At 63.4% G+C, this 50,953-nt stretch carries 47 protein-coding genes and 2 tRNA genes; 15 read left to right on the plus strand and 34 right to left on the minus strand.

The features are described from left to right. The coding region (locus tag ABWP89_RS14225; RefSeq protein ID WP_353230091.1) for a phage tail tip lysozyme at positions 1 to 543 on the plus strand (543 nt) is incomplete at its 5' end. A gap of 12 nt (positions 544 to 555) precedes the next feature. Here the strand turns inward: ABWP89_RS14225 and ABWP89_RS14230 are convergent. The 10 genes from ABWP89_RS14230 to ABWP89_RS14275 all read right to left on the minus strand — a co-directional run bounded on the left by ABWP89_RS14230 (position 556) and on the right by ABWP89_RS14275 (position 9,438). Then, a complete protein-coding gene (locus tag ABWP89_RS14230) occupies positions 556 to 855 on the minus strand; it encodes a hypothetical protein (RefSeq protein ID WP_353230092.1) in 300 nt (99 codons plus the stop codon). Between the two features lie 209 nt (positions 856 to 1,064). Beyond that, positions 1,065 to 1,250: a hypothetical protein gene (locus tag ABWP89_RS14235; protein WP_353230152.1), complete on the minus strand. Its 186-nt coding sequence runs from the start codon at positions 1,248 to 1,250 to the stop codon at positions 1,065 to 1,067. 2 nt (positions 1,251 to 1,252) lie between these two features. Continuing rightward, complete coding sequence (locus ABWP89_RS14240) at positions 1,253 to 2,020, minus strand: MBL fold metallo-hydrolase (protein WP_353230093.1); 768 nt, start codon at positions 2,018 to 2,020, stop codon at positions 1,253 to 1,255. After that, positions 2,017 to 2,793 (minus strand): TatD family hydrolase, encoded by a 777-nt coding sequence (locus ABWP89_RS14245; protein ID WP_353230095.1) that lies wholly within the window; start codon positions 2,791 to 2,793, stop codon positions 2,017 to 2,019. The genes ABWP89_RS14240 and ABWP89_RS14245 overlap by 4 nt, the downstream gene beginning before the upstream one ends. After that, a complete protein-coding gene (gene metG, locus ABWP89_RS14250; RefSeq protein ID WP_353230096.1) occupies positions 2,793 to 4,376 on the minus strand; it encodes a methionine--tRNA ligase in 1,584 nt (527 codons plus the stop codon). The genes ABWP89_RS14245 and metG overlap by 1 nt, the downstream gene beginning before the upstream one ends. A gap of 33 nt (positions 4,377 to 4,409) precedes the next feature. Beyond that, positions 4,410 to 5,372, minus strand: a complete 963-nt coding sequence (locus ABWP89_RS14255; protein WP_353230098.1) for a DNA polymerase III delta subunit-related protein — start codon at positions 5,370 to 5,372, stop codon at positions 4,410 to 4,412. Then, entirely contained in the window at positions 5,369 to 6,007 is a 639-nt protein-coding gene (gene tmk / locus ABWP89_RS14260; protein ID WP_353230099.1) for a dTMP kinase, read from the minus strand. The genes ABWP89_RS14255 and tmk overlap by 4 nt, the downstream gene beginning before the upstream one ends. Next, positions 6,004 to 7,233: a D-alanyl-D-alanine carboxypeptidase family protein gene (locus ABWP89_RS14265; protein ID WP_353230101.1), complete on the minus strand. Its 1,230-nt coding sequence runs from the start codon at positions 7,231 to 7,233 to the stop codon at positions 6,004 to 6,006. The genes tmk and ABWP89_RS14265 overlap by 4 nt, the downstream gene beginning before the upstream one ends. A 71-nt stretch (positions 7,234 to 7,304) precedes the next feature. After that, positions 7,305 to 8,462 (minus strand): SPOR domain-containing protein, encoded by a 1,158-nt coding sequence (locus tag ABWP89_RS14270; protein WP_353230103.1) that lies wholly within the window; start codon positions 8,460 to 8,462, stop codon positions 7,305 to 7,307. Beyond that, complete coding sequence (locus tag ABWP89_RS14275) at positions 8,446 to 9,438, minus strand: lytic murein transglycosylase (protein WP_502915299.1); 993 nt, start codon at positions 9,436 to 9,438, stop codon at positions 8,446 to 8,448. Before ABWP89_RS14275 ends, ABWP89_RS14270 begins: the two co-directional genes overlap by 17 nt. Positions 9,439 to 9,745: 307 nt before the next feature. On the opposite strand from ABWP89_RS14275, the gene ABWP89_RS14280 reads away from it, so the two are divergent. Then, positions 9,746 to 9,835: transfer RNA gene (locus tag ABWP89_RS14280), tRNA-Ser, on the plus strand. Between the two features lie 98 nt (positions 9,836 to 9,933). Here ABWP89_RS14280 and ABWP89_RS14285 read toward each other — a convergent pair. Continuing rightward, a complete protein-coding gene (locus ABWP89_RS14285) occupies positions 9,934 to 10,626 on the minus strand; it encodes a hypothetical protein (protein ID WP_353230104.1) in 693 nt (230 codons plus the stop codon). Positions 10,627 to 10,678: 52 nt separating this feature from the next. Then, entirely contained in the window at positions 10,679 to 11,176 is a 498-nt protein-coding gene (locus ABWP89_RS14290) for a hypothetical protein (RefSeq protein WP_353230106.1), read from the minus strand. A gap of 277 nt (positions 11,177 to 11,453) precedes the next feature. Here ABWP89_RS14290 and ABWP89_RS14295 point away from each other — a divergent pair, with 277 nt between their 5' ends. Beyond that, positions 11,454 to 13,670: a putative bifunctional diguanylate cyclase/phosphodiesterase gene (locus ABWP89_RS14295; RefSeq protein ID WP_353230108.1), complete on the plus strand. Its 2,217-nt coding sequence runs from the start codon at positions 11,454 to 11,456 to the stop codon at positions 13,668 to 13,670. Positions 13,671 to 13,700: 30 nt separating this feature from the next. Here ABWP89_RS14295 and lpdA read toward each other — a convergent pair whose 3' ends face one another. After that, positions 13,701 to 15,113 (minus strand): dihydrolipoyl dehydrogenase, encoded by a 1,413-nt coding sequence (lpdA, locus tag ABWP89_RS14300; protein WP_353230110.1) that lies wholly within the window; start codon positions 15,111 to 15,113, stop codon positions 13,701 to 13,703. A 44-nt stretch (positions 15,114 to 15,157) separates the two neighbouring features. Continuing rightward, positions 15,158 to 16,477 carry a pyruvate dehydrogenase complex dihydrolipoamide acetyltransferase gene (locus tag ABWP89_RS14305; RefSeq protein WP_353230111.1) on the minus strand — a complete coding sequence of 440 codons (1,320 nt, stop codon included), beginning with the start codon at positions 16,475 to 16,477 and terminating at the stop codon, positions 15,158 to 15,160. A gap of 255 nt (positions 16,478 to 16,732) precedes the next feature. Here ABWP89_RS14305 and ABWP89_RS14310 point away from each other — a divergent pair, with 255 nt between their 5' ends. Further along, the gene (locus ABWP89_RS14310) at positions 16,733 to 17,230 is read left to right on the plus strand and encodes a universal stress protein (RefSeq protein WP_353230113.1); all 498 of its coding nucleotides are present in this window, start codon (positions 16,733 to 16,735) and stop codon (positions 17,228 to 17,230) included. Positions 17,231 to 17,240: 10 nt separating this feature from the next. Here the strand turns inward: ABWP89_RS14310 and ABWP89_RS14315 are convergent, their stop codons facing one another. From ABWP89_RS14315 to radA, 10 genes are all read right to left on the minus strand, one after another. Beyond that, a complete protein-coding gene (locus ABWP89_RS14315; protein WP_353230114.1) occupies positions 17,241 to 19,568 on the minus strand; it encodes a ribonuclease R family protein in 2,328 nt (775 codons plus the stop codon). Between the two features lie 97 nt (positions 19,569 to 19,665). Then, positions 19,666 to 20,334 (minus strand): hypothetical protein, encoded by a 669-nt coding sequence (locus tag ABWP89_RS14320; protein ID WP_353230115.1) that lies wholly within the window; start codon positions 20,332 to 20,334, stop codon positions 19,666 to 19,668. Positions 20,335 to 20,468: 134 nt separating this feature from the next. Further along, positions 20,469 to 21,761 carry a M28 family peptidase gene (locus ABWP89_RS14325; RefSeq protein WP_353230116.1) on the minus strand — a complete coding sequence of 431 codons (1,293 nt, stop codon included), beginning with the start codon at positions 21,759 to 21,761 and terminating at the stop codon, positions 20,469 to 20,471. Between the two features lie 51 nt (positions 21,762 to 21,812). Next, complete coding sequence (locus ABWP89_RS14330) at positions 21,813 to 23,372, minus strand: aminoacyl--tRNA ligase-related protein (protein WP_353230117.1); 1,560 nt, start codon at positions 23,370 to 23,372, stop codon at positions 21,813 to 21,815. An 88-nt stretch (positions 23,373 to 23,460) separates the two neighbouring features. Then, positions 23,461 to 24,021 (minus strand): polyhydroxyalkanoate synthesis repressor PhaR, encoded by a 561-nt coding sequence (gene phaR, locus ABWP89_RS14335; protein ID WP_353230119.1) that lies wholly within the window; start codon positions 24,019 to 24,021, stop codon positions 23,461 to 23,463. A gap of 87 nt (positions 24,022 to 24,108) precedes the next feature. Continuing rightward, positions 24,109 to 25,173, minus strand: a complete 1,065-nt coding sequence (locus tag ABWP89_RS14340) for an alanine racemase (RefSeq protein ID WP_353230120.1) — start codon at positions 25,171 to 25,173, stop codon at positions 24,109 to 24,111. Beyond that, complete coding sequence (locus ABWP89_RS14345; protein ID WP_353230121.1) at positions 25,170 to 26,789, minus strand: MFS transporter; 1,620 nt, start codon at positions 26,787 to 26,789, stop codon at positions 25,170 to 25,172. Before ABWP89_RS14345 ends, ABWP89_RS14340 begins: the two co-directional genes overlap by 4 nt. 25 nt (positions 26,790 to 26,814) lie before the next feature. Next, entirely contained in the window at positions 26,815 to 27,240 is a 426-nt protein-coding gene (locus ABWP89_RS14350) for an iron-sulfur cluster assembly scaffold protein (protein WP_353230122.1), read from the minus strand. Next, positions 27,237 to 27,860, minus strand: coding sequence for a CvpA family protein (locus ABWP89_RS14355; RefSeq protein ID WP_353230124.1), 624 nt, complete (start codon positions 27,858 to 27,860; stop codon positions 27,237 to 27,239). Before ABWP89_RS14355 ends, ABWP89_RS14350 begins: the two co-directional genes overlap by 4 nt. Positions 27,861 to 28,014: 154 nt before the next feature. Next, the gene (gene radA, locus ABWP89_RS14360) at positions 28,015 to 29,379 is read right to left on the minus strand and encodes a DNA repair protein RadA (RefSeq protein WP_353230125.1); all 1,365 of its coding nucleotides are present in this window, start codon (positions 29,377 to 29,379) and stop codon (positions 28,015 to 28,017) included. Positions 29,380 to 30,079: 700 nt separating this feature from the next. Here radA and ABWP89_RS14365 point away from each other — a divergent pair. The 5 genes from ABWP89_RS14365 (at position 30,080) to ABWP89_RS14385 (ending at position 38,445) form a co-directional block, all read left to right on the plus strand. Continuing rightward, entirely contained in the window at positions 30,080 to 32,791 is a 2,712-nt protein-coding gene (locus tag ABWP89_RS14365) for a TonB-dependent receptor (protein ID WP_353230127.1), read from the plus strand. 343 nt (positions 32,792 to 33,134) lie between these two features. Continuing rightward, complete coding sequence (locus tag ABWP89_RS14370; RefSeq protein ID WP_353230155.1) at positions 33,135 to 35,108, plus strand: tetratricopeptide repeat-containing sulfotransferase family protein; 1,974 nt, start codon at positions 33,135 to 33,137, stop codon at positions 35,106 to 35,108. Positions 35,109 to 35,180: 72 nt separating this feature from the next. Beyond that, the gene (locus ABWP89_RS14375) at positions 35,181 to 36,308 is read left to right on the plus strand and encodes a TIGR03364 family FAD-dependent oxidoreductase (RefSeq protein ID WP_353230129.1); all 1,128 of its coding nucleotides are present in this window, start codon (positions 35,181 to 35,183) and stop codon (positions 36,306 to 36,308) included. Then, positions 36,305 to 37,129, plus strand: a complete 825-nt coding sequence (phnX, locus tag ABWP89_RS14380; protein ID WP_353230130.1) for a phosphonoacetaldehyde hydrolase — start codon at positions 36,305 to 36,307, stop codon at positions 37,127 to 37,129. Before ABWP89_RS14375 ends, phnX begins: the two co-directional genes overlap by 4 nt. Continuing rightward, a complete protein-coding gene (locus tag ABWP89_RS14385) occupies positions 37,126 to 38,445 on the plus strand; it encodes a DUF5690 family protein (protein ID WP_353230131.1) in 1,320 nt (439 codons plus the stop codon). Before phnX ends, ABWP89_RS14385 begins: the two co-directional genes overlap by 4 nt. A 173-nt stretch (positions 38,446 to 38,618) precedes the next feature. Here ABWP89_RS14385 and msrA read toward each other — a convergent pair whose 3' ends face one another. The 5 genes from msrA to efp all read right to left on the minus strand — a co-directional run bounded on the left by msrA (position 38,619) and on the right by efp (position 41,421). Then, positions 38,619 to 39,275 carry a peptide-methionine (S)-S-oxide reductase MsrA gene (msrA, locus tag ABWP89_RS14390; RefSeq protein WP_502915298.1) on the minus strand — a complete coding sequence of 219 codons (657 nt, stop codon included), beginning with the start codon at positions 39,273 to 39,275 and terminating at the stop codon, positions 38,619 to 38,621. Then, a complete protein-coding gene (msrB, locus tag ABWP89_RS14395) occupies positions 39,272 to 39,748 on the minus strand; it encodes a peptide-methionine (R)-S-oxide reductase MsrB (RefSeq protein ID WP_353230133.1) in 477 nt (158 codons plus the stop codon). The genes msrA and msrB overlap by 4 nt, the downstream gene beginning before the upstream one ends. A 142-nt stretch (positions 39,749 to 39,890) precedes the next feature. After that, positions 39,891 to 39,974, minus strand: a tRNA-Leu gene (locus tag ABWP89_RS14400). Between the two features lie 38 nt (positions 39,975 to 40,012). After that, positions 40,013 to 40,852 carry an inositol monophosphatase family protein gene (locus ABWP89_RS14405; protein ID WP_353230135.1) on the minus strand — a complete coding sequence of 280 codons (840 nt, stop codon included), beginning with the start codon at positions 40,850 to 40,852 and terminating at the stop codon, positions 40,013 to 40,015. 5 nt (positions 40,853 to 40,857) lie between these two features. Continuing rightward, positions 40,858 to 41,421 carry an elongation factor P gene (gene efp, locus ABWP89_RS14410; protein ID WP_353230136.1) on the minus strand — a complete coding sequence of 188 codons (564 nt, stop codon included), beginning with the start codon at positions 41,419 to 41,421 and terminating at the stop codon, positions 40,858 to 40,860. Between the two features lie 146 nt (positions 41,422 to 41,567). Here efp and ABWP89_RS14415 point away from each other — a divergent pair, with 146 nt between their 5' ends. Further along, positions 41,568 to 42,005 (plus strand): hypothetical protein, encoded by a 438-nt coding sequence (locus tag ABWP89_RS14415; RefSeq protein WP_353230137.1) that lies wholly within the window; start codon positions 41,568 to 41,570, stop codon positions 42,003 to 42,005. Here the strand turns inward: ABWP89_RS14415 and thiE are convergent. Beyond that, on the minus strand, positions 42,002 to 42,646 hold the full coding sequence (gene thiE / locus ABWP89_RS14420) for a thiamine phosphate synthase (protein WP_353230138.1): 645 nt from the start codon (positions 42,644 to 42,646) through the stop codon (positions 42,002 to 42,004). The two genes, ABWP89_RS14415 and thiE, sit on opposite strands and share 4 nt — an antisense overlap. Positions 42,647 to 42,787: 141 nt before the next feature. Continuing rightward, on the minus strand, positions 42,788 to 43,696 hold the full coding sequence (locus ABWP89_RS14425; protein ID WP_353230139.1) for a fructose bisphosphate aldolase: 909 nt from the start codon (positions 43,694 to 43,696) through the stop codon (positions 42,788 to 42,790). 243 nt (positions 43,697 to 43,939) lie between these two features. Between ABWP89_RS14425 and ABWP89_RS14430 the strand changes: the two genes are divergently transcribed. Then, positions 43,940 to 44,509 carry a TlpA family protein disulfide reductase gene (locus ABWP89_RS14430; RefSeq protein WP_353230141.1) on the plus strand — a complete coding sequence of 190 codons (570 nt, stop codon included), beginning with the start codon at positions 43,940 to 43,942 and terminating at the stop codon, positions 44,507 to 44,509. Here the strand turns inward: ABWP89_RS14430 and ABWP89_RS14435 are convergent. The 3 genes from ABWP89_RS14435 to tkt form a co-directional block, all read right to left on the minus strand. Further along, positions 44,499 to 45,695 carry a phosphoglycerate kinase gene (locus tag ABWP89_RS14435; RefSeq protein WP_353230142.1) on the minus strand — a complete coding sequence of 399 codons (1,197 nt, stop codon included), beginning with the start codon at positions 45,693 to 45,695 and terminating at the stop codon, positions 44,499 to 44,501. The genes ABWP89_RS14430 and ABWP89_RS14435 overlap by 11 nt on opposite strands. A gap of 113 nt (positions 45,696 to 45,808) precedes the next feature. After that, positions 45,809 to 46,816 carry a type I glyceraldehyde-3-phosphate dehydrogenase gene (gap, locus tag ABWP89_RS14440; protein ID WP_353230144.1) on the minus strand — a complete coding sequence of 336 codons (1,008 nt, stop codon included), beginning with the start codon at positions 46,814 to 46,816 and terminating at the stop codon, positions 45,809 to 45,811. 59 nt (positions 46,817 to 46,875) lie between these two features. Then, the gene (gene tkt, locus ABWP89_RS14445; protein WP_353230145.1) at positions 46,876 to 48,861 is read right to left on the minus strand and encodes a transketolase; all 1,986 of its coding nucleotides are present in this window, start codon (positions 48,859 to 48,861) and stop codon (positions 46,876 to 46,878) included. A 308-nt stretch (positions 48,862 to 49,169) separates the two neighbouring features. Between tkt and ABWP89_RS14450 the strand changes: the two genes are divergently transcribed. From ABWP89_RS14450 to ABWP89_RS14465, 4 genes are all read left to right on the plus strand, one after another. Further along, positions 49,170 to 49,406, plus strand: a complete 237-nt coding sequence (locus ABWP89_RS14450; protein WP_353230146.1) for a hypothetical protein — start codon at positions 49,170 to 49,172, stop codon at positions 49,404 to 49,406. Then, the gene (locus ABWP89_RS14455; RefSeq protein WP_353230147.1) at positions 49,403 to 49,768 is read left to right on the plus strand and encodes a cell division protein ZapA; all 366 of its coding nucleotides are present in this window, start codon (positions 49,403 to 49,405) and stop codon (positions 49,766 to 49,768) included. Before ABWP89_RS14450 ends, ABWP89_RS14455 begins: the two co-directional genes overlap by 4 nt. Before the next feature lie 266 nt (positions 49,769 to 50,034). Beyond that, the gene (locus ABWP89_RS14460) at positions 50,035 to 50,637 is read left to right on the plus strand and encodes a 5-formyltetrahydrofolate cyclo-ligase (protein WP_353230149.1); all 603 of its coding nucleotides are present in this window, start codon (positions 50,035 to 50,037) and stop codon (positions 50,635 to 50,637) included. Next, positions 50,634 to 50,864, plus strand: a complete 231-nt coding sequence (locus ABWP89_RS14465) for a DUF2842 domain-containing protein (RefSeq protein ID WP_353230151.1) — start codon at positions 50,634 to 50,636, stop codon at positions 50,862 to 50,864. Before ABWP89_RS14460 ends, ABWP89_RS14465 begins: the two co-directional genes overlap by 4 nt. The last annotated feature ends 89 nt before the right edge of the window (positions 50,865 to 50,953 follow it).

Below are 50,953 nucleotides of genomic sequence, written 5' to 3' on the forward strand. Positions count from 1 at the left end.
ACGCCGAAAATCGCGGTGGCCCCGAAAAGCTACACCACGCGTTGGGACACGATCCAGGTTTTGGCAGCAATACGACAAACAGGAGCACTCGGTTTGTGGCTTGCAGACTTGCACGCCAAACATGCGGCCGACTTTCGCGACACCCTCATCAAGAAATATGGATTGCCCGCACCGCTCGCGGCAGCGTTGGCGGCCAGCGCAGAACTGGAAAGTGGCTTGGATTCTTCCGTTACCCAAAGCGGCAAAAACGGACATGGCCAAGGCCTGTTCCAGCTGACCGATCGTCCACGCAAAGACTTATTCAAAAAATTTAGCGGAACTACCATCGAAAAATCCACCGCAGACCAGCAAATCAAATATCAGGTCTACGAATTGACCAACAACGAGAAGCATACATTTGCTTTGGCTCAGCGGGTTGGGTCCGATGCGGCCAGCCTTGCGGCAGGGTATTCTTATTACGTCGTCAGACCTAAACAAAACTTTCGAGATTCTGCAGATAGATATGCTGTCGCGCGTGCACTCGATAAAATCCCGGTCAAATAGAAATTTTGCGTTTTAAGGAACAGTCCAGACAGCAGAACAGTGCATCCAGTGACGATATTTGTACGGTGCATCGATTTTTTCGGTATCCCAGCACCAGCCGAGGTGCACCAATTTTAAATAAATACGGCCGCGCAACAGGCAGATACGACCATTTGCATCCATTCCCGGGGCCCTGCAGCGTTCGTCAAGTGAGTCCTCCTTGCGGATCAAGGCTTTGACCGCGGCACTCATATGTTGAGGCTGATCAGCCAGCGCGGCCACTGGGTAATCCAGTCCCCCGAACATGAAAACGGCAAGCGAGACAAATTTCATGCGCTTTCGCATTGGATCATTTTCCGCATCAAGACTGCTTCGTCACCATCATAACTTGTTTGTCGTGAATTTCGAATAATTTCATTTGAGTATCGTGCCAAGCTTGCTCGGAAGTGGATATGTAGCGGAGGTGCGTCATTTCTAATTGGAGCTTACAATCCGTTAGTTCGATAATAATGATTATGTTAAATAGGGTGCGGGTTGAGCCGTCACCCGCCAGGCCGGAAATGCCGAAACGCCAATGCCGCCGCCGCGATGATCCCCGACCAGACGAGCGCCATCCACACCAATGCGGGCCACGCGTTGCGCGGAATGCGAAAGCCTCGCGTTATCCCGCCGCCAAGCACCAGCGTCAGCGCCATCACTATGGCGATCACTTGCACCCAGTCGTCCATGCTCACAACACACGCTCCAGGCCGTCATATCCCGGTTCGGTATGCGGCGGCAGTTCCTCGCACAGCGCACGATAATCCATCGATTTATCCAGGTGTGTCAGGATTGCATGGCCGACCCGCGCGGCATCGACCAGTTCCAGCGCCATCGCCAGATGCGCATGCGTCGGATGCGGATGGCGCCGCAGGGCATCAACCACCAGCACGTCGACACGATCGAACAGCGCGACCATATCAGCGGTAATTTCACTGAAGTCTGTGGCGTAACCGATTGATTTGCTGCCCTGATCAAACCGGTATGCGGTTGATTGCGCTGGCCCGTGCGGCATCTGGCAATGGCTCACGCCGATACCTCCGACCATCCGCACCCGGTCCAGATTGTCGATCGTGCAAATTGTCGGATAGCCGAATTGCCCGGCAAACACATAGCCAAAGCGCATGCGCAGGCGCCGCACGGTTTCATCGGCGGCGTAACTGGGCAATGGCGCACCACGGCCCATCCGCAGCGCGCGCAGATCATCGATGCCATGGGTATGGTCGGCGTGATCGTGCGTCCACAACACGCCATCGATCCGGCCGATGTTCGTGGCCAGCAACTGCGTGCGCAAATCGGGTGGAGTATCCACCAGCAGACGCGAACCATCATCACCTTCGACCACGATCGCCACGCGCGTGCGGCGGTTGCGCGGCTCATCAGGGTCGCAGTCACCCCAATCGTTGCCGATGCGCGGCACCCCGGTCGATGTGCCCGATCCGAGCATGATCAGCTTCACAGGCCGGCTTTCGCAAACAGCGCGCGAAAATTGGCGCCGGTCGTTTCTGCCAGCGCCGCTGGTGTGACCCCGCGCAACCGCGCCACACAGTCCAGCGTGTCGGCAACGAACGCCGGTTCACACAGGCGTCCGCGATGCGGGATCGGTGCCAGAAACGGCGCATCGGTTTCCACCAGCAGCCGATCTTCAGGTATTTCCACAGCAAACGCCGCGAGGTCTTTGGCATTCTTGAATGTAACAATCCCCGACAGCGAAATGGTCAGCCCCAGCGCCAGCACCGCCCGGCCGAATTCAGCGGTCGCGGTAAAGCAATGGATCAGCGCCGGGAACGCGCCCCTGGCCATTTCGTCGATCAGGATCGCCAGCGTGTCCGCTTCGGCATCGCGGGTGTGGATGATCACCGGCAGGCCGGTTTCGCGCGCCACGCCGATATGGGTGCGAAACAGCGCCTGTTGCACCGCACGGTCGGAATGGTCGTAGTAATAATCCAGCCCCGTTTCGCCGATCGCAATCACGCGTGGATCATGGGTGGCGTCACGCAACACGCCGGCGCCCAGATCAGCATGGCCATCAGCCTCATGCGGGTGGATGCCGACGCTGGCCCACACATCGGGTTCGCGGTGCGCGGTGGCGACCACATCCGCCCATTCGCTTTGCCGTGTCGAAATGTTCAGGAAACCCCGCACGCCGCGTGTGCGTGCACGCGCCAGGATATCACCCTGCTGTTCGGCCAGGCCTTTGTAATTCAGGTGGCAATGCGAATCGATCAGCATCAGGCGGTGGTTTCTTCGGGCGCGAGGTCGATGCGCGGGAACGCTGCTACCGGCGTGCCGAGGCGTTCACCAGTGGCCACGCGGGCCATATACCAATCAGCACGACCCAGATCGGTGATGCTGCGCTGCTCCACTGGCAAGCCAAGCTGGTCCAGCACTTTGGCCGCCGTGGCCGGCACCACCGGCGCAATGGCAATGGTCAGGTCGCGGATCGCCATGAACAGCGTGTACAGCACCGCGCGCATCCGTTCGGGATCGGTCTTGCGAAGGGCCCAGGGCGCCTGTTCATCAACATAGGCGTTGCAGGCGAACACGGCACGCATCCACGCCTCGATCCCGGCCGAAAAGTTCAGCGCGGCAAATTCGCGCGGCAATTCTTCACGCGTGGCGCCCGCGACGATCGCCAGCAGCGTGTCATCGGCGTCGGTGCTGGCAAACATGCCCAGTTCACCATCGCAGTTCTTGAAAATCATCGACAGCGTGCGCTGCACCAGATTGCCATAGCTGTTGGCCAGTTCGGCATTGCACCGCAGCGCGATTGCCTCTGGCGAATACGACCCGTCCTGGCCAAACACGACCTCACGCATCAGGAAATAGCGCAGCGGATCAACGCCGAACCTGGCCGCCAGATCGATCGGATCGGTCACATTGCCCAGCGATTTGGATTCTTTTTGCCCACGGTTGAGCAGGAACCCGTGGCCAAACACCTGTTTGGGCAAGGCTACGCCTGCGCTCAGCAAAAATGCCGGCCAATAGACCGTGTGGAACCGCACGATATCCTTGCCGATCAGGTGCAGGTCCGCCGGCCAGAACCGTTTGAATTCGTCGGTCTGGTCGGGCCAGCCCAATCCGGTCAGATAATTGGTCAGCGCATCGACCCACACATACATCACGTGGGCCTGATCATCGCCCTCACCCGGTTCGACCGGTACCGCGATGCCCCAGTCAAAACTGGTGCGCGATACCGACAGGTCGCGCAGGCCGCCCTCGATAAACCGCACGATTTCGTTGCGGCGGCTGTCGGGCTGAATGAATTGCGGGTTGGCGGCGATATGCGCCAGCAACCGGTCGCCATAATGCGACAGCCGGAAAAACCAGCTTTCCTCCACCGTCCATTCAACCGGCGTGCCCTGGGGCGACAGTTTCTGCCCGCCCTCACCCGGCACCAGTTCGCTTTCGTCGTAATAGGCCTCGTCGCGAATGGAATACCAACCTTCATAGCGATCGAGGTACAGATCGCCATTGGCCTTCATCCGCCGCCACAATTCCTGCACGGTGGCATGGTGGCGCGGTTCGGTGGTGCGAATAAACACATCATAGCCGATGTTCAATGCCGCGCACATATCTATGAAATGTTGCGACATTTCATCGGCCAATTGCCGCGCAGTGACGCCCAGGTCACGCGCCTTTTGTGCCATTTTCAGCCCGTGTTCGTCGGTGCCGGTCTGCAACCGCGCATCGCGCCCGATCGAGCGCATGAACCGCACGATGCAATCGGCGGCGATCGCTTCATAGGCGTGGCCGATGTGCGGCTTGCCATTGGGATAGGAAATTGCGGTGGTAATGTAATAGGGTTCGCCCATCGGGACGGTCACTTCCTGTTGGCGCGGGTTGGCTTAGTTGCGCCCACCCCTAGTATGGGCCACGCCTGCCAGCAAGGCACCGATTTCCAGCATCAGCAACCCGGGGTCATAGTTATAGGTTGGCGCCTCACGCGCCAGGCGCACCAGCGCGACATGGGCATCGGCCAGCGCGGCGTGGCTGCGCGCATCGCCGGTACCCATCGCATCGACCAGCACCATGCGCGCCGCGGTCAGCGCGGCCATCTGGCGGTCGCGGTCGGGCCGCTGGCCGATCGCCGCTGCCAGTTCGGCCCGCAGTGACAGATCGGCATCGCCGCGCGCCACCAGTGTGTGCATCAATTGCCACACCCGGCCGAGGTCCTGTTCGGCAAACGCCAGGCCTGCGCCCGGCGCGCCTGCCCCCACCGCGATCGCCGCATCACGCGTCAATGCGTCAATCCCTGGTGCGAGCAGATCCAGCGCCCGCCCCATGTCCTGCGCATCCAGCGGGTGAAACCGCAACACCTGGCAGCGTGACCGGATGGTCGGCAACAACCGGCCGAGCTGGTGTACGATCAGCAAAAAGAATGTGCCTTGCGGTGGTTCCTCAAGACTTTTCAGCAAGGCATTGGCGGCGGCGGTTTCCAGCAAATCAGCCGCATCGATCACCACCGCCCGGCGCGCGCCCAGCGTCGGCCGCGTCACCAGGCGCCGCTGCATGCCGCGCACCTGATCCACGCTGATATTGCGTTTGGTGGCAAAGGGTTTGCCGTCATCGCGCTTTTTGGCTTCGTCTTCGTTGGCGGGCAGCGGAATCAGCGTGTGAATATCGGGGTGGTGGTCATATGCCGGTTGCACCACGGCCGGTTCGGCCACCAGTTCGCTGGCCGCGGCGCGGGCAAAACTGGCTTTGCCCAGCCCTTCGCGTCCGACCAGCATCCATGCATGGTGCATCCGCCGGCCGCCGCGCGCAGCATGCCATTCGCGCCATACCGCATCGTGGCCCAGCAGCGTCACAGGTCTGCCAGCGCCGACAGCACGCGGGCGTGCACGGCATCGGGCGTGCCACCGGCATCGATGATCGCAAACCGCTGCGGGTCGGCATTGGCAAAGCGGCGGAACGCGGCGGCCACGCGCGCGTGATAGGCGGTATCGCGGCCGCCGATGCGGTCGTTTTGCCCGTGATCGCGCAAGGCCAGCCGTGCGGCCGCCTGCGCCGGATCACATTCCAGCAGCACGGTGCGATCGGGCAGCAGGCCTGCGCTGCCGATGGCATGCAGGGCCAGAATGTCGCCATCGTCCAGGCCGCTGCCGCCGCCCTGATAGGCCCGGCTCGAATCGAGAAAACGGTCGGTCAGCACCCATTCCCCGCGCAGCAATGCCGGGCGGATCAGGCGATCGACATGGTCGGCACGCGCGGCGGCAAACAACAGCGCCTCTGCCCGCGGGCCCCAGCCGTCGCCGGCGGTATCGAGCAGCATCGCGCGGATCTGTTCGGCGCCGGGCGTGCCCCCCGGTTCACGCGTGGTCACTACCGCCATGCCGCGCGCGCGCAACGCGGCGGAAAGCATTTTGAGCTGGGTCGATTTGCCCACCCCTTCCCCGCCTTCCAGCGCGATAAACCGGCCAGGCTGTGCGGGCGGCGCAATCATGGTTGCACCGCGCCGGTCATCGCCGCCAGACCATCGCGCAAGCGGTCAAACACACCGCCGCTGGCGATCGCGCGCGCCGCCACCAGCGGCAGATGCTGAATCGGCTGCCCGGGCGCGCGCACGATCAGGCTGGCCACCGGGGCACCCTGTGCGATCGGCGCGGTCAGTGGCGCCTTGTACCGCACGGCCAGCGTGTATTGCGGGGGCACCCCGTGCGGCGTGGCGATGGCATAGGCGTGCGGGACAACCAGATTGACGCTGCGCACGGTGCCGCCCTGCACCCGCGCGGTGCCCAGGCTGGCGCCGGCCGGCGCAATCGGATGCGAATCCCATGCGGCAAAGCCCCATTCGGCAAATTGGCGCGATTGCTGTGCGCGATCGTTGGGGCGGCCATAACCACCCAGCACAAAGATGATCCGACGGTCAGCGCGCACCACAGACCCGACAAAGCCATAGCCTGCCTCTCCGGTAAAGCCGGTCTTTACCCCGTCGGCACCGGGGGTGTGGCCATACAGCGGATTGTGATTGGCCTGTGCAATACCGTTGAATTCGGCGCGATCGTGGCCGTAAAACCGGTGATAGAGATCGGGATGGCGGGTGATCAGCGCGGTGGCCAGCGTGGCCAGATCGGCCGCCGAAACATAGGTTTGACCTTCATCCATCCAGCCATTGGGCGTGTTGTAATGCGTGTCGCGCAGGCCCAATTGCTTTGCCGCGTCGTTCATCATCGCGGTAAAGCCGGGAACCGATCCGGCGATCCCTTCGGCCAGGACAACACAGGCATCGTTGGCCGATACGGTCACGATACCTTCCAGCAGGTCGGCCACCGTGGTGCGGCTGCCATTGCCCAGGAACATCGTGCTGCCCACGCGGTGCCATTTGCGAAAGGTTTCGTTTCGCATCTCAAAGCTTTGATCCAGCTTCAATTTTCCTGCTGCGATCAATTCGAACGCGACATAGCTGGTCATGATCTTGGTCAGCGATGCCGGCACAAACCGCCGGTGCGCATCGCGCGAAAACAGCACGCGGCCCGAATTGACATCGACCATATAGGCGGTCGGCGCGGTGATATCGGGCATCACCGTGGGGTCGGCCGGCGGTGCCGGGCTGCGGCGCGCCAGCGCGGCCACCGGCAGGCACACCAGCATCACGGCCAGTACAGCGCATGCCCGGCGGTGTGGCGCACGGGCAGACGGGCGGACAATCGGTGAATGCGGCAGGATCATGGGCGGGTCGACTTTGGCATGCTTTTACAACTGTAGCGTCGCATCACCGACCCTGGGCGCCCTGCCCGCGATCAATCGTGGTGCAGGATGATCGCACCGGCATAGCCCGACTGCTTCGCCTTCGCCAGTGCGGCGCGGGCCTGATCGTCACCCACCGCAACAATCCGTACGCGCCACAGCTTTCCGGCGGGTTCAACCTTGCCGCCAACCTGTGCCGCCGCCTTTTGCGCCCGTTCGCGCGATGAAAAGGCCGCGACCTGCACCCACAACCGCTTTGCCGGTGTGGTTGTTGCGGCCGGTGGGGCGACGGTGGCTGGCTCGGCCGGTTTTGCCGGTTCGTGATGTGGCGCAACCGGTTTGGTGGCAGGTGCCGCGACCACCAACGGCGGCGAGCCCGCTACCGGGGGCGGTGCTGGCGGTGGTGCGGGCTGCTTTGCCACCGGGGCAACGGGTATAATCGGGTCCTGATGCGGCAGGGCGGCAGGGCGCGCCTGCGCCACGGGCCGGGGCGCGGGTGATGGGCGCGGCGTCGATACCTGGCGGGGAGTCGATACCTGCCGGGGAGTCGATACCTGCCGGGGCATGGCCGTACCTTGCGCCGGCACGCCTGCCAGCGCGACCGATGGTGGCTCATCCGGGGTCACCGGCGTCGCCACACCCAGCTTGCGGCGCAGCGCGGTCAACAGCCCGGGCGGGGTTTCCATGCGATCGGGCGCACGGTTGCCCTGCCGCAGCAGCGCGCGTTCGGCCTCTGGCGGGTTGACCCGGCGCACTCGCACCGCGGCATCGGCGCTGGATGGCAGCCCCAATTGTGCCCAGGCTGCGGGCGACAGTTCGATCAGCTGTTTGCCCGACATCGGCCCGCGCCGGTCCAGGCGCACCAGCACCGTGCGCCCCGAATCGAGCGCGGTCACCTCAACATAACAGGGCAATGGCAGCGCATGGTGCGCGCCGCTGATGCCCGCACCATCGCTGCCGGCATGCGCAAAACCCACCGCATCGTAATTCAGCGTGTCGGCAGGCGTATAGGTGACCCCGCCGATGACATAGGGATCGCCGATGGTCACCGGATAATCGCCCTCTGGCCCCAGCGCCGTTGCGGCCAGGGCTGCGGGTGATGCGGGCGGGCGGGTGCGACCGGCGGCCTGCGCCCCTGCCGGCGCCAGTACCAGACCGGCCCACGCCGATGCGCAGGCCAGCCGGGCCAGAGTGCTAGTGACTGATTTCATCGGCGAGCAATCCTACCGAAAGGGCGTAAAAATTCGAACAGTTGTAATCAAGGATAACCCGATAATTTCCGGTTAGCAGCCAGGCCGGGCGTCCGGGCCCATCGGGCTCCAGCAAAGTCGCCTGGACATGGTCATCGGGCCAGGGCCCACGCGCCGGGGCCAGCCCCAGTGCGCGCCATTCGGCGATCGTATGCCAGCGCGAATGGCGCACAAACACCTGCGGACAGCGTGGGCTGTTCATATGGTTGGCCTGCGCGACGCGGTCGAACCCGGCCGGCACAGTGACCGCGATTCCCCACGGTTCGCCTCGTCGCCAGCCGGCATCACGAAAATAATTGGCAATCGATGCCAGGGTGTCGGCCCGGTTGGTCCAGATATCGGCCAGCCCGTCTCCATCGGCATCCTGCGCCACGCGCAGATAGACGCTGGGCAGGAATTGCGGATTGCCAAACGCGCCCGCCCAGCTGCCCTGCAGCCGCCAGCGCGGCACACCACGATCGATCATTTTCAGCAGGGCGATGAATTCCTGCGAAAACAGTTCGCGCCGCCGCCCTTCATAAGCGAGCGAGGCGATCGCGCGGGGCAGATCATAGGTACCGGTAAAGCTGCCGTAATTGCTTTCATGCCCCCAGATCGCCAGCACGATCGGGCCGGGCACGCCATAGCGCGCCTCAATCTGTGCGATCAGCGGTGCGGATGCGCCATACAGCACCCGACCGCGCGCGATCCGCCCGGCATCGACATGATTGCGGCGATAGGGTTCGAAACGCGGGATCGCCCCCGGTGTACCCCCGGGCTGGCTGCGGTCGTGCCACACCACTTCGGGATCATAGGACAGCGTGTCGACCACCGCGTGAATCGTCGATTCGCGCACCCCTTCGCCGCGCGCCCGTTCCGCCAGCGCTTGCAGAAAGGTCCCAAAACCCATCTGCCCGGCAATGACAGGCCGGGATATCGTTGGCGCGGGCGCAACCATCGGCGCGGGCGTAACCATGGGCTGGCCGCCGGCAGTGGCCCCCGGCACCAGCAATGCGGATAGTATGGTCAGCGCCGGGGCAAGCCTGTGAACGACACGCATCATGCCCCGGCTTGTCGCACAACGCAGGGCCGGTGTGAAACCCTGATGTTGATCCGGCGGGAGAATAACCAAAACCACCCCGGGGCGGTGGGTGGCGCCTTCGAAACAGACTCTTGCGAAAACCACTTGCCTTCATCGCCGGTGGAACTATCGACGGCGGCCTGAAACACGCAAAGTCAGGGCCAAGGCCCTGGCCGTTGTGCACGGACAGGTGGCCGAGTGGTTTAAGGCAGCGGTCTTGAAAACCGCCGTGGGTGCAAGCCCACCGTGGGTTCGAATCCCACCCTGTCCGCCAATTTCAACGTGGTCGCTGCAACACCGCTGAAGTCGCGGTGTGTCCGCCCGCCCCGGTACACGCGGTGGCAGGCGGACAGGAATGAAAACCGCGGGGTCTCAACTGGCTTCGTGGTCAAGCCGCTTGCCCAGGGCATCGATTGCGGTACGCAGGACCGTGCGCAACCGGTTGAACGCTTCATCGGTGCTGGCCAGCGCATCGATCTCGGCCCGTGTCGACGGTGCGGGCAGTGCGTGCAGTTTTGCCAGCAGACCGGTCTGGTCGGCAAAAACCGCATCGAATGCACGATCGGCCGCCGATACCGCCGCATCCTTCTCGTCGCCCGCGATCTCGCCCATCGCACCCTTGATATCGGCAAGGCACTGACGAAGAAAATCAAGCACGTTGATCCAGGCCACCTTCAAGGCCTCGCCCTGATCATGGCTTGGCGTTTCAGTGCCATTTTTGGTCAGTTGGCGCCATATCTCGCGATAGGCTTCGGCGGTGACGGGGAATTCACCGCTTTCGATACGGATCGTGTTGAAAATGCGCAGGACCTCTTTCAACCGGGCGTGGGCCGAGGTTGTAAAGAGCAGATCGTTTCCGGTCAGTTTGATGACAGGCTTTTGCTGCATGGCGGTTATGGCATGGTCCAGGCCATTGGCAATATCGCGGGCATAGGGGCCAAGCTGTGACCAGTCGGCCGCCGAAAACGCTTTGGCAAAGGCAGGCCTGGCTAATCCCGCCACCAGCACCACAGCAAAGCCGCTTTCAAGAAACGCGCGTCTTGACCAAATCACGTGATCCTCCAATCGTTTGCATAACAAGGCATTGTCATAACAAGAGCGGGGCGCCTGCGGTTCGTCACTTCTTGACCGCGGCTGCCGGTGAAACTGGCGTCGGCAACGCCAGATCGCCTTTGGTGCATTGCGCAGTGCCCTTGTTGGGTGGTGTCGGGTCCTGCGGGGTGGACCAGGTCATCATGCCGGTCTGGCGGTTGATGGTGGCCGGGCGCGGGGTGCCGCCATCGCTGGTCCAGCTGATCGTGGTGGCGGTGATCGTCGCGGGCCAGGTCTTGACCTGACGTGGCATTCTGGCGCGGGCCAGAGCGTCCTCAACATTGCCGCCGCCGTTCAGGTTGTGCATGCCCGGGCGATTTTGCAGCGACAAGACCGATTTCACCTGGCTGGTCGCGGTATTGACCCAGATCACCTCAACATCGGTGAATCCGTCGAAGGGCTGAAATTTGCAGACCATGTTGATCGTTTCAGCGTTGTTGGTTGCGGCCAGGGCCGCTGGCGCTGCGATCAGCGTGCCGGCTGCGGCCACGGCCATGGCAGCATGTTTGCGCAAAGTGTTCATGGCGATTCCTGTCGTTGACCAAGGCGAGCACGCTCCTTCGCCAATGAACGTGACAATTTTTCGACAGATCCGTGAATTTTGGTCCCGCCCGGTCGCAATCTTCCCGTCACGACGGGGCAACGCGCAATGCTGGCAGACATGCGACGCCCTGGCTTACGGCGCGATCCGATGCTCGCCACGCCCGGCGTGCACCAACTTTGGGGATGTTTTACGTAATTGAAAGATGCCCGGTGGTAACTGCCACGTTGATCATGCCGATCGTAACTGCGGAAACCTTGTGGCAAACCTGTATTCGCGCTTCAAAACCCAGATGGCCGCTGCCCCGCAGCGGAGCGCGCCACCGCGCACCAGCGGGTTGTCGGGGTCGGACGCAGAAGAGATGTGCGCGGCGCTGGAATCGCTCAACCTGGGCGGACTGTGGTCGACTGATGCCGCGGGCAAGCTGACCTATCTGTCGCCTGCGGTGCGCAAGCCACTGGTGCAAGGCGATTACGCCGATGGCAAGGAATTCCTGAACCTGTTCGTGCCGCCACGCGCCGGGATCGACGGGCAGCGCACGCTGCCCTTTGTGTTTGCGCGCAAAGGCCATTTTGAAGGCGTGATCGCGCGTACCAAGGCCAGCACCAGCGATGGTGGCAGGGACCATGAACGCGAAACGCTGTGGTCGGTATCGGGCGTGCCGATTCCTGGCCCCGACGGCGGCTTTGCCGGTTTTCGCGGCCATCTGGTGGACGTGACCAGCGAACGCCAAAGCGCCGAAGAGGCATCGCAACTGGCCACCACCGACGCGCTGACCGGATTGTCAAACCGCCGTCGCATGGCCGATCTGCTGGAACGCACGTTCGCCGCGTTTGCACCGCAAGGGCGGCCCTGTTCGGTCATGCTGATCGATCTCGACCGGTTCAAACAGGTCAACGATACGCTGGGCCATGCCGTGGGCGATGCGCTGCTGAAACAGGTGGCGCAACGCCTGATCCTGGTGGTTGGTGACAAGGAACGCATCAGCCGGCTGGGTGGTGACGAATTTCAGGTCATCCTGCCCGATGTCGAAGACCGCGGCCGGCTGGGCGATCTGGCGGGCCGCATCATCACCATGTTGTCCGAACCCTATACCATCGATGGCGATCGTTGCACGATCGGCGCGTCGGTCGGCATCGCGGTCAGCCCCTATGATGGCGAAACCGTCGACAATCTGGTGCGCAACGCCGATCTCGCGCTCTATGCCGCCAAACATTCGGGGCGCGGCCGGTTCCGGTTCTATTCCAACGAAATGCTGGAAACCGCCGAACAGCGCCGGCATCTTGAAGAAACGATGCACGACGCGCTCGCCAAGGGTGAATTCGAACTGCATTACCAACCGCTGGTCGAAGTGGCGAGCAACCGCGTGGTGGGGACCGAGGCGCTGGTGCGCTGGAACCACCCCGATCGTGGCATGCTGTCGCCTGCACTGTTCATCCCGATTGCCGAAGAATCGACGATGATCTGCCGGATCGGCGAATGGATCCTGCGCAAGGCCTGCGAAGACGCCGTGCAATGGCCCGGTCAGGTGCGGGTGGCGGTCAACGTGTCACCGGTACAATTTGCCGACCAGACATTTCCCAAAGTCGTGGCGATGGCGCTGTCATCGACCGGGCTTGATCCCGACCGGCTGGAACTGGAAATCACCGAAAGCGTGTTCCTGCAGGAAGGCGCGGCGACAGATGCGATGTTCAAGGCTTTGAAAGGCCTTGGCGTGCGGCTGGTGCTCGACGATTTCGGCACCGGCTATTCCAGCTTGTCCTATCTGCAGAACGCGCCGTTCGACAAAATCAAGATCGACCAGAGCTTTATCCGCGGCGCCACCAGCAACAGCAACCGCAACCGCGCGATCATCAGCGCGATTGTCGCGCTGGCCGATGCGCTGGGCATGGACACGATTGCCGAAGGGGTTGAATCGTTTGACCAGCTGACGATGGTCCGCGATCTGAAGATCGGCCATGTCCAGGGCTATATCTTCGGCAAGCCGGTCGCGGTGGATGTTCTGTTCCAGAACCTGCTGGCCGACGCCTGGGTGCTGAAACCCGAAGGCCCGGCGCACCAGCGCCCCGAACGTCGCGCGATGTTCCGCACCATCGGGGTCATTCACGAAGACCACTATTATCCGGTAACCTTGCGCAACCTGTCGCTGACCGGCGCGCTGATCGAAGGGCTGCTGGAGGTGCCGGTCGGCACGCCGTTCATGGTCGATTTCGGCGAAGGCCAGTTCGAACTGGCCACGGTCATGCGGTCACGCGAATCCGCACAAGGCATCCGGTTTGAACGCGAACTGGTCAGCGACGGCAACGGCGGTCTGTGCACCCGGCACCGGTTCCTGCCGCACCATCTGTCCGCCGCCGGCGTGCCCAAAAATTCCGAAGAATTCCTGACCAAGCAGGCCGGGTTGCTGGCTACCGGCAAGATCAGCATGCCACGGTTCGGCATGGCCAACCGGGGTACGCAACGCAATCCGGGTTAGCCCTTCCCGGCGTGTTGCGCCGGAAATGAGTCAGATATGGATGGCGCGGCCATAGGCGGCCAGCACCGATTCGTGCATCGATTCGCTGATGGTCGGGTGCGGAAACACCGTGTGCATCAATTCCGCTTCGGTCGTTTCCAGCGTCCTGCCGATGACAAAACCCTGGATCATCTCGGTCACTTCGGCGCCGATCATGTGCGCGCCCAGCAATTCGCCGGTGGTGGCGTCGAACACGGTTTTGACAAACCCTTCCGCTTCACCCAGGGCGATTGCCTTGCCATTGCCGATGAACGGAAACGTGCCGGCGCGCACGGTATGGCCGGCCGCATTGGCCGCCGCCTCGGTCATGCCGACGCTGGCGATCTGCGGATGGCAATAGGTACAGCCCGGGATGTTGCCACGGTCCATCGGGTGCGGGTGGACATCCTTGTTGCCCAGTTCCGCCGCGATCGATTCCGCCACGATCACACCTTCGTGGCTGGCCTTGTGCGCCAGCCAGGGCCCCGGCGTCACATCGCCGATCGCCCACACGCCTGGCGCACTGGTGCGGCCATAGGCGTCCGTGGCGATGATCCCGCGTGTGGTGGCGATGCCCGCCGCCTCCAGCCCGATCGCTTCGGTATTGGGCACAATCCCCACCGCGACGATGACATGGCTGAACCGTTCGTCGACCATGGTGCCGTCCTTGCGTTTGATCCGCGCGGTCACGCCCTCGGCATCCACCGCGATCGTTTCAACGCCCGATCCGGTCAGCACGGTCATGCCCTGTTTGGTCAGTGCCTTTTCCAGAAATGCGGAAACGTCCGCATCCTCGACCGGCACGACCCGGTCGAGCATTTCCACCACCGTAACCTTGCTGCCCATATCATTGTAAAAGCTTGCAAATTCGATGCCGATCGCGCCCGAACCGATCACCAGCAGCTTTGACGGCAATTCCTTTGGCGTCATTGCGTGGCGATAGGTCCACACGCGGTTGCCGTCGGCCGGGGCGAACGGCAGATCGCGCGCACGTGCACCGGTGGCGACGATGATATGTTTGCCGGTCAGTGCAACCGTACCCTTTTCGCTGGTGACATCGACCGTGCCCGCACCGCTGATCACGCCGGTGCCCATATGCACGGTGATCTTGTTCTTCTTCATCAGGTGGGTCACGCCCTGGTTCAGCTGTTTGGCCACACCGCGTGACCGCGCCACCACCGCGCCCAGATCGGCACGCACATTGTCGGCGGCCAGGCCATAGGCCCTGGCATGCTGCATCTGGTGAAACACTTCGGCCGATCGCAACAGCGCCTTGGTCGGGATGCAGCCCCAGTTGAGGCAGATCCCGCCCAGGTTTTCGCGTTCGACAATCGCGGTTTTCAGGCCCAATTGCGCAGCGCGGATCGCCGCCACATAGCCGCCCGGCCCCGATCCAAGCACGATCACGTCATAGCTGTCAGCCACGCTCAACTCCTTGATATCATGTCAGTGCGGTGCGGCACACCCGATCAGGCGACCAGCGCCAGCGGATCTTCCACCAATGCCTTGAACACCTGCATCAATTCCGCACCATCGGCGCCATCGATCGCGCGGTGGTCAAAACTGCCAGTGACCGACATCACCGTCGCCACCGCCAGCGCGCCATCGACCACCCATGGCCGCGCCTCACCCGCGCCGACCGCCAGGATCATCGCCTGCGGCGGATTGATAACCGCATCGAACGATTTGATGCCGTACATGCCCAGGTTGGACAGGCTGGCGGTGCCGCCCTGGTATTCGTGCGGCTGCAATTTGCCGTCGCGCGCCTTGGCTGCCAGCGCCTTCATCTCGGTGGCGATGGCGGACACCGATTTTGACCCGGCATCGACAATGATCGGCGTAATCAGGCCCGACGGCGCGGCGACCGCCACTGAAATGTCGACCCGGCTGAAACTGCGCAATTCATCGCCGGCAAAGCTGACATTGCATTTCGGCGTGCGTTCCAGCGCCTTGGCCAGCGCCTTGATCACCAGATCGTTGACCGACAGTTTGATCCCCTGCGGCGCGAGTGCGGCGTTGAGCTGCCCACGCAGTTTCAGCAGGGCATCAAGCCGGACATCGACGGTCAGATAGATATGCGGAATGGTCTGCTTGGCTTCGGTCAGGCGGCGCGCAATCGTCTTGCGCACGTTGTTGAGCTTCGACGCGGTATAGGGAATGCCGAAATCGGGCACCGGCGCCGGTGTCGGCGCCACTGCCGTGGGTGGCGTGGCGGCAACTGGCGCAGGTGCCGGTGCCGGCGCCGGTGCCTGAGCGGCGACCACTGGCGCTGCGGCTGGCGCGGCGTCAAGATCGGCGCGCACGATCCGGCCATTGGGTCCGCTGCCGGAAACAGTGGACAGATCGATGCCCTTTGCCTGCGCGATCCGCTTGGCCAGCGGGCTGGCCAGCACGCGTGCCCCTGCTGCTGCAGGGGGAGCCGCTGGCGCGGGGGCCGTGGCGGGTATGACTGGTGCGGCAACCGGCGCCGGGATTGCGACCGGCGCTGCCGGCGCTGCCGGCGCGGTTGCTGGCGCAACAGTCGTGGCCCTGGCCGGGGCTTCTTCGTCTTCGCTGGCGATCGTCGCGATCACCGTGCCGACTTTTACCCCTTCGCTGCCTTCACCAACATCGATCGACACGATCACGCCTTCGTCAACCGCCTCGAACTCCATCGTCGCCTTGTCGGTTTCGATCTCGGCCAGGATATCGCCCGACGACACCTTGTCGCCCGCCTTGACCAGCCATTTGGCCAGCGTGCCTTCTTCCATGGTGGGGGAAAGTGCGGGCATCTTGATCGCAATCGGCATGGCGGGCGTTCCGTTCTGGCAGGATTATCGCAGTTTAGGTGTGCACTTTGGCCAAATGTAACCTATATGGTAAAAAACCACACTTTCAGCCTTTGCGCCATTTCACTAACATGGTGCCACAGGTCAAGCCACTTGGCGTTTCCCTCGCATACGAATTATGCAACAAGGCACTACACCACGGCATCGCGCGCCACGACATCGCGCGCCGCGCGGCGCGCCGCATGCCGGGGCACGCCGCCGTAGAAGGATAATTCAATGGGGGAAATGCCAGGCACCGTGGCGCCGCAGACCGGCGCACAACCGCGCGTCTATCTGGTGATCGTCGATGAAACCCCCGAATCTGCGCATGCGCTGCGCTTTGCTGCGCGCCGCGCGCTGCGCACGGGGGCCCAGGTGCACATGCTGGTGCTGGTCCCGCGCGGGGATTTTCTGGCGTTCGGATCGGTTCAGGCCACTATCGAGGAAGAGGCGCGCGACCGGGCAGAAATGCTGGCGAGCGTGGCGGCGGGCAGCCTGGCCAGCGAATCCGGGCTGGTGCCGACCATTGTCGTGAAATCGGGCGACGGTGCCGATGTGGTGCGGGCCTATCTGCGCGACCATGATGAAGTGTCGGCGCTGGTGATAGGCGCGGCGGCCGGATCATCCCCGGGCCCGCTCGCCACCTACTTTGCCGCCACCGCCGGCACGCTACCCTGCGTGCTGATGATCGTGCCTGGCGGCACTGATGCCGCACGGATCGACGCGGTCAGTTGATCTGCACTCTTCAGCGCTTGCGCCCCTGGTGGCGGATGTTGCCCGGGCGGCCGCGTTTTCCGGCCAGATGCGCGCCGACGCGCTTGCCTGGCCCGGCGTTTTCGCCGCGCTGCGCCAGATGTTGCCCCCGCCGTTCGATCGCGCTGGCCCCGGCATGCAGGTCAACGGGTTCGAATTTCATCGCCCCGGTCAGCGGGTTGGCCTCGGCCAGCCGCAGTTTCAGGATCATGCCGATCGCAAACTGTTCGCCGCTCTGCTCACCAATCAGTCGCTGCATTTTTTCGTCATAGCCAAACCGTTCGGCACCCAGCGTCGATACCGGCACCAGCCCGTCACCCCCCAGCCCGATGATAGTGGCGAACAGGCCGAATTTCTGCACGCCCGTGATGCGGGTTTCAAACACTTCGCCCACGCGCACTGACAACCAGGCCGCAACATAGCGATCGATGGTATCGCGTTCGGCCTCCATCGCGCGGCGCTCGGTCTTGCTGATCGCGTCGCTGATCCGCGCCAGATCGGCCCGGTCACGGTCGGCCAGGCCAGACGTCGGCGGCAGATCAGCCTCCACCGGCGGGCGCGGCTGTTCCAGCGCATAGGCATCGACCAGCGCGCGATGCACCAGCAGGTCGGAATAGCGCCGGATGGGCGAGGTGAAGTGGGCATAACTGCCCAGTGCCAGCCCGAAATGCCCGGCATTGCGCGGCCCGTAATAGGCCTGGGTCTGGCTGCGCAGCACCGCCTCCATCACCAAGAGCTTTTCCGCCTCATCCGTCACGTCTTTCAGGATGCGGTTAAATAGCGATGGCGTAACCACCTGCCCCAGTGCCAGTTTTCGGCCAAACGTAGCGAGGTAATCCTTGAGCGCGATCAGCTTTTCGCGGCTGGGCGCTTCGTGGATACGATAGACCACCGGGGCCACTTTGGCCTCCAGCGCCTTGGCCGCGGCGACATTGGCGGCGATCATGAAATCTTCGACCACGCGGTGCGAATCGAGCCGTTCGCGCACCGCGATTTCGGCAATCCGCCCCGCTTCATCCAGCACCACGCGCCGTTCCGGCAGCTCCAGCGCCAGCGGATCGCGCGCCGACCGCGCCGCATCCAGCAATTTCCACGCGCCCCACAAATGCGCCAGATGCGGCGCGGCGGTGCCACCATCGATGCGCGCCTGCGCATCCTCATAGGCGATGACTTCGGCAATCTGCACCCGCGCACGGGTAAACCGCCAGGCGGTCACCTGCCCGCGCGCATCGATCGTCAGGTGGCAGGCCATTGCCGCGCGCGCCTCACCCACTTTCAACGAGCAGACATCCGCGCTCAGCACATGCGGCAGCATCGGCACCACGCGGTCGGGGAAATAGACCGAATTGCCGCGCTTGCGCGCTTCACGATCGACCGCGCCGCCGGGACGCACGTAAAAACTGACATCGGCGATGGCGACCACCGCGCGATAGCCGCCGGCGCCGTCGGGTTCGGCCCAGATCGCATCGTCGTGATCGCGCGCATCGCTGGGGTCGATCGCCACGATCGGCAGATGCGTCAGGTCTTCGCGCGTGTCGGCGTCGACGGGCAACGTGGCCGCGCGCTGCGCCTCATCCAGCGCCTCCTGAGCAAAGGCCACCGGGATGCCGTGTTTGTGGATGGCGATCAGGCTGAATGATCGCGGCGCCAGCGGATCGCCCAGCACGGCGGTGACCCGGACGCCTGCGCGCGGGGAGCGTCCGGCCGGTTCGGCCATGACCAATTGCCCGGCGACCGCGCCGCCCAGATCCGAAATCGGCACCGAATGGCGCACGCGTTTGTCCACCGGCGCCAGCCAGCCTTTGCCAGTACCGTCGAGCTCGACCACGCCCAGCACTTGTTCGTCCATCGCCGGCAGAACCTTGATCGGCATGGCGATCCAGCCCGCATCGGTTTCCTCATTGCTGGCCAGCACGCGGTCGCCCACGCGCAGCGCTGGCACCGCTCTGGTGCCAGGGCGCCCGCCGGCCTTGCGCGGTTCCATCACGCGCAGCCGCGGCGGCGCGCCGCCATCATCGGGCTGCCAGTTATCGGGCACCGCGACCGGTTCGCCTTCGTCGATTTCGATCACGCGCAGCACGGTGACGCGCGGGATCCCGCCCATGCGGTGAAACGCTGTGCGGTTGCCATCGATCAGCCCTTCTTCGGCCATGTCTTTCAACAGGGCCTTCAGCGCGATCTTTTCGGTGCCTTTCAGCCCGAACGCCTTGGCAATCTCGCGCTTGCCGGCGGGTTCTTCGCTGGTGGCGATGAAATCAAGCACCTGCTGGCGCGACGGCAAGCCCTGGGGCAATCTGGCGGGGGGTGGGATGCGGGTCATTGGTTCTGGCCATGCTCGCCCTGACGCCGGTTTGCAACCGCGACGGCGGGCATTGTCCGATCCTTCACCCCGTTGTGCCGGATGATCCCACCGCCGATCACATCGGTTTGGCGACCTTGATGTCCCATCCGGCGCGGATCGGCCGGTTGGCGGCGCCGGTCCCATCGGCCTGGTCGCACGGCACGATCAGCGCGCCATCGGCCGCGGCTTCACCGCGCCGGTTGATCGTGACGTGACCGGTTTTGGCCCCGGCGCCAAACGCGGACAGCGGCGTGGTGATCAGGAATTTCAGCAGTTTGTCATCGCCAGACACCCGGCATGCCGGCACGGCGCGTGCCTCACGCTTTTGCACGGCGGGCAGCAACAGGCCCGACGGCGCGACGCAACTTTGCGCGGCAGCCCGGTGGTTGGTGCCCCCGGTACCCTTGGTGTTGATCGCGTGGGCGGTTACCGTCGGGGCGACCCCAGACCCATCGATGGTAAAATCGGCGCTGACGCCCGACGCGTCGATACCGCCTGCGGCATCGCTGCCTGCGTCAACGCCAGCGCGTTTCACATGGGGTCCGCCACCAGCACCGGCATGGACGTCGATCTGGACGGACAACACCGGTTCGCCCGCTTGCGGGGAAACCGAACAGGCGGACACTCCCCAATCGTTGGTCATGACGTATGGCTTGTGCATCCGTTCTGCCATCGGCGCCATCTCTTGCGCGCTGGCCTGTGCCGCAACTGCCGAAATCATCGCCGCCACTATCGCGCTGCGCATAACGACTCTCCCATCAACCGGGTGGTGATCCCCCGGCATTGCGCGCGGTTTGACACAGATCGCTAATCGCCACCAGCCGCGCCAATGAAACCGTTTGGTCCGATTGCGTTTGAAAACCAACTGCGCCGGGACAATCAGGGGTTGGCGAATCCCCCGCCCGGCAGTGCAGAGGCGATCGGGCTGGCGCTGCCGTCGGCGGCGATTGCGCTGACGCCGAAAAACCAGTCATCGCCGCGCACACCATCCAGCAGCGCGGTGGTGGCAGATGTGGTCAGCATCTTTTCCTCCCACCCCGGCGCATCGGTGCGACGGCGCCATATGGCATAGCTGGTGGCGCCGGGAACCGCTTTCCAGCCCAGCGTGGTAAAGGTCTTGACCGCGCCATTGACATCGCCGGTCGGCGGCACCGGCGCAGCGGCCAGCGCGGCCAGCGCACGCACGTTCAGCCGGGTGACTTTGGCCAGATAGGCAAAATCCATGCGGTCGGGCGTGTCGCCATAGACATGACCGCCTTCGACACGCGGGGTTTGATGCTGCGCCTCGTAATTTTCGACCGCGACGGTGATGCGGATGGCGGGATAGCCGGCCTCTTCAAACGGCAGATGGTCACCGCCACGGCCCATGCGATCGGCGCGCCAGACCTGCCGCACGGCAAACCCCGGTTCACCAAGGCCGGCAATAAACCGCGACAGATTGCGCGAAGGGCTGTCGTTTTCGCCGCCGATCAACCGCTGCGCCTGGGTCAGCGCGGCATCGGCATTGGCGCGCGGGCCTTCGGAAAACACGCGCACGTGCGCATCATCGACCGTGCCATCAGACCCGCGGGAATTGCCGACAATGTCATTGTTGAGCACGGCTTTCACCGTCCAGTGCTGCGCACGGGCATAATCGGCCAACAGCTTTCCGCCATACAGCCCCTGTTCCTCCCCCGACAGCACGGCATAGACAATCGTGCCGGGAAAATGGCTGTGGCACAGCACGTTTGCGGATTCGAGCACCAGCGAGGTGCCCGATGCATCATCGTTGGCGCCCGGCGCATCGCCCACCGGGTCCATGAAATCGCCACGAATGCTGTCGATATGGCCCTGCACGATCACCACTTCGTCGGGGCGTTCGGCGCCACGCTGGATCGCCACCACATCAACCAGCCGGGTCGGATTGGGCGCGCGTTTGCCGGTGATCATGGTTTCGGGCTTTACGATCTGCACCGCATCACCACAGGCGGCGCGAAATTCGCCCTCTGCCCAGGTGCGCGCCGCGCCGATCCCGCGCACCGGATCGGTCTGCGATGACAGCGTGTGGCGCGTGCCAAAGGCTGCCAAGCGCATGACCCGCGCCTTCAACCGTGCCTCTGACACAGCATCGGCAGGGGCGGCAACAACGGGGGTGGCGACCAGCGCCGCGGCGATAAAGGCGATTGTTTTCATCGCGCCAGACTAGCGCCCCGCCCGCCCAGGGCAAGGCGCCACAGCAGGCAATCAATAGGCGCGCGCAACAAAAATGGTTTCGACCGCCGGTTCGCCGGTGAACAGGCAGGTTCCGCCGGGCACGGGCGCATCCAGCGGGGTGTTGCGGATGGTCAGTTTCAGCGCCTTCAACTGTTCCACCACGGCATCCAGCGCGGCCCCGGTCGGGCGCGACCAGCCCAGTTCCACCCAGCCCGGCGCCAGATTCGACTGTTCGCGTTCGTCGGCAAAATAGGCGTTCAGCCCGGCCATATCGGTAATACCGCGCTTGATCCGCGCATCGCGATAGCCGGTTGCCTGTTCATGCAACACGCGACCATAGGCCTCGATCTCTGCCACGGCCACCGCCAGAAACGCATCGCGCGGCATGCCGGTAAAATCGACCTTGCCATCGGCGCGCCACAGCCGATCGCGCCGCAGCACCGAAACCGCCGCGCCCTCTGCATCGCGGCCACCAATTTCCAGCACCAGCGGCACGCCCTTTTTGACCCAGGCCCACCGCTTCGCCGTGGCCTTGCCCGGCCGTTTGTCCAACAGCACGCGCACGCGTTCGCCATAGACGGTCTGCGCGGCCAGCGCGGCGCGAATGCCTTCGCAATAGGCCAGTAGCGCGTCATCACCATCGTTGTCGCGCAACATCGGCAGGATCACCACCTGTTGTGGGGCGATCTGCGGCGGGGTGCGCAGGCCATCGTCATCGCCGTGGGTCATGATCACCCCGCCGATCAGCCGTGTCGAAACGCCCCAGCTGGTGGTGTGGCACAGCGCCTGTTGCCCGGCCTTGTCCTGATAACGGATGCCTGCGCTTTGCGAAAAGGTCGTGCCCAGATAGTGCGAGGTGCCGGCCTGCAGCGCCTTGCCATCTTGCATCATCGCCTCGATCGAATAGGTCGCGACGGCGCCCGGAAACCGTTCGTTTTCCGATTTTGGCCCGGCCACCACCGGCATGGCCAGCACGTCTTCGGCAAAGCTGCGGTACATTTCCAGCGCGCGCAGTGTTTCGACCCTGGCGTCGGCCTCATCGGCGTGGGCGGTATGCCCTTCCTGCCACAGGAATTCGCTGGTGCGCAAAAACATCCGCGTGCGCATTTCCCAGCGCACCACATTGGCCCACTGGTTGGTCAGCATCGGCAGATCGCGCCACGACTGAATCCACCGCGCCATCGCCGCGCCGATCACCGTTTCCGATGTCGGGCGCACCACCAGCGGTTCTTCCAGCTTTGCCTCTGGATCGGGGATCAGCCCGCCCGCGCCATCGGCGATCAGGCGGTGGTGCGTGACAACCGCCATTTCCTTGGCAAAGCCATCAACATGTTCCGCCTCTTTGGCAAAGAACGACAGCGGGATGAACAACGGGAAATAGCAATTGTCGACGCCGGCGGCCTTGATCCGTTCGTCCATCAGTTTCTGGATGCGTTCCCAGATGCCATAGCCCCAGGGTTTGATCACCATGCAGCCGCGCACGCCGGATTCCTCGGCCAGTTCGGCCTCGGCAATCACGGTCTGGTACCACTGGGCAAAGTCGTCGGCGCGCTTGACGGGCAGCGCATGCTTGATCGTGATCTGGTTCATGCGCCCCGGTTAAGGGCGCCAGCAGATTCGGGCAACACCTTGCGCACAACCAATTTGCGCCGCGCGCAAACCTGGCTGAACAGCCTGCCTACTTCACCAGCTTGTCGAGCTTCTTCTGCATTTCCTCAACCTGCTGGCGCAGCGTCGCCAGTTCGCCGGCTTCGTCGGCGGCGGGCTTTGCAGCCGCGGATGGCGTGCCCGGTGCACCCGGGACAAATGCCGATGCCGCCGCCTTGAAAATTTCCATGTTGCGCTGGGCCAGTTGCGCCAGCGGGTTGGCACCGATGCTGTCCTCGATCGCCTTGCGCAGCTTCACCTGGTTCTCGCGGAAATGGTCCATCGACGCTTCCAGATAGCCCGGCAGCAGTGCCTGCATCGAATTGCCGTACATCGAAATCAGCTGGCGCAGAAAATTGGTCGGCAACATCTGCCCGGCGCCCGCTTCTTCATCCATGATGATCTGGGTCAGGATGGTATGCGTCAGATCGGCCCCGGTTTTTGCATCAATTACCTGAAAATCAATATTTTCCTTAACCATCTGGGCCAGATGGTCGAGCGTGATGTAGCTGCTGGTGCGGGTGTTGTACAAACGCCGGTTGGCGTATTTCTTGATGATGACGGTTTCGCCATCCTTCGCCGTATGTGCCATCGCGCGCAACCCCGTTTATGATCTGGTTAGTCCCACCTTAGCAGCCGCAGTATGTGCAATGCAACAAGCGCGTCAATGCCCCGATGATCAGGTCACGATCCGGGCAAATCGGCGGTGCAACCCGGTCAGCAATTCGTATTGCGACAGCCCGCTGGCGGCGGCGGCGTGCGGCAGGTCATAATCAACCGTCAGCCAGTCGCCTTCGCGCACGTCCGGTGCCGCTGACAGATCGATCGCGCTCAGGTCCATCGACACCCTGCCCACCACCGGCAGCGGCGCAGCACCGGCGCGCAGCACACCACGGTTGGACCAGCAGCGCAAATAGCCATCGGCATAGCCCAGCGCGACCACCCCCAGCCGCATCGCATGCGGCGCAACAAATGTCGCGTTGTACCCCACCTGGTCGCCCGCATGCAGGTTGCGCACCTGCAACACCGCCGCTTCCGGGTGGGCGACCTGGCGCACCACACCGGCCAGTTCGCGCCGCGCCACACCGCCATACAGCGCGATGCCTGGCCGCGTCAGATCGGCATGATAATCCGGGCCCAGGGCAATTCCGGCGCTGTTGGCCAGGCTGTACCGGCGCGCCGGGATCATGGTTTGTGCCAATTTGAACTGCGCCAATTGCTGCGCGTTTTGTGCAACATCCTCATCCGCGCTGGCCAGGTGGCTGATCAACAGATCGATATCGAGCTGTGCCAGCAGCGGGTCGGCCAGATCGGCCATCGCCAGGCCCAGCCGGTTGATGCCGCTATCCACCATCACGTGGCACACCCCGCCACCACCGGCCAGCCAGCGCGCGACCTGTGGCAGCGAATTGAGCACCGGGCGCACGCCCGTGCTGCGAGCCCAGGCGACATCGGCATGATCGATCGGGCCGTGCAGCACCGCCACCGTTTCGGGCGGGACATGCGCAATCACCGCCGGCACCTCTGCCCAATGCGCCACAAACCAGTCGCGGCAGCCGGCACGCGCCAGCACCGGCACCACCTGCCCTGCGCCCAGCCCATAGCCATCGGCCTTTACCGCCGCGCCAGTGCGCGCGGTTGCGGCCATCTGGTCAAGCGCGCGCCAATTGTCGCCCAGCGCCTGCGCGTCAAGCCGCAGCCGCAGCGGCGCCGGCGGGGCCTCAGGATAGTCCGGTGCGATCATTGTGCAGCCGGCAACCGGGCATGGCGCAGGCCAACCGCGGCAATCGGCAGCGCCACCAGCACCACCACCCAGGTGTACCACAGTCCGGCATAGGGATTGCCGGTCTGCGCCACGATCAGGCTGGAAATAAACGGCAGGAATCCGCCGAAATAGCCGACCCCGATGTGATAAGGGATCGACATCGAGCTATAGCGTATGCGCGGCGGAAACATTTCGGCCAGGATCACCGCTTGCGGGCCATATGTCGCCGCCGACAGCGCCATGGTCAGCACCAGCCCCGCCACCACGCCGATCATGCCCCACAGCGACGGATGCACTTTGCCCAGATTGTAACCAACGCCCGCCAACGCCGATTCCAGCACGGCACGGCGCGCAGTCTTGTCGCCGGCATGCCACGCTGTCAGCGGCAAGGCGGTCGATCCCGCGCGCAGGGCCAGCACGGGCGCCAGTTCCACCCGATACCGCACGCCCGCCGCGGTCAGATCGCCCAGCAACCGCCCGCAGTCGGTTTTCTGCTCGGCCGCAAAGGCATCATACCGGCAATCAGCCCCGGCCACCACCACCGGCGCCCGCCGCGCCATATCGGCCAGCGCCGGATTGGCCGAGCTGCCGATCAGCCAGGCCGCCGGAAACAGCAGCAGCAACGCCGCCACATAGCCGCCAACAAACGGCACCGCGCGCCCGACCCGGTCGGCCACCCAGCCAAACGTGATGTTCAGCCCCATGCCAAACAGGCAGGCCACCCCGACCAGCACCTCTGCCGTGGTATCATCCACCCGCATACCGGTTTTCAGCAGCGACAATCCTGAAAACATGGCGGTGTACCAGATCACCGAACCACCGGCAGAAATGCCGAACAGCGCGACAAACAGCCGGCGTTTGTTGCCGGGATAAGTCAGGCTTTCCTTCAGCGGATTGGCGGCCAGTTCGCCTTCATCCTGCATCGCCTTGAACACCGGGCTTTCCGACAGTTTCAGCCGCATCCACAGCGACACCGCCAGCAGCCCCAGGCTAAGCAGGAACGGCACACGCCAGCCCCATTGCGCCCAGACCTCAATCGGCATCGTCGCCTTGCACAGCAGTACCACCACCAGGCTGAGCACAAAGCCGCCCATCACGCTGGCCTGGATGAAACTGGTATAGAACCCGCGCCGTTCGGGTGCGGCATGTTCGGCCACATAGACCACCGCGCCGCCATATTCACCACCCAGCGCCAGCCCCTGCAAAATGCGCAAACCAATCACCAGCGCCGGGGCAAACAGCCCGATTTGCGCCGCCGATGGCACCAGCCCGACCCCGGCCGTGGCAATGCCCATCAGCACCACGGTGATCAAAAAGGTGTATTTGCGCCCCAGCCGGTCACCCAGAAACCCGAACACCATCGCGCCGACCGGGCGAAAACCGAAACCCACCGCAAACACCAGCCAGAACAACAGCGTCGACAGCATCGCGTTGTCGGCCGGGAAAAAGGTTTTCGACAATATCGGCCCGAGCGTGCCGTAAATGAAAAAATCGTACCATTCGAACACGGTGCCGGCCGATGACGCGGCAATCACCAGCCGCATGTCGGCGGCGCTGGTGGCCGGCACCAGGCCCTGCGCGCTGTCATTCCCCATGCTTATTGCCCCACGTCTGCGTCACTCACCCCGCCAATGCCCCAAGCGCAGCATCCCATGCCAGCACAATCGCACCGTGGCGTGAAGGATGATCGCGAGCGGCGGCAATCACCGCAATGCCCGGCCAATCAGGCGTTGTGCCCTGCCCCGCCAGCCAGGCGCCGATTTGCGCTCTGCCATCTGCGATGGCGGCACGATCACGCCCGATGGCGGCACTGGCAAACACCTGCGCCGCGGCCTGCCCGATTGCGCAGGCATGGGTGCGCACGCCGATCGCGGTGATCTGCCCGGCGGCGTCGCAATCCAGCCCGATCGTCAGCGCGCTGCCGCACGTGCGCGATCGCGCCTCACCGCGCAGGGGCAGCGCATCATTCCATGGCCACGCGGCCAGACCGGTGGCTGCGGCAAGCACTGCCGAAGTGTAAAGCGCTGCCGCGCGGGGGGCCGTCATTCGGCGGGGTCCGACGGGGGCGGGCGGTGGCGGTGCGCGCGATGCGACGGACGCGGGGCCGGATCATCGCCAGTGGCGGCACTGTCGTCCACGGTGTCCCCAGCCCCGCGATGCGTGCCATGCAAGGCATCACTGCGCCGTTGGCCCACCATGGTCATCAGTTCATCGCTGGCAGCATTCAGAAACGGATAGGTCCGCCCATCTTTCAGCCAGGCCGGACGACCTTTGACGCCCCACACCATATCATAGGCAAACACCAGCAGCGCAAAGGCCAGCACCATGATCACAAAGCCCTTGATCGCGCCAAACCCGAAACCCAGCACGCGGTCGATCGGCCCCAGCAACGAACCCCGGCTGGCCTGGCCCATATTGCGCGCGAGCATCCGGGTAACAAACCAGGGCACCACCAGCAGGATGCCAAACGCCAGCACCCCTGCCCCGGTTTCATTGCCAATCGTCGGGGTCAACACAGCGGTCAGCGGGGCATGGCCGTAATGAACCGCCAGCAGCCGCAGGCACCAGCCCAGCAGCGACACCACTTCCTCGACAAAGCCGCGAAAGAAGCCGCCGATTGCGGCCAGCCCGACCACCAGGAATACGACATAGTCAAAGCCGCTCATGTTTTCCGGTCCAAGAGACTGCTTCGAAAGTCGCCGACAAGCGCGTTTGTGCTGCTCACCGCCCCGTACCCCTGGCCCACCCGCCCATTCAAGATAACCTGTGGGCGGATGGGCCGGGGGTGCGGGGCGGTGGGCGGCACTTTCAACAAAGACTCTAAGACCCGCCCATGATCCGGTCAACGAGATTTGGCAGCAGCGACAGCCCGGTATGGCGCGCGCCGCCCTCCGCCTCGATCCCGGCCGGGCCAAAGGTGCGGGCAAAACCCAGCTTGGCCGCTTCGCGCAGGCGGATCGCGGCATGCGCAACGGGGCGCACCTCACCCGCCAGCGAAACTTCGCCAAACCACACTGCCTCGGCCGGCAGCGGCCGGTCGGCCAGTGCCGATACCAGCGCGGCGGCCACCGCCAGATCGGCCGCCGGATCGGTCAGGCGATAGCCGCCCGCGACATTCAGATAGACCTCTGCCGATGAAAAGTTCAGCCCGCAGCGCGCCTCCAGCACCGCCAGCAGCATCGCCAGCCGCCCGCTGTCCCAGCCCACCACAGCGCGGCGCGGGGTGGCGCCACTGGCCAGCCGCACGGTCAACGCCTGAATTTCCACCAGCACCGGCCGCGTGCCCTCCAGCGCCGGGAACACCGCGCTGCCGGCCACCGGATCGGCCCGGCCCGACAGGAACAACAGCGACGGGTTGCCCACTTCCTCCAGCCCGGCACCGGCCATCGCAAACACGCCGATTTCATCAACCGCGCCATAGCGGTTCTTCAGCGCGCGCAGAATGCGGTACTGGTGGCTGCGCTCGCCTTCGAAACTCATCACAACGTCGACCATATGTTCCAGCACGCGCGGGCCGGCGATCGATCCATCCTTGGTCACATGGCCGACCAGCACCACCGCCGCGCCGCTGTCCTTGGCATAGCGGATCAGTTCAAACGCACAGGCGCGCACCTGGCTGACGGTGCCCGGCGCGCCCTCGATATTGTCCGAATGCATGGTCTGGATCGAATCGATCACCACCAGCGCGGGCGGCGGCATGCCGGCCAGCGTGGTCAGGATGTCACGCACCGATGTGGCGGAGGCGAGCAGCAACGGCGCCTTGCCCAGCCCCAGCCGACCCGCGCGCAACCGCACCTGGTCCGACGCCTCTTCACCGCTGATATAGACCGCGCTGGCACCAGCGGTGGCCATGTTGGCGGCCGCCTGCAACAACAGCGTCGATTTGCCGATGCCCGGATCACCCCCCATCAGCACCGCCGACCCGGCCACCAGCCCGCCACCCAGCGCACGGTCGAATTCCGCCAGGCCGGTCGCGCGCCGGGGCGGCAGTTCTACCGGATGGTCCAGCGGCATGAACCGCACTTTGCGCCCGCCGCCCGACAGATCGTGCCGCGCCGAAAACACGGTTTCGGGCGCCTCTTCGGTCAGCGTGTTCCATTCGGAACAATCGGGGCACTGGCCCTGCCAGCGGTTTGATACACTGCCGCAGGCCTGGCAGACATAGCGGCGCTTGGGTTTGACCATAACCGCTGCCTAACCCGAACATTTGGGGAACACAACACCCTGTTGCAGGGTGGGCAACCCGACAGCCTGACCACGCTTTCAGCCGGCATGTCACCAAAGGGCAACACTCACCGCACTTTCGTGTCCGCAAGCCAGACCAAAGCCACGCACATCATTGCCGCACCGCAACACAAAGCCGAACAGTAGGTCTGTAGCCTGCAAGCCATCCAGCGCAATCCGCGCAAATTGATCGAAGTCAATTTTCGTTAAAAATGATTTTGGCAAATCAGATCTGAAAATAAACCGCTACCATCGTCGAAACCTGCATTTTTTCGAACATAATCATATGATGGATGCATCAAAACATACTATTATCGGGATCACCCTGTTCAGATGAATTGAAATTGTATTCATGATTTCCATCACGCATCATCCCAATTCCCGGCATGCGCCCGGTCGGGGTCGGGGCAGAATGCCCGACATTCATGCATGGCATAGCCCCCTCATAATTTCTCATAATGCCTTGTCTCGATTGTCACCGCCCGGCATAACCCGCGGCAAGGACGGCCAGCGTAATCGCGCAGGCCCTTTCTTCCGCCCGGAGACGGTGCGGGGCGAGCCATGGGGGTGGTTGCGGGTATGCGTTATGCAGCCCCAACCGGTCGCGTGCGCTGGCTCCCGCTGCCGCCGGTCCGTTCGGTATAAAACCCAGGGGGGTTGTATGAAGACCAGTACCCAGATGTTGAAGTTTGGTTTGTTCGCAGGTTCGGCGTTGTTCGCGCTGACCGGCACCGCGCATGCTGAACAGGCTGCTGCTCCTGCCGCTGCTTCGGCGCCCATTCCCGGCGAAATCATCGTGACCGCACAGCGCCGCGACCAGTCGATTCAGGACGTGCCGTTCACGCTACAGGCCCTTAGCGCCGACACGCTCAGCAAACTGAACGTTACCACGTTCAACGATCTGTTGAAATTCACGCCCAACGTTACGTTTGGCAACAACGGGCCAGGTCAGGGTGCGATCTTTATGCGCGGCCTGTCGGCAGGTTTCGCCGGAGAGCAGTCGGCCGGCACTATCGGTGGCTTCCCCAACGTCGCGATCTATCTCGATGACCAGTCAATGCAGTTTCCGGCACACAATGCCGACGTCTACATCGCCGATATCGAACGCGTTGAAGTTCTCGAAGGTCCGCAGGGTACGCTGTTCGGCGGCGGCGCACAGGCCGGCGTGGTGCGGTACATCACTGCCAAGCCAAAGCTCAGCAAGTTTGAAGCCAAGATGGAAGGCAGCTTTAGCGGCACCGCTGGCGGTGCGCCGAACGCAGCATTCAATGCCATGATCAACCTGCCGATCGTCAAGGACAAGCTGGCCGTTCGCGCAGTGATCTATGACGATCATCATGGCGGATACATTGACAACGTCTATTCGACGTTCACCCGCCAGCCGAGCGACATTGGTTCGTACTACCTTGCCTATGGCGGTAACGGCAACCAGCTGACCCCGGCGCAACAGAGCAATGGCGGCCAGTACAACAACGCCAGCATGGTGAAGAAAAGCGCCAACCCAGTCGACTACATTGGCGGCCGTGTTGAACTGGGCTGGAACATTGCACCCGACTGGAATCTGCTGCTGACCGAATCGTATCAGAAGATTGACGCATCGGGATCATTCGCGTCGCAGGATTACAGCTATGACAGCAAGCCGCTGGGCAAGCTGCAAGCGACCCTGTTTGAACCCAACTTCAACAAGGACGATTACTGGAACACGGCCTGGACCCTTGATGGCAAGGTTGGCGATTTCAAGGTGATCTACACTGGCGCCTATATGGCACGCCACATTTCGACGCAGGGCGACTATACAAACTATGCCCGTGCCAAGTATGGCATTTTCTACCAGTGCACGGGCGGCGCCAATTATTACTGGAACGTCGGCAAGGCGCCTTACTGCTACGCGCCAAACGCCTACTGGACCGACCAGATCCGCACGACGCATCAAAGTCATGAATTCCGTGTGACCACGCCAGAACATTCACGGATCCGTGCGATCGCCGGCCTGTATTATGAATCGTTGAAGATTCAGGACAACAACGATTGGGATTACAAGACCATCCCGTCGTGCGACCCGACAATGACTGCCGCGGCAATCAAGGCATCGGGCAGCGTTTGCCTCGGCCTGATTGCGCCGAACCCCGCTGCAACACTGAACGTGAAGGGCCCCCGTGGTCCGTTGGTCGCGTTTGGTGAAGACACACAGCGTGGCTACAAGCAGTATGCTGCATTCGGTTCGGTTGATTTTGACGTCACACCGCAACTGACGTTGACCGGCGGCACACGCTATTACAACTACAAGGAATACGAAACCGGCTCGGTCTACAGTTCGTTCAACGGCGCATGCTATCAGGTTCCGGTCTGCGTCAGCGGATCAAACCTTGATGCATTGGGTCTGAAAATCAGCTACCACGGCTTCAAGAGCAAAGCCGTGATTTCCTGGAAGCCGCAGGAACACACGCTGGTGTACGGTCTGTTCAGCCAAGGGTTCCGTCCGGGTGGGTTCAACCGTGGCCCCAGCGCGCGCGTGCCTGATCCAATCGCGCCGCACGCTCCGCAGCTGCTGGTCCCGGCCAGCTACAAGCCTGACTCCCTGACCAACTGGGAAATCGGTTTCAAGACCGACTTGTTTGACCGCAAGGTGCAGCTGAACGTCTCAAGCTATTACATGATCTGGCAAGACACCCAGCTCGGGTTCTTCAACCCGGCAGGCGGTTACGGCAATACGGCGTTCGGCACCAACGGGCCCAACTATCACATCAAGGGCGCCGAAGTGCAGATCGTTGCCCGCCCGGTCACCGGGCTGACGGTGCAAGGTTCTGCAACCTACAACGACAGCAAGCAATCGAACGCACCGTGCTTCATCGCCAACAACCCGGGTGTTTCATCATTCGGCAAGTGCATCACGGAAGTGTATGTGAACAAGACGGTCAAGCCGGTTTCCAGCCCGTTCGGTGCGGTGGGCGGGATCACCCCGTTCAGCCCGCACGTGCAGGCAAATGCCCGCGCCCGTTATGACTGGGCCGCTGGCGGTGACATGAACTGGTTTGTAGCTGGTGGGATTTCTTACACCAGCTCGATGTACAACGAACCGGCGACCTATCCGTCGGGCTACATCGCTGCTCCGGCAGATCCTTCGTCGCCAAACGTACTGAATGGACAAGGCGTTATTGTTCCAGGCACCACAGTGCTGCGTTACAAGATGCCCGGCTATGCCACGCTGGATGCGTCGATCGGTTTCACCCGCGACAATTGGTCGGTGACGATCTATGGGGAAAACCTCTCCAACTCGCACGCCAGCTCGTTCACGACCTCAGCGGAATACCTGAAGACGCAGATTCCAATCCGTCCGCTGATCTACGGCGTGAAGGTTGGAACCAAGTTCTGATCTGACTAACGCTTCGGTGGTATTCCGACAGCAGGGGCGGCACCTTCGGGTGTCGCCCTTTCTGCTATGAACAGAGCGCGCACGGCACCGAACGGGTAAGGATGCCCTTCGTCTGGAGCGAATACCGGCAAGATGGTATCACCCGGCGACTCGAAACCTTAGGCCAGCGCGCCAAATCGCTTTAAAAACAGAAACGTGGAGCGGTTGATCGGGCGCCGTCAGATCACGAACCGGTCCAGACCCGGATCTTTGCCGAAAGTCGAAAAGTACCATGGCCTCGCAAACGACAATCCCCGCCCCACCAATGTCACCGATCGAGTCAGAGGTTGCCCGGCTGGGTGCCATGCAGGCGCAGGGCAATTACCAGGGCGCGCTGGATGGCGCGACACCGTTGCTGGCCAGGCACCCGAAAAATCGAGACTTACTGTTGATTGCGGCAATGGCTCTGCGATTTCTGCAACGGACCGATGATGCCTTGGCGATGCTTGATCGCTTGGCCGAAGATCACCCGCAATTCAGCCAGATGCTTCTGGAACGCGGGCTTTGTAATGTTGCGCGGCGCGATGCGCCCAGGGCGATCGCCGATCTGCAAGCTGCAGTGGCCATCAATCCGTCCCTACCAATGGCGTGGCGTATGCTTGACGGCCTGTGGCGCATGACCGGTGATGATGACAATGCTGCGATTGCTGCGCGCCACTGCGCCCACCTGGCCAGCCTGCCGCCACCGGTGGTGCGCGCCAAAATGCTGTTTGGTGATGGCGCAGTCGATCTTGCCGAAGCGCTGGTGCGCGAATTTCTGCTGGCATATGGCGACCACCCGGAGGCGATGCGCCTGCTTGCCCAGATCGGGTTTTTGCGTAACGTGCTTGATGACGCCGAATTGCTGTTTGCCGGCGTGCTGATGCTGGTGCCGGATTATCACGAGGTGCGCGGTGAATATATTCAGACGCTGATCGCCCGCCACAAATTTCCACAGGCTCGTGAAGCACTTAAACCGTTGCTGGCGGTTGACCCTCAGAACAGCGAATATCGCACGCTGACGGCGACAATCGCGGTTGGTCTGGGCGAATTCGAGACCGTCATTCCGCTGTATCGCGACTTGCTGGCCGAAATCCGCGACGGCGATTTTGACAGTGCAGGTCGCCGTGCCGATTTCAACCTGTGGCTCGGGCACGCTTTGAAAACTGTGGGCAGAGTGGATGAGGCAATCGCCGCATACCATGCATCGACAAAGGCGCGGCCTGACTTTGGCGATGCTTGGTGGAGCCTTGCCAACCTCAAGACCTACCGCTTTTCAGATGCAGAAATCGCCACCATCCGTGCCGGGTTGGCTGCAGCCAAGACCACCGAGGTCGACCGCGTGCATCTTGCCTTTACATTGGGCAAGGCACTTGAGGATCGCGGGGATCACGCGGCATCGTGGACCGCCTATGCGCTGGGCAATGTCACCCACCGCGCCAGCAACGACTATCACCCGGATGTGTTCGAAAACAACACCCGTGGACAGAAACGCATTTGCACGTACCAGTTTTTTGCCGAGCGCACTAACTGGGGCGTTGCGGACGCCGATCCGATTTTTGTGTTGGGATTGCCGCGTTCGGGCTCGACGCTGATTGAACAAATCCTGGCGTCTCACAGCCAGGTCGAAGGCACGCAGGAATTGCCCGACATTCAGCGCATCGTGCATGACCTGCAGGGGCGCACAATGGATTTCGACAATCCGCGGTACCCGACGGTTCTGACAGAGCTGTCGGTCGATGCCATCCGCACGTTCGGGGAGCAATACATGGCGGATACCCGGCCCCACCGCGCGCTGGGCCGGGCCTGGTTTATCGACAAGATGCCCAACAATTTCCGCCACATCGGGCTCATCCACCTGATCCTGCCCCATGCCACGATCATCGATGCGCGGCGCAACCCGATGGATTGCTGTTTTTCCAACCTGAAACAGCTGTTCGCGCAAGGGCAGGAATTCACCTATTCGATGGAAGATATCGCCCGTTATTACCGCACTTATCTCGACCTGATGCGGCATTGGGACAGCGTGTTGCCCGGCCGCGTGCTGCGCGTGATCAACGAAGACCTGATCGATGATCCCGAAGGGCAGATCCGGCGCATGCTCGACCATTGCGGCCTGCCGTTCGAAGATGGCTGCCTGAATTTCCACCAGAACACCCGCAGCGTACGCACGCCCAGTTCCGAACAAGTGCGTCGCCCGATCAGCCGCGACGGCGTTGATCAGTGGAAGCCGTTTGCGCAATGGTTGGGGCCGCTATCGGATGCGCTAGGCGATGCGTTGGACACCTGGCGGGATTGATACGCTGTTTGCAACGCTGCCGTCTTTGAATGCGGTTAGGGCATGCCATCAGTAGGAGTAGCAGTCAGGCTTATGAGCAAAGTCTATGATCTGGCGGTGATCGGTGGCGGGGTGATCGGGCTGGCGCATGCGATCACTGCGGCGCGGCGGGGCAAGCGCGTGGTGGTGATCGAGCGCGATACCCGTGCCAATGGCGCATCAATCCGCAATTTCGGGTTTATCACCGTCACCGGGCAGGAACGCGGGCATTCATGGTCGCTGGCGCGCCGCACCCGCGACGTGTGGGATGAAATTGCCCCGTTGGCCGGCATCCCGATCGAACACCGTGGCCTTTATCTAAGCGCGCGATCGGCCGAGGCAATCGCGGTAATCGAGGCGTTTCTGGCGACAGAGATGGGCGAAGGGTGCAGCCTGCTGACAGGTGATGCGTTTCGCGCCGCCACTGGTGGACTGGGCGGCGCCGACCTGCACGGCGGATTGTACAGCCCGCACGAAATTCGCATGGAATCGCGCTACGCGATCGCCCTGCTGGCGCGCTGGGCGCAGGAACAGCTGGGCGTCGATATGTTGGCGCAGACAGTGGCCTTTTCCAGCCTGCCGCCCCGTATCGAAACATCGCGCGGAGTGATCCAAGCTGGACAGGTGGTGGTGGCGCCGGGCGATGATTTTTCCACGCTGTGGCCCGACCGGATTGCAGCGTACAATCTGCGCCGCTGCCGCCTGTCGATGTTGCGGCTGGCCAATCCCGGGATGCGCCTGCCCGGCGCGCTGATGAGCGATCTGTCGCTCACGCGCTATGCCGGCTATGCCGCCCTGCCCGAAGCCGCTGTGTTGAAAGCGAAATTGCTGGCCGAACAGCCGCGCCATTATGACAACGGCGTGCACCTGATTGTGGCGCAGGGCAGCGATGACACGCTGATCGTGGGCGACAGCCACCATTATGACGACCTGCCCGGTCCGTTCGCCCCCGCCAGCGCCGAAGACGACATTCTGGATGAATATGCCCGCGCCTTTGGCCGCGCTGCACCGCCGGTGATCGAACGCTGGGTGGGCACCTATGCCAGCGCCGATGACCGCACGTACCTGGTTGATACCCCCGCGTCCGATGTGCGGCTGGTTATCGTTACCGGCGGTACCGGGGCATCGACATCATTCGGCATCGCCGAACAGGTGCTCAACGAATTGATGGGAGACGCATGATGACCTTTCCGGTGAAGGCGGTGATTTTCGACTGGGCCGGGACAATGGTCGATTTTGGCTGCATGGCGCCGGTCAACGCGCTGCGCGACGTGTTTGCCGGTGAAGGCGTGCCGATTACCGAGGCGGAGGCGCGCGCCGACATGGGCGTGGCCAAATATGACCACGTGACTGCGCTGCTGCACGAACCGGGTGTGGCCGCGCGCTGGACCGCACATTTTGGCGCGGCGCCGACCGTGGCCGATATCGACCGCGTCTATGCGCTGGTCGAACCGGCGATGGTAGAGGCGGCACAACGCGCGGCCGAACTGATCCCCGGCGCGGCGCAGGCCTATGCCGATTTGCTGGCGCTGGGGGTAAAGGTCGGATCGGGCACCGGCTATACACCGGATATGATGGCGGCCATCCGGGTCAAGGCAGCGGAGCAGGGCTATGCCCCTGACGTGGTCATTTGCGCCGGTGATACGCCAAGCGGCCGCCCCTCCCCGCTGATGACCTGGGCCGCGCTGGTCGCGCTGAACACCTGGCCCGCACATGCCGCAGTCAAAGTGGATGACGCGCCGGTCGGCATTGCCGAAGGGCGCGAAGCCGGCTGCTGGACCATCGGCGTGGCGGCGTCGGGCAATGCCGTCGGGCTACCTGCGGCGGGCCTGGCCGCGCTTGACCCGGCAGACCGGGAGGCGCGCATTGCCGCTGCCGCTGCATCCTTGCACGCAGAGGGCGCCGATTTCGTGATCGATGATGTGTCGCACCTGTTGCCGGTGATCCACCAGATCGCCGCCGCCATCGCTGCGGGCCAGAAACCGGGCAATTATTCGGCATGACCACGGCGGTTCCACCCGCCGACGGCCTGCATGCGGCCGGCGCCATTGGCGCCATGCAGCGCCGGTTGGGCCGCGCGCCGGAATGGCTGTTCGGGGTCTATGCCGGGCTGATGGCGTTTGGCACCTATTTTTCGATCTATGCCTTTCGCAAGGCGTTTGCTGCCGCGCATTTCAGCGGCCTCTCTCCCGTGCTGATGGTCGACTACAAGGTCGCCCTGGTGATCGCGCAAGTGCTTGGTTATGCGCTGTCAAAGCTGATCGGCGTGCGCGTGATCGCCGAATTGCCCGCGCATCGGCGGATTGGCGGGATCATGTTGCAGGCGCTGATTGCCGAAACCGCGCTGGTGGCGTTTGCGCTGATCCCGCCGCCATGGAACCTGGCCGCGATGTTTGTCGATGGTATCGCGCTGGGCATGGTGTGGGGCATGATATTCGGCTTTGTCGAAGGGCGGCGCATGTCCGATCTGATCGGCGCGCTGCTATGCGCCAGCTTTGTCATTTCGTCGGGCGTGGTGAAATCGGTCGGCAGCATGGTGATGGCGGCACATGTGGCCAGCGAATGGTGGATGCCCGCGGTTACCGGCGCGCTGTTCATGCCGCTGCTGGCGCTCAGCCTGTGTGGGCTGGCCACCCTGCCCCCGCCCAATGCGGCGGATATTGCCGAACGCGTGGCGCGTGTGCCGATGGATGGCCCGGCCCGCCGTGCGTTGCTGCGGCGGTTCGGTCCGGGGCTGACCGCGCTGGTGCTGATCTATGTCCTGCTGACGGCGCTGCGTGATTTTCGCGACAATTTTTCGGCGGAAATCTGGGCCGAACTGGGCCTGGGCGGCAAGTCGGAACTGTTTTCGCTGACCGAATTGCCGATCAGCGTGATGGTACTGGTGGTGCTCGCCACGCTGACGCTGGTCCGCAACAATTCTCGTGCGCTGGTGATCAATTTCGTGCTGGTGGCGCTGGGGCTGGCGCTGGCGGCGGCCAGTTCGCTGGCCTTTATCCTGCACGGCATCGGCCCGGTGATGTGGATGACCGCGCTGGGTGGCGGGCTGTATCTGGCCTATACGCCGTTCAACGGCATGCTGTTCGATCGGTTGGTCGCGGCCACCGGCAGCGTCGGCAATGCCGGTTTCCTGATCTATATTGCCGACGCCAGCGGCTATGCCGGCTCGGTAACACTGCTGCTGCTGCGCAATGTGCCCGGGTTTCGCCTGCCCTGGACGCAATCGCTGCTGGATGCAGGGCTGGCCTGCGGCACGCTGGGCCTGGCGCTGATGGTGTGGGCGGCAATCTATTTCCGGCGCAAGCTCAGCCGGGGATAGAGCCTGATGGAAAGCACAAATCACTGAAATTGAAAGCCCTCCCCCTCAGGGGGAGGGTTGGGTGGGGGTGTCCAGCGCCTGTTGATCGCGCGTCGCTGCCGACGTTGGACACCCCTCCCCATGAGGGGCGGGGCTGAAGAAGGCCTGGCCCATATCCTTGAAAGGTTCGCCCGCTATTGCTTATAAAACTGCGGAAACCGCGTACGCAGGCGTTCGACCCGTTCCACGTCCCAGCGGCGGATATAGGGATGGTCGGGGTGGCGTTGCATGAAATGCTGGTGGTATTCTTCGGCTGGATAGAAAGTGCCGTTTTCGATTTTTGTCGCGATCGACTTGTCGAACACATGCGCGCGATTCAGGCTGGCAATGTACTGCTGCGCCAGTTCGCGCTGCTGTTGCGATTGCGGAAAAATCGCCGAACGATAACTGGTACCTTCATCGGGCATCTGCCCGTTCACTTGCGTCGGATCGTGCGCCACCGCAAAATAGACCTGCAACAGGCGGCCATAGCTGACCACCGACGGATCATAGGTCACGCGCACGGTTTCGGCATGGTTGGTGGTTTCGGTTGAAACAGTCTGGTAATCAGCGGTCGCTGCGGTGCCGCCGGCATAGCCCGCGACCACCGATTTCACGCCTTTGACGTGTTCAAACACGCCCTCCATGCCCCAAAAGCACCCGCCGGACAGTACGGCAACCTCTTTGCCAGCCGCTTTCGTCGGTTGCGCAGGCGGTTCGGGAAAGGGTTGGCGGCCGGGTTGCGCGGTGGCCGGGCCGTTGCAGGCGGCGAGCAGGGCAAACCCTGTGAGCAAAGCAAACTGGCGCATCATGCGGCTCCTGGATGAAAGGCAAGGGCAACGCCATTCATGCAATAGCGTTTGCCGGTCGGGCGTGGCCCATCGTCGAACACGTGGCCCAGATGCCCGTCACAGCGGTGGCAGTGCACTTCGGTGCGCGGCAGGCCGATCTCGTAATCGGTGTGCGTGTCGACCGCGTGTGGCAAAGGCTGCCAGAAACTGGGCCAGCCGGTGCCGCTGTCAAATTTGGTCGCGGACGAAAACAGCGGCAGATCGCACCCGGCGCAGGCAAACTGGCCCTTGCGGTGTTCGTTCAGCAGCGGGCTGGTAAACGGCCGTTCAGTATTGGCATGGCGCAACACGCCATAGGCCGCGGGGTTAAGCCGTTGGCGCCATTGCGCATCGCTGAGATCGAACGGTTTGACGGCAGCGCGGGCGATTGAGGCCAGACCGGAAGCGGCCCCGGCCAGCAACAGCCCCATCAGCGAACGTCGATTGATCGGCATGGTACCCATCCTTGGTTGAATGCAGGACACGGACGCTGTCGCCCTGTCACTAGCCTATTCGTACAAGATAGGGGTTCGGTTTCACCGATGCCAAAATATTTCGGGAGATTGCGTTTTTCAACAACCGCAAAATTGCAAAAAGTGGTGCCCCTGGCCCGACTCGAACGGGCACGGATCTCTCCATCCGATTTTGAGTCGGACGCGTCTACCATTCCACCACAGGGGCACTCTGGAAAAGCGCGCTAGCGCGTCTTTCCCGATCGATCAACCGGCCTTGTTCGCTCCGGCAATCAGTTTCAGCATCTTTGCATGCAAGTGGTCGTTGGCGGCCAGCACGGTTTCGGCGCAGATCGCATTGGACCGCCCGCGAAAATCCGACACAAACCCGCCCGCTTCGCGCACCAGCAGGCACCCCGCGGCCGAATCCCAGATTGCCAGGTCGGTTTCCCAGAACCCGTCAAAACGCCCCGCCGCAACCCACGCCAGATCAAGCGCAGCGGCGCCATTGCGGCGAATGCCGGCAACGCGCGGGCCCAGTTCCTGGTAAATCCGCGTCCACAACGCCGCATCGCCACGATTGGAAAACGGAATGCCGGTGCCGATCAGCGCCTCATCAAACACCCGCCGTGCCGAAACGCGCAGACGACGGTCCTGCAACCAGGCGCCGCGCGCCTTTTCGGCCCAGAAACTCTCGTCGGTGATCGGCTGATAGACGATCCCGGCGATCACATCGCCCCAGCCCGATCCATCGGCGCCCTTGCCGTCCAGCGCCGGTTCCTGCACCGCGATCGAAATCGCAAAATGCGGGATGCCGTGCAGGAAATTGGTGGTGCCATCCAGCGGATCGACAATCCAGCGCGGCTTGGTCGGATCGCCGGCGATGGTCCCGCCTTCTTCCATCACGAACCCCCAGTCGGGGCGCGCGATCAGCAGTTCGTCATAGATCGTGCGTTCGGCATGCTGGTCTGCCTTTGACACAAAATCGGCAGGCCCCTTGCGGCTGACCTGCAGATGTTCGACTTCGCCGAAATCGCGCCGCAGCCGCGTGCCGGCCTTGCGGGCGGCGCGCTCCATGACGCGAATCAGGCCTGAAATGGCTGCCATCCGGGTCAGCCTACCTTGCTGACATAAGTACGCTCATAGACGTCGACGATGATCCGCGTACCGGCGCCGATATGCGGCGGCACCATCACGCGCACGCCGTTGTCCAGAATCGCCGGTTTATAGCTGGATGATGCGGTCTGGCCTTTGACCACCGCATCGGCCTCAACGATGGTCGCTTCAACCTGGTCGGGCAATTCGACCGAGATCGGGCGTTCGTCGTACATTTCCAGCAGCACGGTCATGCCATCCTGCAGAAACGCCGCGGCATCGCCCAAAAGATCTGACGGCAGGGTGATCTGGTCATAGTTTTCAACATCCATGAACACCAGATCGTCGCCCTCGGCATACAGGAACTGGAAATCCTTAGTGTCGAGCCGGACACGTTCGACCGTATCGGCCGACCGGAACCGCACGTTGTTCTTGCGCCCGTCGATCAGGTTCTTCATTTCGACCTGCATGAACGCGCCGCCCTTGCCGGGCTGGGTGTGCTGGGTCTTGGCAACTTTCCAGATGCCCTTTTCGTATTCGATGATATTGCCCGGACGGATATCCACGCCGCTGATCTTCATGATGGAAAGAGCCTTGTGTTCGAAAGTGCGTTGAAAAAGCGCCGCCCTCGCAGCGCAATGGAAGTGCCTTGGCCCGCGCCTTAGCCGCTGGCGCCAATTGCTTCAAGTCACCGGCGTGTGGTACCGCATGCGGTGTGATGAAACGCATGATCCCTCTTTCGAGCCAGGCGGTGCGGGCGGCACTGCTGCTGGTTGCCGTCACCGGCCTGTGTGGCAGCGGTACCGCGCTGGCGGCGCCCGGCGGGCAATTACGCGTGCTGTTGACCGGATACTGGGTGTGCGAGCAAAGCGGCGATGCCACCACACCGCCGGTGCCGCGCCCGCAGGACAGCTTTCGCGTGGTTGCCGACAGCAGCTATCGCGCACCGACAGGCGATAGCGGCAGCTATCTGTTGCTCGGCAGCGATCTGGCGATGACTTCTGGCCCGTTCGTGGGTCGGCGCTATGTGCTGATTGGCCAGGGGATTCTTCACCCGCTCGATGCCGCTGGCCAGCGCACCACCGATCGCTGTGTGCGCCAGGGCGGTGCCGCCGCGCGCGACCGTGCCAGTGATACTGCCGGCGGTGCAGGTACGCCGGACTAGGAGCCGGCGCGCGCCTGCGCTCCGGTGGCCAGTGCCTGGACAAAATCGACAATCGCCTGCGCCTCATCACCGCCCCAGACGGCGTGGCTGACCGCCAGGAAATCGGCGCCGGCGGCGACCAGCGGTACGCAGTTGGCCGCGGTAATCCCGCCGACCGCGACCACCGGCAGTTCAAACAGTCCGGACCACCATTGCAACAGTTCGATGTCGGCACGGATCTCGGTCGGCTTCGTCATGGATGGAAAGTACGCACCAAACGATACGTAGTCGGCGCCCGCTTCGCCGGCCTCCATCGCCGCATGGCGGCTGTCGCGGCAGGATACGCCGATCTGGGCGGCACGCCCCAACCGTTCCCGTGCATCGGCAACATCGCCGTCATCGCCTGCCAGATGCACGCCGTCGGCGCCCAGCCGCCTGGCCAGGCTGATCGATTCGTTGACGATGAACGCCACATCGCGCGCGGCGCAGATCGCCTGCAGCGGCGCGGCCAATTTTGCCGCCGCATGTTCGTCGATGCCTTTGACGCGGAACTGGAACGCCGCCACGGGCCCGGCATCAAGCGCACGCGCCAGCCGGTCTGGAAAGGCGCCCGACACATCGAGCGGCGAAATCAGGTAAAGCTGGCAATCGGGCACGGTCATGGCCGCATGCGCTAAACCAATCGCGCCGATTTGCAAATCCCGACCGCCACTGGCGGCATGGAAAACGCCCCTTCCCCGGTTACCGGGGTAAGGGGCGTGCCTTTTCCCATCCTCGTCGCAAACCAAAAACGCTTTCGCCGGTCAGGCGGCAACCGCCGCAGTCTTGACCGTAGAGCCAGCATAAATTTCGTCGATCGCCGCGCCCAGCGCCGCATCAAATTCGGCATCGGTCATCTGCACGCGCAAATCTTCCAGCAAGGCGCGGCTGAAACTGGCGATAATCCCTGCGTTCTTGGCCAGTTCGGCGCAAGCCTCAGGCCGTTTGAACCCACCCGACAGCGCCACCAGGCGCAACACGCCGGGGTGCCCGACCAGCGGCGCAAAAGTGCCGGGCACTTGCGGCAACGACAGTTTCAGCATGACCTGCACCCCGTGCGGCAAAGCATCGAGCGCGGTCAGAATTTCCTGCAACAACAGCGCATCGCATTGCGCGCGCGTGGGGCTGGTGATGGTCACTTCGGGTTCGATGATCGGCATCAGCCCGGCCGCAAGCACCGTTTCCGCCAGCGCGAATTGCTGTTTGACCGCCGCAGCGATGCCGACCGGGTCGGCGGAATGGATGACCGAGCGTTCCTTGGTGCCGAACACGCCCAGCGCGCGCGCGCGCGCCAGCAGTTCACCCAGGCCCGCGATCGGCTTCAACAGCTGGACGCCGTTCGCCTCATCCTCCAGCCCCTTGTCGATCTTGATGAACGGCACCACGCCCTTGGCGTTGAGCGCGGCGGGCACTGGCTGGCCATCGACCAGCCCGTCCATGGTGCGTTCGAACAGAATCGCGCCGATCACCTTGTCGCCGCTGAACGCCGGTGACGAAATGATTCGCGCGCGCATGGCGTGGATCAGCGCGAACATTTCCGCATCATCGGCCCAGGCGCCAGCCTCGATACCGTAGCCCTTCAGCGCCTTGGGTGTGGACCCCCCCGACTGGTCAAGCGCGGCGATAAAGCCCTGGCCAGTGGCAATTTTGCGGGTCTGTTCAGCGTGGTTCATGGGGTGTTTCCGTGCATGAAATGGGTGCCGCACTGGCCGGATGAAGCGTTGCGTATCGTTTCTTGCATACCTATGCGCTGACGCCCTCTAGCGGGAAGTCGGTTGCAGTGCAACATCCGGTGGATGTCCTTTTTTCGACCGTCGGCACCGTACCCGTCGCCCATTCGGCCATGCCCGTCGCCCGTCACTTGACCCGATCAGGATTTTCAGGCGTCCTGTCCGAACCAATCCACAGGAGCATTCATGCGCGCGCTGCTTTTTTCAGGTCTGCTGGCACTGGCCGCGCTGCCCCTGGTCGCGCTGCCCCTGGCCGCGCATGCAAACCCGAAAGTGGGCCAGATTGCGCCCGATGCACGATTTGAAACGGTCACCGGCCAGAAATTTGATCTGGCGTCATTGCGTGGCCAAGTGGTGATCATCAATTTCTGGGCAACCTGGTGCGTGCCCTGTCGTCAGGAACTGCCGCTGCTGGACGCCTATTATCGTAAGCAAAAGGACTATGGCCTGGTCGTGCTGGCGGCCACGACGGAAGATTCGGTACCCGAATATCAGCTTAAAAAACTGTTCGGAATCATGGCGATAACACCGCTGCGCCGGCTGAAGGGCCCTTATGCGCCGCTCGAAGGCGTGCCGACCAACTACGTGATCGATCGCGCCGGCGTGGTCCGCTATGCCGAGGCCGGCGCGTTTTCGCTGGAATCGTTGAATGATGTGCTGGTGCCCTTGCTGCGTGAAGCGCCATCGCAAACCGGCACCACAACCGCGGCACTGATCCCGGCGACCATCCGGCCGGGCGCTGCGTTCAGCCGTTGAGCGCGGCCACCCCGGGCAATTCCTTGCCCTCCATCCATTCCAGAAACGCGCCGCCGGCGGTGGAAACATAGCTGAAATCGCCCGCCACCCCGGCATGGTTGAGCGCAGCGACAGTGTCCCCGCCCCCGGCCACCGATACCAGCGCGCCCTCTTTGGTCAGCGCCGCCGCCGATCGTGCCAGCGCAACCGTCGCGGTATCGAACGGCGCAATTTCGAACGCGCCCAGCGGCCCGTTCCACACCAGCGTGCGACAGGTTTTCAGCACGTCCGCCAGCGCCTCGACCGCTTGCGGCCCGATATCGAGGATCATTTCATCGGGGGCGATTTCGTGCACATTGCAGATGCGCAGCGATGGCGGGTTCGCCGCGAATTCCTTGGCAACCGCCGCGTCATAAGGCAGGTGGACGGTGCAACCGGCGGCCTCTGCCGCGGTCAGGATTTCCTCGGCCGTACCGGTCAAATCGTGTTCGCACAGCGATTTGCCGACATCGACGCCGCGTGCCGCCAGAAACGTATTGGCCATGCCCCCGCCGATGATCAGATGATCAACCTTGCTGACCAGGTGTTTCAGCACGTCAAGCTTGGTCGAAACCTTGGCGCCGCCGACCACTGCCGCCACCGGGTGTTCAGGCTTGCCCAGCGCCTTTTCCAGCGCCTCCAGTTCGGCCTGCATCGCGCGCCCGGCATAGGCCGGCAGCACATGCGCCAGGCCCTCGGTCGAGGCATGGGCGCGATGCGCGGCGGAAAAGGCATCGTTGACATAGGCCTGGCCCAGCCGTGCCAGCGCCGCCACAAATGCCGGGTCGTTCTTTTCCTCACCGCCATGAAACCGCGTGTTTTCCAGCACGGTGATCGATCCGGGTGCAAGCGCCGCGACCGCCGCCTCTGCGCCTGCGCCACAGCAATCGTCGATGAAACCCACCGCGCGCCCCAGCACAGCCGACAGCGCCGGAACGATCGGGCCCAGCGAATCCGCTGGCACACGCTGGCCCTTGGGCCGCCCGAAATGCGCCAGCACCAATACCCGCGCGCCCTTGTCGGCCAGTTCCGCCAGCGTGGCCACGGTGGCGCGCAGACGGGTATCGTCGGACACCTGGCCATCGGCCATCGGCACATTCAGATCTTCGCGCACCAGCACGGCCATGCCGGTCACATCGCCGATATCATCGAGAGTTTTGAAGGTCACGGGGCGGGTCCTTTGACGATATGAGCATGACATCGGGGACCCGCACCATTGCCGGCGTCGGACACCCCTCCCCAACCCCTCCCCTGCGGGAGAGGGGCCTTAGGGGGCGTTGGTCAGATCAGGCCGGCCATCACGCCGGCAGTATCGACCATGCGGTTGGAAAAACCCCATTCGTTGTCATACCACGACAGCACGCGCACCAGTTTGCCATCGATCACCGCGGTTTCCAGGCTGTCGATGGTCGACGACGCCGGGTCGTGGTTGAAATCGATCGAGACCAGCTGTTCTTCGGTATAGGCCAGCACGCCCTTCATCGGGCCTTCGGCAGCGGCCTTCAGCAGCGCGTTGACTTCGGCCACCGTGGTGTCGCGCTTCGGCGTAAAGGTCAGGTCGACCACCGACACATTGGGGGTCGGCACACGGATGGCCGAACCATCCAGCTTGCCCTTCAGATCGGGCAGCACTTCGCCCACGGCGCGCGCGGCACCGGTGGTGGTGGGGATCATGTTCATCGCCGCCGCACGCGCGCGCCGCGGGTCCGAATGGATCTGGTCGAGGATCTTCTGATCGTTGGTATAGCTGTGGATGGTGGTCATCAGCCCGCGTTCGATTCCGATCGCTTCGTGCAGGATCTTGGCAAACGGTGCCAGGCAATTGGTGGTGCACGATGCGTTCGAAACGATCGCGTGCGCCGCGGTGAGCTGGTCATGGTTGACGCCATAGACCACGGTCAGATCGACATTCTTCGCCGGCGCCGAAATCAGCACACGTTTCGCGCCCGCATCGAGATGCTTTTGCGCGCCTTCACGATCGGTGAAAAAGCCGGTGCATTCCAGCGCGATATCGATCCCGTCGGCGCCATGCGGCAGCTTGGCCGGGTCACGTTCAGCGGTCACCTTGATGCGCTTGCCATCGATGACCAGGTCGTTGCCGTCGACTTCGACGGTGCCGTGATAGGTGCCGTGCACCGAATCGCGCTTGAACAGCCGGGCGTTGGCGACCGGGCTGGCCAGGTCGTTGATCGCCACCAGTTCCAACCCGCAATCGGGGCGTTCCAGAATGGCGCGTGCCACGTTGCGGCCGATACGTCCAAAACCATTGATTGCGACTTTGGTCGCCATGTCATGTCTCCTGCAAAGGTGTGCGTGTTTGCCCCGCGCGCGGTGCGGCGTGTTCTGAATTACGCCAGACGATCAAGGATGCGGGGAAGGATTTTTTCCGCCGTCAACCCGAAGTGGTCGTACAGTACCTCAGCCGGGGCCGATGCACCAAACGTATCGATGCCGATGGTCAGCCCGTCGCCGGTGTATTTCTGCCAACCGGTGGTCACGCCGGCCTCGATCGAAACCTTCAGCACGCCCTGCGGCAGCACATCGGCGCGATAGGCGGCATCGGCGGCGTCAAACAGATCCCAGCACGGCATCGACACGACATCGGCGCCGATACCCCTGGCCTCCAGCGCGGCGGCCGTGGCGACAGCGATTTCCACTTCGGAACCGGTGGCGATCAGCACCACCTGGCGTGGCGCCGTGGCGGCGATCAGGCGATAGGCGCCCTTGGCGGATCGGTTGCCCTCGGCCGCATGGCGCAGTTGCGGCAGGTTTTGCCGCGACAGCGCCAATACCGACGGCGTGGCCGCGCTGGCCAGCGCCAGTTGCCAGCATTCGGCGGTTTCGATCACATCGGCCGGGCGGAACACGTGGATATTGGGGATCAGCCGCAGGCTCATCACATGTTCAACCGGCTGGTGCGTTGGTCCGTCTTCGCCCAGGCCAATCGAATCATGCGTCAGCACATAGATCACCCGCGCATGCTGCAACGCGGACAGGCGGATGGCATTGCGGCAATAGTCCGAAAACACCAGGAACGTGCCGCCATAGGGGATGACCCCGCCGTGCAGCGCCGCACCGTTCATCGCCGCGGCCATGCCGAATTCGCGGATGCCATAATGCACGTGGCGGCCGCCATAGGCGTTCTGGCCGAACGACGGCGTCGCCTTTACCTTGGTCAGGTTCGATCCGGTCAGATCGGCCGATCCGCCAAACAGTTCGGGCACCAGCGGCGCCAGCACATCCAGCGCCAGTTCCGACGATTTGCGCGTGGCCAGTTTGCGCGGGCTTTCCAGCCAGCCGGCAAACGCCGCATCGGCGTCGCCCAGCGGCGGCAATTGCCCCGCCATGCGCCGGTCAAATTCGCCGCGCAGCGGGTGTTCGGCGGAGGCCGCAGCCCAGGCCGCGTGCGCCGCACGCCCGCGATCACCAGTGCGGCGCCAGGCTGCCAGAATGTCGGCAGGGATGTCGAACGGTGCAGCGGTCCAGCCCAGATTGGCGCGGGTCGCAGCGATTTCATCGGCGCCCAGCGGGCTGCCATGGACATTGTGGCCGCCCTGCTTGTTGGGCGCGCCTTTGCCGATCAGCGTACGGCACGCCACCAGCGACGGGCGCGGATCGGCGGCGGCCTCTGCCAGCGCGCGCGCAATATCGGCATAATCGTGCCCGTCGCACGATGCCACGTGCCAGCCGCTGGCGCGATAGCGGGCGGCGACGTCTTCGCTGGTCGACAGGCTGGCATCGCCATCGATGGTGATGCGGTTGTCATCCCACAGCACATTGAGCCGCCCCAGCCCGAGCGTGCCGGCCAGGCCCACTGCCTCGTGGTTGATGCCTTCCATCAGGCAGCCGTCACCGGCGATCACCCAGGTCTTGTGATTAACCAGCGTGTCGCCAAACACCGCGTTCAGATGGCGTTCGGCCATCGCCATGCCCACCGCCATCGCCACGCCCTGCCCCAGCGGGCCGGTGGTGCATTCCACCCCGGGGATCAGAAAGTTTTCCGGATGCCCGGCGCACACGCTGCCCAGCTGGCGGAAATCACGGATATCATCCAGCGTGGGCGAGGCATATCCCGACAGGTAGAGCGAGGCATAGATCAGCATCGAACCGTGCCCGGCCGACAACACAAACCGGTCGCGGTCGGCCCAGTCCGGCGCATCCGGATCAAAGCTCAGGAATTCGCTCCACAGCACGGTGGCGACATCGGCCATGCCCATCGGCATGCCGGGATGCCCCGAATTGGCCGCCTGCACCGCATCCATCGCCAGCGCGCGAATGGCGTTGGCCATTGATGCTGGCGTTACCGCTGCCAGTGTTCCGGTTTCGCCGCTCATACCACGTGCACCCTTATTGCGGCGCGCGAGAGCCCCACGCGCAACGTATCAAAGCGGATTATGCCGATTCGTTCGCGGTCTCTTGGTACTTGGCACACCGGTCGTCAAGGCTGCGACCGGCGACCCGACCGCCCCACCCCGATGCTGGCCCGACCAGCGCGTCGCGCATTCCTATGCATTGGCGGAAATGCTGGATTGCTGCGTTGGTCTGCGGCATATGCGCAGATGGCCGGTGCAGCACTGGCCCGCCCCTGTCGCCATGCCACCGGGGCGCTTGCACGCATCGGGCGATGTGCTAGCGAGAAGCGATGGACACCGGACGATTGGAACCCGAACTCGACCGGATCGCGCTGGCGCTTGACCGGCTCGAACGGGCTGCCGCTGCGCGCGATACGCAACTGGCCGAATTGACCGCGTTGAAGGCGCGGCACCGGCGGTTGAAGGACACCGTGGCCAAGGAACTGCATCAGCTTGACCTGTTGCTGGCCAACCTGCCGGAACCACCGGCGGTGATCGAAACACCGGACGCGGCCACGCCGTCATGACCACGCCGACCACCAACGTCACGCTCAATATCGGCGGCCGCAGCCACGTGCTGGCGGTTGCGCCGGCAGAAATCCCGCATATCACCATGCTGGCGGCGATGATCGATGAACGCATGCGCAATCTGGGCCCGGGCCAGGGCCAGACCGAGGCGCGCATGCTGTTGATTGCGGCGCTGATGCTGGCCGATGAATTGCACGGCCTGCAAACGGCCCCGCCCCCACCACCGCCGACAATGCCACCGTCCACGCCTACGCCGCAGAACAATGCAATCGCGCCCGAATTGCTGGCCCGCGTCGCCGCGCTGGCCGATCGGGTGGAAAAGCTTGCCGCACATCTTGAGCATTCCGATCAGGACGCCTAGATAGGGGGTGACGGGTTCTGCCCGGTACGAGCCGCATGAACATCCCTGAGGCTATAACTAATCCTATGGGGGCTGTCCCTGACCTGGATCCTGGTCCAGGACACATGGTTCCCACCTGACGTCACGCGTCAGAGGATTTTCCGAGCAAACGACCCATGGTGGGCCCGTCACCCATCCCGCTGATACCGCCAGCGCTGATCCTGGCCAGACAAACCGGACCAGCCTGTGCCCCACGGCTGGCCTGATCAAAAGGACTACCCCCCTACGTGTCGGACCCGGTGTCGCTGGCCAAAGCGCAATTGCGCAAAACCCTGCGCGCCGCGCGGCGCGAATATGCCGCCGCGCTCGACCCTCGGGTGGCGGCGCTGGTGCTGAAACGCCCGCCCGCAGCGCTGGCCGGGCTTGTTCCGGCGGGGGCGACCATCGGGCTGTATATCGCCACCAGCGGTGAAGCCCCGGCGCTGGGCTATGCCCGCCATTACCACGAAGCCGGGCACGCAATCGCGCTGCCGTGGTTTGGCGGCCCTGACAGCGCGATGGAATTTCGCCAATGGCAATCGGCGCATATCGATGAACTGCTGGAAACCGGGCCGTTCGGCACGGGACAGCCGGCATCGACGGCGCCGCTGGTCACGCCCGACGTGCTGTTTGTGCCACTGGTGGGGTTTACTGCCGCCGGTGGCCGGCTGGGCCAGGGTGGCGGGCATTATGATCGCTGGCTGGCCGCGCATCCCGAAGTGCCAGCTATCGGTCTGGCGTGGGACTGCCAATTGGTTGGCGATCTGCCGCACGAAGCGCATGATCGGCCGCTGATGGCGGTCGTCACACCCACCCGGCTCTTTGGGCCATTTGCGGAACATGGCCGATGATCGAACCCGATGTTGAACGTTTCCGGCCAACCTGGCGCAAACCGGTGGGCATCCTGCTGCTGCTGCTGGCGCTGGGCATCTATGCCGGGCTGGTGGGCGAATTGTCGGGGCCGTTGGGCCAGTTGCCGGTGCTGGTGCAGACGCTGGCCTATATCGTGCTGGGCACGATCTGGCTGCTGCCGCTGCGGCGGTTCCTGATCTGGATGGAAACTGGTCGCTGGGGCTAAACCCTAACCCGGCCGCATTTCCTGACGTTCAAACCATGGCGCGAGTGACGGGACTTGAACCCGCGACCTCCGGCGTGACAGGCCGGCAC

The organism is Novosphingobium sp. (assembly GCF_040398825.1).
Taxonomy (GTDB): domain Bacteria; phylum Pseudomonadota; class Alphaproteobacteria; order Sphingomonadales; family Sphingomonadaceae; genus Novosphingobium.

Excerpts from the sequence above, each read along its gene's own strand:
- ABWP89_RS14230 (WP_353230092.1), bottom strand. The coding sequence starts at position 855 with ATGAAATTTGTCTCGCTTGCCGTTTTCATGTTCGGGGGACTGGATTAC.
- ABWP89_RS14235 (WP_353230152.1), bottom strand. The coding sequence starts at position 1,250 with ATGGACGACTGGGTGCAAGTGATCGCCATAGTGATGGCGCTGACGCTG.
- ABWP89_RS14245 (WP_353230095.1), bottom strand. The coding sequence starts at position 2,793 with ATGCTGATCGATTCGCATTGCCACCTGAATTACAAAGGCCTGGCCGAA.
- metG (WP_353230096.1), bottom strand. The coding sequence starts at position 4,376 with ATGGGCGAACCCTATTACATTACCACCGCAATTTCCTATCCCAATGGC.
- tmk (WP_353230099.1), bottom strand. The coding sequence starts at position 6,007 with ATGATTGCGCCGCCCGCACAGCCTGGCCGGTTTATCGCGCTGGAAGGC.
- ABWP89_RS14265 (WP_353230101.1), bottom strand. The coding sequence starts at position 7,233 with ATGATCCTGCCGCATTCACCGATTGTCCGCCCGTCTGCCCGTGCGCCA.
- ABWP89_RS14270 (WP_353230103.1), bottom strand. The coding sequence starts at position 8,462 with ATGAAATCAGTCACTAGCACTCTGGCCCGGCTGGCCTGCGCATCGGCG.
- ABWP89_RS14275 (WP_502915299.1), bottom strand. The coding sequence starts at position 9,438 with ATGGTTGCGCCCGCGCCAACGATATCCCGGCCTGTCATTGCCGGGCAG.
- ABWP89_RS14290 (WP_353230106.1), bottom strand. The coding sequence starts at position 11,176 with ATGAACACTTTGCGCAAACATGCTGCCATGGCCGTGGCCGCAGCCGGC.
- ABWP89_RS14305 (WP_353230111.1), bottom strand. The coding sequence starts at position 16,477 with ATGCCGATTGCGATCAAGATGCCCGCACTTTCCCCCACCATGGAAGAA.
- ABWP89_RS14310 (WP_353230113.1), top strand. The coding sequence starts at position 16,733 with ATGGGGGAAATGCCAGGCACCGTGGCGCCGCAGACCGGCGCACAACCG.
- ABWP89_RS14315 (WP_353230114.1), bottom strand. The coding sequence starts at position 19,568 with ATGACCCGCATCCCACCCCCCGCCAGATTGCCCCAGGGCTTGCCGTCG.
- ABWP89_RS14320 (WP_353230115.1), bottom strand. The coding sequence starts at position 20,334 with ATGCGCAGCGCGATAGTGGCGGCGATGATTTCGGCAGTTGCGGCACAG.
- ABWP89_RS14325 (WP_353230116.1), bottom strand. The coding sequence starts at position 21,761 with ATGAAAACAATCGCCTTTATCGCCGCGGCGCTGGTCGCCACCCCCGTT.
- ABWP89_RS14330 (WP_353230117.1), bottom strand. The coding sequence starts at position 23,372 with ATGAACCAGATCACGATCAAGCATGCGCTGCCCGTCAAGCGCGCCGAC.
- phaR (WP_353230119.1), bottom strand. The coding sequence starts at position 24,021 with ATGGCACATACGGCGAAGGATGGCGAAACCGTCATCATCAAGAAATAC.
- ABWP89_RS14340 (WP_353230120.1), bottom strand. The coding sequence starts at position 25,173 with ATGATCGCACCGGACTATCCTGAGGCCCCGCCGGCGCCGCTGCGGCTG.
- ABWP89_RS14345 (WP_353230121.1), bottom strand. The coding sequence starts at position 26,789 with ATGGGGAATGACAGCGCGCAGGGCCTGGTGCCGGCCACCAGCGCCGCC.
- ABWP89_RS14350 (WP_353230122.1), bottom strand. The coding sequence starts at position 27,240 with ATGACGGCCCCCCGCGCGGCAGCGCTTTACACTTCGGCAGTGCTTGCC.
- ABWP89_RS14355 (WP_353230124.1), bottom strand. The coding sequence starts at position 27,860 with ATGAGCGGCTTTGACTATGTCGTATTCCTGGTGGTCGGGCTGGCCGCA.
- radA (WP_353230125.1), bottom strand. The coding sequence starts at position 29,379 with ATGGTCAAACCCAAGCGCCGCTATGTCTGCCAGGCCTGCGGCAGTGTA.
- ABWP89_RS14365 (WP_353230127.1), top strand. The coding sequence starts at position 30,080 with ATGAAGACCAGTACCCAGATGTTGAAGTTTGGTTTGTTCGCAGGTTCG.
- ABWP89_RS14370 (WP_353230155.1), top strand. The coding sequence starts at position 33,135 with ATGCAGGCGCAGGGCAATTACCAGGGCGCGCTGGATGGCGCGACACCG.
- ABWP89_RS14375 (WP_353230129.1), top strand. The coding sequence starts at position 35,181 with ATGAGCAAAGTCTATGATCTGGCGGTGATCGGTGGCGGGGTGATCGGG.
- phnX (WP_353230130.1), top strand. The coding sequence starts at position 36,305 with ATGATGACCTTTCCGGTGAAGGCGGTGATTTTCGACTGGGCCGGGACA.
- ABWP89_RS14385 (WP_353230131.1), top strand. The coding sequence starts at position 37,126 with ATGACCACGGCGGTTCCACCCGCCGACGGCCTGCATGCGGCCGGCGCC.
- msrA (WP_502915298.1), bottom strand. The coding sequence starts at position 39,275 with ATGATGCGCCAGTTTGCTTTGCTCACAGGGTTTGCCCTGCTCGCCGCC.
- msrB (WP_353230133.1), bottom strand. The coding sequence starts at position 39,748 with ATGCCGATCAATCGACGTTCGCTGATGGGGCTGTTGCTGGCCGGGGCC.
- ABWP89_RS14405 (WP_353230135.1), bottom strand. The coding sequence starts at position 40,852 with ATGGCAGCCATTTCAGGCCTGATTCGCGTCATGGAGCGCGCCGCCCGC.
- efp (WP_353230136.1), bottom strand. The coding sequence starts at position 41,421 with ATGAAGATCAGCGGCGTGGATATCCGTCCGGGCAATATCATCGAATAC.
- ABWP89_RS14415 (WP_353230137.1), top strand. The coding sequence starts at position 41,568 with ATGATCCCTCTTTCGAGCCAGGCGGTGCGGGCGGCACTGCTGCTGGTT.
- thiE (WP_353230138.1), bottom strand. The coding sequence starts at position 42,646 with ATGACCGTGCCCGATTGCCAGCTTTACCTGATTTCGCCGCTCGATGTG.
- ABWP89_RS14425 (WP_353230139.1), bottom strand. The coding sequence starts at position 43,696 with ATGAACCACGCTGAACAGACCCGCAAAATTGCCACTGGCCAGGGCTTT.
- ABWP89_RS14430 (WP_353230141.1), top strand. The coding sequence starts at position 43,940 with ATGCGCGCGCTGCTTTTTTCAGGTCTGCTGGCACTGGCCGCGCTGCCC.
- gap (WP_353230144.1), bottom strand. The coding sequence starts at position 46,816 with ATGGCGACCAAAGTCGCAATCAATGGTTTTGGACGTATCGGCCGCAAC.
- tkt (WP_353230145.1), bottom strand. The coding sequence starts at position 48,861 with ATGAGCGGCGAAACCGGAACACTGGCAGCGGTAACGCCAGCATCAATG.
- ABWP89_RS14450 (WP_353230146.1), top strand. The coding sequence starts at position 49,170 with ATGGACACCGGACGATTGGAACCCGAACTCGACCGGATCGCGCTGGCG.
- ABWP89_RS14455 (WP_353230147.1), top strand. The coding sequence starts at position 49,403 with ATGACCACGCCGACCACCAACGTCACGCTCAATATCGGCGGCCGCAGC.
- ABWP89_RS14465 (WP_353230151.1), top strand. The coding sequence starts at position 50,634 with ATGATCGAACCCGATGTTGAACGTTTCCGGCCAACCTGGCGCAAACCG.